This window comes from Mycobacterium sp. KBS0706 (genome assembly GCF_005938675.2).
Classification (GTDB): Bacteria; Pseudomonadota; Alphaproteobacteria; order DSM-16000; family Inquilinaceae; genus Inquilinus.
Map to the genome: position 1 here is coordinate 1 of NZ_VCCH02000056.1, position 53653 is coordinate 53653.

Sequence of the window (53653 nt, forward strand, 5' to 3'; positions counted from 1 at the left end):
CCGAGCTCGCGCCGGAACTCGCGCCATGTCGCCTCGTAGAGCCGCCGGGCGGGGGCGTCCAGCGCGGTCGGCGCCAGCTCGCGCTGCACCTCGGGCCAGCCGGCGATATCCTCCGGCCGTCGGCGCAGTCCGATCGCCCTGGAGCCCTTGTACAGGAGATCGGCCATCACCTTGCGGTCCTCCGGGTTCGGCTCCCAGCTCCAGTTCTTCCAGCGGCCCTTGGCACGGCCGATGCGCAGCCGCTTCATCAGGATGCGGAATCCGTCGAGGTCGCCGGTGACGCCGCCCGCGGCGTCGGCCAGCAGCCGGCCGAGATAGGACAGCTCGTGCGGCGCTTGGCCGGCGGTCGCGCTCATATAGATCGTGAAGGCGGCCGCCGCTGCCATCTGCCGGCAGACCAGCCCCTGCTGCGAGTTCGGGTTGCGGATGCGATGGGCCTCGTCGATCACCACGATCGGCCAGGTCCGCTTGGGCGTGCCGTGCTTCGCCAGCTCGTTGTTCTTGGCCCGGGTCGAGCGCCTGGTGCTGACCGGCGGCGGCGCCAGCAGCGACTTGGTCTTCTCGAAATTGATCAGCGTCACCCGCTTCGCCGCGGTGCCGGAGCGGGCGATGGTCCGGCGCCATTGCGGCACGGCGCCCTTCGGGCAAATCACCAGCACGTCAGCCTCCGGCATCGCCGCGACCGCCAGCCAGGCCGACAGGGTCTTGCCCAGCCCGGTCAGGTCGCCCAGCAGGAAGCCGGGCCGGCCTTGAGCGCGAGCCGTCAGGATGGCGTCTCGCGCCACCGACTGGTGCGGCCGCGGCACGAAGTCCGGGCCTTCGTCGGCGGGGCGGATCGTGGTGGGGTCGAGGGGCTTCATCGCCGCTTTCCTGGCCCGATCCGAGGCAAAGCGCAATGGCACCGGTCGCGATCCTTGATCGGCACCGCGGCAGGACGCGCTCCCGATGTCCAGAACAATGGTATGACATTTCTGTTACGTCATTGTTTTTGCTTTGTTTTACGGATTTCCAGGAGCATGGTGCGCCGCGTCATCCCCGAAACGATCGCTTGCGATCAGAGGTTTCCATGAGGAAGAGCTTATTCTGTGGGGCCGCGCTGACGGTCCTCGCGGTCGCATGCGCGGCCCAGGCCGAGGATGCGAACGTGACCTCGGGCCTGCAGCTCAAGCTTTCGGGCCGCGTCGGCTTCCTGGCCGGCGTGCTGTTCAACGACAACCGCAGCCCCGACATCGATCGCGACTATGATTTCGAGTCCGGCGCGCGACTGCAGTTCGACATCAAGAACGTCACCGATTCCGGCCTGGAATACGGTGCCCGCATCCGCTTCAACAATGTCGACCGCCGCAACAACGTCACCGTCGACCGCACCTATGTCTACCTGAAGGGCGGCTTCGGCACGGTGACCCTCGGCGATGCGCCCTACATCGCGGAGGACTTCCACGTCTACGCGCAGCAGACGCTGGGCTCGAAATTCGGCCTCGACACCGACTGGGGCAACGGCTTCCGCAGCCCCGGTACCTGGATCGGCGGCAGCGACGCGTTCTTCGCCGTGGCGCCGTACCAGCAGTTCGGCGGGATCAACACCAAGGACACGAAGGTCAAATACACCTCGCCGAGCTTCGCGGGCCTGTCCTTCGGCGTCGACTTCACGCCTGTCGTCGGCGGCAACGGCCATGCCGGCAATGGCGGCCGCAACGATCTGATCAACGATAGCAGCACCGTCTACGAGAATGTCATCGGCGGCGGCATCGACTACCAGCAGACCTTCGACAGCACCGCGGTGCGCGTCGCCGGCATGGCCTATAACGGCAACGGCGTCAGCGGCAACCACGACCTCGAGGCCTACTACCTGGCCGGCCAGGTCGGTTTCGCCAACGGCATCTGGGCCAGCGCCAGCTGGACCCATTTCTCCAGCACCTTCCGCGCTGATGCGGCGATCGACTCGATCGTCGGCGACCTGTCCTACACCACCGGCCCGTGGCTGGCCTCGATCGGCTATGCCTATACGACGGCGGAGAAGAACAACGGCCTCAACTCCAGCTTCACCGACGGCGATGACCTGAAGACCAGCCACAACGTGATCGGCACGCTGGTCTACAACGCGGCGCCGGGCCTTGACCTGTTCAGCGAACTGCGCTGGGAACGGGACGAGTTCCGCCAGGGCACGGACTTCGAGACCTCGTCCCTGAGCGTCGGCACCATACTCAACTTCTGATCCGGACCGGGGCGTGGGAGAACCGCGCCCCGGCCGCCTTCAGGCCGGCATTGGCCCTCTCTATTGCCAGACATTTCGCTGGCCGCAAGAGTTTGATCGAAATCTGAAAATAGGATGAAATGATCATTCAATGTGAATTGAATTTAGAAAAGATCATATGTCAATTGGTCTTCTGGAATTTTTGCACAAGGTCAGATAAGGACATATTGTAATAATCTAATGAATTTGGACAGGCTGAATTCACGGTGAGATAACGGTACTTTAGTAGGATCTGGATATTGCTGATGATGGCGGTGGCGGGCCGAGGTAGTTCATCACTCTCCGCCACCGTATGGAGGAGCACCATTTTCGGGCTGTGGAGGCCCAACCGTCATGTTCAAGATGTTATTGCTCGTCTGCGCGACCGGTGTGTCGCCGGCGGATTGCCAGATCGATACCGCGATCGACGTCATCCAGGGACCAGCGACGGCAAGCGCGGCGGCCTGCGCCTTTCAGGGGCAGGCCCAGCTGGCGGATACGGCCCTGCCGATCCGGCCGGGAGAGACCTATCTGAAGGTGCGATGCACGCGCGAGATCGCCGCCGCGCGGGAAAGGACCCGACCCGGAAAGCCTCCGGTCGAGGAGGCCGCCGCCTCGGCGTTGTATCGCTGATCCGGCGAACGGGCGGTCACCCCGCCCGCAGGTATTTCGCGCTGCTGTCGTGCTCGAACAGATACAGCAGCGTGCGCAGCGCCTGGCCGCGTGGTCCTTCCAGCTCCGGGTCCTTGTTCAGGATCAGGGCGACGTCGTCCTTCGCCACGGCCAGCAGGTCGCCCTGCGAGTCGATGTCGGCGACGCGGAACTCCGGCAGGCCGCTCTGCCGCGTGCCCAGCACCTCGCCGGCGCCGCGCAGCCGTAGATCCTCCTCGGCGATGCGGAACCCGTCCTCGGTCTCGCGGATCGTCCCCAGCCGCTGCCGTGACGTCTCCGACAGCGGCGGCGAATAGAGCAGGATGCAGCGCGAGGCGGCATCGCCGCGCCCGACCCGGCCGCGCAGCTGGTGCAGCTGGGCCAGGCCGAAGCGCTCGGCATGCTCGATCACCATCACCGTCGCCGCCGGCACGTTGACGCCGACCTCGATCACCGTGGTGGCGATCAAGAGGTCGATGCTGCCCTCGGCGAAGCCGGCCATCACCGTATCCTTGTCCGCCGCCTTCATCTTGCCGTGCACCAGCCCGACCTTCTCGCCGAACATGCGGCGCAGGTCATCGAACCGGTCGGTCGCGGCGGCCAGGTCGCTGGTCTCGGATTCCTCGACCAGCGGGCACACCCAATAGGCCTTGCCGCCGCCCGCGAGATGCCGGCCGATTCCGGCCACCACCTCGTCGATCCGCTCGGCCGAGACGGCCCGGGTGTCGACCGGGGTGCGCCCCGGCGGCTTCTCGGTCAGCTTCGACACATCCATGTCGCCATAGGCGGTCAGCTGCAGCGTGCGCGGGATCGGCGTCGCCGTCATCACCAGCACGTCGACGCCCTCGCCCTTGGCCGAAAGCTGCAGCCGCTGATGCACGCCGAAGCGATGCTGCTCGTCGATCACGGCCACGGCCAGGTCGGCGAACTCGACGCTCTCCTGGAACAGCGCATGGGTGCCGACGGCGATCCGGATCGACCCGTCGGCCAGTCCCGCCAGCGTCTCCTTGCGTGCCTTGCCCTTGTCGCGGCCGGTCAGCAGGCCGGGCTCCAGCCCGACCGGCTGCAGCAGCGCCGCCAGCGTCTCGCGGTGCTGCCGCGCCAGGATCTCGGTCGGGGCCAGCAGCGCCGCCTGGCGGCCATCCTCGACCGCCGTCAGCATGGCCAGCAGGGCGACCACGGTCTTGCCGCTGCCGACATCGCCCTGCAGCAGCCGCAGCATCCGGTTCGGCGCCGCCATGTCGGCATAGATCTCGGCCAGGGCCAGGCGTTGGGCGTTGGTCAGGGCGAAGGGCAGGGCGGCCTCGACTTGGTGCCGCAGCGTTCCGTCGCCGGTGGTTGGCCGGCCGGGGCGCTGGCGGGTGGAGCGGCGGAACAGCGCCAGCGCCAGCTGGTTGGCCAGGAGTTCGTCATAGGCCAGTCGCTGCCGGGCCGGGGCGACGGGCAGCAGGTCGGCCGCATCCTCCGGCGCATGCGCGCGGCGCAGCGACTCCTGCCATCCGGCCCAGCCGCGGCGCTGCAGCCAGGCGGCGTCCTGCCATTCCGGCAGCTCCGGCGCCCGGGCGACGGCGTCGGCGACCACCTTGGCCAGGGTGCGCGGCTGCAGGCCGGCGGTCAGCGGATAGATCGGCTCGACCACCGCGATCGCGTCGCGCTCCTCCAGCGTGCCGACCCGGTCGGGATGCGGCATCTGCAGGTTGCCCTGGAACTGCTCGATCCGGCCGGAGACGATGCGGGTCTGGCCGATCGGGAAGGTCGTCTCCAGCCATTTCGCCTGAGCGTGGAAGAAGACCAGGTCGATCCTCCCGGTCGGATCCGAGGCGCGGACCCGGTGCGGCGCGCGGGCGGACGATCCCCAGATATGGCCGTCGATCCTGAGGGTCAGGGTGACGATGCTGCCGGTCTGGGCCTCGCGCAGGCTGACCACCCGGCGCCGGTCGATCACGCCCGAGGGCAGGTGCCACAACAAGTCCAGTGCCTTCGGCCCAGCCAGTCTTTCGACCAGCCGGGCGATCTTCGGACCGATGCCGTGCAGGGATTCGATGGCAGCAAAGAGCGGGAAGAGGATTTGCGGACGCAAGGCTCGGGTCTATATGGGGCTCACGTGGACACGCACCTTAAGCCAATGACCGAGCCAATCGATAGCGCCGCTGTCGCGCCGCTGCGCCGTCGCCTGCGCTTCCGCAGCTGGCATCGCGGCACCCGTGAAGCCGACCTGCTGCTCGGCGGCTTCGCCGACGCCGTGCTGGACCGACTCGACGCGAATCAGCTCGCCCGCTACGGCGAGTTGCTGGAGAACAACGACCCCGATCTGTGGGACTGGGTGACCGAGCGGCTGCCCGTGCCGCCCGAGTCCGACAGCGACGTGCTGCGGCTGCTGATCGACTATGCCCGGTCGCGGGGGCGCATATGAGCGCCCTGGCCGAGCCCGTCGCCCGCGGCACCGTCCGGCACCGTGCCATCGGCGGCGTGCCGCAGGGCCAGGATGCGCGGCTGATCGCCGAGCTCGCGCGCAAGGCCGGCGACAAGGGCCTGCTGCATGTCGCCAGCGACGACGCCCGGCTGCCGGCGCTGGAGGCGGCGCTGGCCTTCTTCGCGCCCGACCTGCCGGTCGTGGTGCTGCCGCCCTGGGACTGCCTGCCCTATGACCGCGTCTCGCCGAATCCGGAGACGGTGGCGGAGCGCGTCGACGGGCTGACCCGCCTGCTGCTGCCGCGCGAGCCCGGCCGGCCCTTCGTCGTGCTGACCACGATCGGCGCCGCGATGCAGCGGGTGCCGCCGCGCGAAGCCTTCGCCGAGGCCAGCCTGTCGGTGGCCCCGGGCCAGCGCATCGATCTCGAGGCCCTGCAGGGATTCCTGGCCCGCAACGGCTATGTCCGGGCCCAGACGGTGCGCGAGCCGGGCGAATTCGCCATCCGCGGCGGTATTGTCGACCTGTTCCCGCCGGGGACGGAGGAGCCGCTGCGGCTCGACCTGTTCGGCGACGAGCTGGAGAAGATCCGCCGCTTCGACCCGATGTCGCAGCGGACCACCGGCGAGGTCGACCGGATCACGCTGAAGCCGATGGGCGAGGTGTTCCTCGACCCGGCCTCGATCGCCCGGTTCCGCAGCGGCTATCGCGAGCTGTTCGGCGCCATCAATGACGACGACCCCCTCTACGAGGCGGTGTCGGCCGGCCGCAAGCAGGCCGGCATGGAGCACTGGCTGCCGCTGTTCCACGACCATCTCGACACGGTCTTCGACTACCTGCCCGAGGCGTCGGTCACGCTGGACTATCAGCTGGAGCAGGCGCGCGACCAGCGCTTGGCCCAGATCGCCGATTTCTACGAGGCACGGCTGACCCATCAGGCGGCGCAGAAGAAGGCCAAGGGCGTGCCCTACCGGCCGATTCCGCCCGATCGCCTCTATCTCGACGTGGCGGAATGGGATGCCGGCCTCGCCGGCCGGCCGGTGGCCGCGTTCTCGCCCTTCGCCCCGCCCGAGGGCGGCACCGACGCCGGCGGCCGCCGCGGCCATGATTTCGCCGAGGCCCGGGCCAATCCCGAGGTCAATCTCTACGCCGCGGTGCGAAATCACATCGGCGAGCTGAAGACGGCGGGCAAGCGCGTGCTGATCGCCGGTTACACCACCGGCGCCCGCGACCGGCTGCGCACGATGCTGTCGGAGCAGGGCCGCGCCGACTTCGCCGTGGCCGAGAGCTGGGCGGGCGTGGAGAAGACCAATCCGGCCAGCGCCGTCATGGTGGTGCTGCCGTTGGAGCACGGATTCTCGGCGCCGGACCTCGCCGTCGTCACCGAGCAGGACATCCTCGGAGACCGGCTGACCCGGCCGCAGAAGAAGCGCCGCAAATCCGAGCAGTTCATCGCCGAGGTCTCGGCCCTGGCCGCGGGGGACATTGTCGTCCACCAGGACCACGGCATCGGGCGCTACGAGGGGCTGGAGACGCTGACCGTCGGCGGCGCGGCGCATGACTGCCTGCGCATCGTCTACGAAGGCGGCGACAAGCTGTTCGTCCCGGTCGAGAACATCGAGGTGCTGTCGCGCTACGGCTCCGGCGACATGGCCGTGCAGCTGGACAAGCTGGGCGGCGCCGGCTGGCAGGCGCGGAAGGCGCGCGTCAAGAAGCGGCTGAAGGACATGGCGGAGGAGCTGATGCGGATCGCCGCCGCCCGCGCCCTGCGCACCACCGCCGCGTTGCCGCCGCCCGAGGGGCTGTACGAGGAATTCGCGGCCCGCTTCCCCTATGCCGAGACTGAGGACCAGCAGCGCGCCATCGACGAGGTCCTGGACGACCTGCAGGCGGGCCGGCCGATGGACCGGCTGGTCTGCGGCGATGTCGGCTTCGGCAAGACCGAGGTGGCGCTGCGCGCCGCCTTCGCCGCTGCCGCCAATGGCGTGCAGGTGGCGGTGGTGGTGCCGACCACGTTGCTGGCCCGGCAGCATTTCCGCACCTTCTCCGAACGCTTCAAGGGCCTGCCGCTGCGCGTCGCCCAGCTGTCGCGCATGGTCACGCCGAAGGAGGCCAAGCTGGTGCGGGACGAACTGGCGGCCGGCACCATGGACATCGTCGTCGGCACCCACGCCATCCTGTCGAAGCAGGTGTCGTTCAAGAATCTCGGCCTCGTCATCGTCGACGAGGAGCAGCATTTCGGTGTGAAGCAGAAGGAGAAGCTGAAGGCGCTGCGCGAGGACGTGCATGTGCTGACGCTGACGGCCACGCCGATCCCGCGCACGCTGCAGATGTCGCTGTCCGGCGTGCGCGAGCTATCGCTGATCACCACCCCGCCGATCGACCGGCTGGCGGTGCGCACCTTCGTCCTGCCTTTCGACCCGGTGATCATTCGCGAGGCGGTGATGCGCGAGCATTTCCGCGGCGGCCAGACCTACTATGTCTGCCCGCGGATCGAGGATCTGGCCGAGCTGCACCAGACCCTGCTGGAGCTGGTGCCGGAGGTGAAGATCGCCGTCGCCCACGGCCAGATGCCGGCGACCCTGCTCGAGGAGGTGATGAGCGCCTTCTACGACGGCCAGTTCGACGTGCTGCTGGCCACGGCAATCGTCGAGTCCGGCCTCGACGTGCCGTCGGCCAACACCATGGTGATCCACCGCGCCGATTTGTTTGGACTGGCCCAGTTGTATCAGCTGCGCGGCCGTATCGGCCGGTCGAAGCTGCGCGGCTATGCCTATCTGACCTATGCGCCGCGCAGGGCGCTGAGCAAGACGGCGCAGCAGCGGCTGCATGTGATCGAGACGCTGGACACGCTGGGCGCCGGCTTCACTCTGGCCAGCCACGACATGGATATCCGCGGCGCCGGCAACCTCTTGGGCGAGGAGCAATCGGGCCATATCCGCGAGGTCGGGGCCGAGCTGTACCAACAGATGCTGGACGAGGCGGTGCGTGCCGCCCGTGCCGGCGTCAGCGCCGTGGAGGATCTGGCCGACAGCTGGACGCCGCAGATCAATCTCGGCGTGCCGGTGCTGATCCCGGAGACCTATGTCGCTGATCTGCAGGTGCGGCTCGACCTCTACCGCCGGATCTCGGCGCTGGAGGGGCAGGCCGAGCTGGACGGCTTCGCCGCCGAGCTGATCGACCGCTTCGGCGCCCTGCCGGAGGAGGTCGAGAACCTGCTCGAGCTGGTGGCGATCAAGCGCCTGTGCCGCGCCGCCGGGGTGGAGCGGCTGGATGCCGGGCCGAAGGGCGCGGTGATCGGCTTCCGCGACAACCAGTTCGCCAAGCCGGACAAGCTGATCGGCTTCATCCAGCGCATGGCGGGGGCGATCAAGGTCCGCCCGGACCAGAAGCTGGTCTACGCCCGTGGCTGGGAGACGCCGCAGGACCGCGTGATCGGCGCCCGCAAGCTGGTGCAGCGTCTGGCGGATCTGGCGGGGTAGGATCGTCGTAGGTTGGATTCGCGTCGCGAACCCAATATGTTCGCCGAGATGGTGGGCTCGACCGACAAGGGAGAGTTGCATGCCGAGACGTAATATCGTGCCCACGGATCAGCTCGCCGACGCGGCTTTCCAGCGATTGCGGGAGGCCGCACGGAGCGGCTTCGCCGATATCGAGGAAGGCCGATATCGAGACGTCTCGTCGGACGATTTGAAGGATTTCATCGCTGAGATCGGCCGCCGCGCCAGCGCCACGCTGCGAAACATCGGATAGCTGCCGGCGGGCCACGGGTTAGGGGCCGCTACTAAGCCCGCTCCGACAGTGGTGCCGAGACGGCGTGCTCACGGGCCAAGTCGAGCAGCGGCAGGAAGGCGCTCGGCTCCTGCGCGCCGGAGACGGCGTAGCGGCCGTCGAAGACGAAGCAGGGCACCGCCTGGATGCCGAGCTGCCGGGCGCGGAGGTCGGCCGCCTGGATCTCGGCGACGCCGATCTCGCTGGCCAGGACCCCGGCCACGCGGCGGCGGTCGAAACCGAGCTCTTCCGCGATGTCGATCAGGATCTCGCGGTTGCCGATGTCGAGGCCGTGAACGAAATAGGCGGCGAACAGCGCGTCGACCATGCGGTCGGACTCGCCCAGTTCGCCCGCGTGGCGGATCAGCCGGTGCGCCTCGACCGTGTTCGGGGTGCGGCGGATGACGCCCTGGTTCAGGGGCAGGCCTTCCTTGCCGGCGGCCTCGGCGACCACGGCGTTGATCTGCCGCATGCGTTCGCGCCCGCCGAATTTGGCGATCATGTAGCTCTGCCGGTCGACACCCTGCTTCGGCATCTCCGGATTGAGCTGGAAGGGCTGCCAGCGGATCTCCAGCCCCGGCAGGGGCCGCATCGCCAAGGCGCGCTGAAGCCGGTGCTTGCCGATGTAGCACCAGGGGCAGACCACGTCGAAGAAGATGTCGATCCGCATTCACCCAGTATCCCGCGGGGGACGGCGTTTGGGAATGGGATCGGCTTCCTGTGCGGCCACGCCCGCGTCGCGATCGGCGATCTCGCCGGCCAGAAGGCCGACCGCCAGCGTGTTGTGCTCGGCTTCCTGCGCCTCAAGCGCGGACTTGGCCCGGCGGTCGCGCCGCAGCAAGTCCGCCTTCACGGCCCGTTCGACCCGCTCCGGGTCGCGCCGCCCGCCGCCTCGATTGCGCCAGTTCGGCATATCAGGGCCGCCTCGGCTTCGTCTTGCCGGCCCCGACCCTGGTCTTCAGGATCTGCCGCGCGGCGCGGTATTCGGTGCGGAAGCGCAGCAGTTGGCCGCAGAGGAAAGCGATGCGCCGCTTCAACTGCTGCTCCGGCGCGGTCTCGCCGCCCAGGATCCGGCCGTCGGCGGCGGTGACGAAATCGCGGATCGCCGCCTCGACCCCGGATGGCTCCAGGTTGTGCGCCAGCCGGTTGCGCAGGCGGTTCAGCTTCTCCGCCGCGTCCAATATGTCGTCCAGCGCTTCGTTCTTGATCAGGGCGCGGGCGAACTGGGTCTTGGTGAAGAAGTTGATCTGCAGCCCGTCCAGCACCTCCGGGTTCGGCAGCATCTCGTGCAGCAGGTTGTTGATCTCCTCCTCCAGCAGGAGATGGCCCTTGAGGATGATCAGGGTGGCGTCGTCGGTCCGCGGGAAGTGGCGGAGGAACGTAAGCAGGGAGTCCTGGATATCCATGGCAACCGCGTGGCCGGAGGAGGGGCATCATCCGGGGGGCGGCCGCGGCTGGCAAGCGCGGCGATGCCGCGCCCGGCCGACCGCATGACGTGTCGCCGCCTTCGCAGTCCGGGTCGGTTCCAGGCTAGCGGCAAGGTCCGGCATCCCGGTTAATGCGAGCCGTGGCTAGTCAGCAGCCGGCGATCGAGGGCTCCCATGGCGGATGACGATATCGACCTGAACGCGCTGAACGACGAGGAACTCGTCGAGCAGATGTGGGACGACCTTTACGACGGCCTCGCCGATGAGATCGTCGAGGGCGTCAGCATCCTGCTGGCGCGCAAGTGGACTCCTTACGACGTGCTGACCAAGGCGCTGGTCGAGGGCATGCGCATCGTCGGCATCGATTTCCGCGACGGCATCCTGTTCGTGCCCGAGGTGTTGCTGGCAGCCAACGCCATGAAGCGCGGCATGGGCATCCTGCGGCCGCTGCTGGCCGAGACTGGCGCGCCCAAGGTCGGCAAGATGGTGATCGGCACAGTCAAGGGCGACATCCACGACATCGGCAAGAATCTGGTGTCGATGATGATGGAGGGCGCCGGCTTCGAGGTGATCGACCTCGGCATCAACAACCCGGTCGAGAACTACCTGAAGGCGATCGAGGAGCATCAGCCCGACATCGTCGGCATGTCGGCGCTGCTGACGACGACGATGCCCTATATGAAGGTGGTGATCGACACGCTGAAGGAGCAGGGGATCCGCGACGACTACGTTGTGCTCGTCGGCGGTGCGCCCCTGAATGAGGAATTCGCACGGGAAATCGGCGCCGACGCCTATTGCCGCGACGCGGCGGTGGCAGTGGAGACGGCCAAGGACTTCATGCGGCGCAAGCACAACCAGGCGGGGCGCGCGACGGCCTGAGGCCCGAGCGGTTCGGGGTGGCCGGGGTCGCCCCCGGCCCGGACCGGACGCTGCTGATCGCTTGCGGTGCCCTGGCGCGCGAGACGCTGGCCGTGATCCGTGCCAACGGCATCGCGGACCGCGTCGCCGTCACCTGCTTGCCCGCCATCCTGCACAACCGGCCGGAGCGCATCGCCGACCGGCTGCGCCGGCGCATCCGCACCGCGCGGGCGATGGGCTGGACGCGCATCCGCATCGCCTATGCCGATTGCGGCAGCGGCGGCGCAATCGATCGGGTGGCGGCGGAGGAGGGGGCCGAGCGCATCGGCGGCCCGCATTGCTACGCCTTCTTCGCTGGAGCGGCCGATTTCGACCGGTTGATGGAGGAGGAGCCAGGCAGCTTCTTCCTCACCGACTATCTGGTCCGCCACTTCCACGCCCTGATCGTCGAGGGCATGGGGCTGGACCGCCACCCGGAGCTGCTGCCGATGATCTTCGGCAACTACCGTCGCCTGGTGTACCTGGCCCAGACCGAGGACCCGGCGCTGCAGGCTCAGGCGAAGGCCGCGGCGGAGCGGCTGGGCTTGGGCTATGAGTATCGCCATACCGGCTATGGCGAGTTCGCGCAGTTCGTGGCGGCCTCCGCCTGACCCTTCATCGATCGAGAGACTTCATGCCGCAGCTCATCATCGTCTCCTGGCGCGACATCCCAAGCCAGGTCACCGCCAAGGCCGGCCGGCGCGACCAGGCCAAGGTGCTGCTGTCGCAGCGCTTCCAGGACGCGATCGACCGCGCCGCCATGCGCGGCAAGGCGCGCGACGCCGACAGCTATCTCGAGGAATGGAAGAAGTCCGAGCCGGTTGAGTGCAGCGATGACCTGCAGGCTGAGGCGGAGGCGGCGGCGGCGCGGATCGAGGCGGAATACGACGACGCCCGGCTGCGCGCCCTGGTCGAATCCGGAGGCATCGCGGGTTGAGACAGTTCGGATGGACCGCGAGTCGAGATCCGCGAACCGACGATCCGGGTCCGTTCAGCCAGGCGGCATTTGGATGCCCCGGGCGACCAATAGAGAGTGGAAGCGGTCGGAATCTCGCTCGACCGCTCGCTTCACGTTGCGCGAGGCTTTCCCCATTTGGAGGGGGGAATCGTGCACAAAGTCCTATTGTCGGCGGCCGCAGTGGCGCTGGCCGCCTGCTCATACAAGATGCAACAGCCCTTTGATCCGGCCGCCTACGATGCCTTCAAGGGCACGGGAACCGGGAGCGTCGCTGGACAGGCATTTCTCCGCCAGCAGGGCGGCGGTGTCGTGACCTGTGCGGGCGCGAAGGTTATGGCACTTCCGACGACGGCATATACGACCGAGCTGATCGAGGCGGGCAAGTATCGATCGAGATTCGATCTTGGCGATCCTCAGGCGCAGCCGGTCTTGACCGCGGTCAAAAAAGAAGGGATTTGCGACGCCCAGGGAAACTTCAAGTTAACTGGTCTGAAGCCGGGCAATTGGATTGTGTTTACGGAAGTTTCCTGGAGTGTCGGTTACAATGCCCAGGGTGGGCTCGTCTCCGCCCCTGTCGCCATCGTGGACGGCCAGACGGCGAATGTCATTATCAGCCGATGAATGTATGTCGGCGGCATCGCGGGCTGAGGGCCGCTTAGGCAGATCCCGGGGTGGGATCTGCCAACTGCCGGTGCAGATCCATGCGGTCATGCAGGATACGGACGACCTCGATCAGTTCGTCCGTCTCACAATAGAAGATGACGTGTCGTCCGCTGGAGATGCTGCGATAGCCGGGCCGGATCTCGTCGCGCATCCGGCCGAGGCCCGGCACCTTCCGAAGCTGGATGAACCGCGCCCGGATCTGGTTGAGATACCCAACTTTCTGATCGGGACCCCAGGTTTCGGCGGTGTAGCGGCCGATGGCCCGCAGATCCTCCTGCGTGGCCACCGTGACGACGAGCCGTTTCACAGGCGAGCGAAGAAGTCTTCGAGCGCGTCGTCGCTGTCCAGGACCGTAACGCGGCCTGCGGCGAGGTCGGCTTCGCCCTTTGCCAGTTCGTCGCGCAGGCGCTCCAGCTTCAGGCGACGGATCTCGTCATGCTCCTGCATCAGGCGCAGGGCTTCCCGCACGACCTCGCTGGCGTTGTTGTAAAGGCCGGACTCCACCTTCTCCCGGACCAGTTCCTCCAGCTTGGGTGTCAGTGAGATGTGCATGCCCAGAATCTCCTCGCCGGCATGATAGGCGAATTCCAAACATTGACAAAGTGCGGCGGCAACAGTGCTGACGCGCCTGCGGCAGGCGATGCCGCTGCAAGACGATCCCGGCAGGGGCGTTCCTCCTAGCCTCGATCCCACAGAACTCCAGCATCCGAAGGCAGGGCATGACGGACACAGTGGTGAGCTCGGCGACCAAGGAGATCGCCATCGGGTTCGAGCGGCCCTTCGTCATCATCGGCGAACGGATCAACCCGACCGGCCGGAAGATCCTGGCCGAGGAGATGAAGAACGGCGACTACAGCCGGGTCCAGTCCGACGCACTGGCCCAGGTCGCGGCTGGGGCCCGGATGCTGGACGTCAATGCCGGCATCCCGCTGGCGGACGAGCCGCGCATCCTGGCCGAATGCGTCCAGCTGGTGCAGTCGATCACCGACGTGCCACTGTCGATCGACAGCTCGATCGTCGCGGCGCTGGAGGCCGGGCTGGCCGTCTACAAGGGCAAGGCCCTGGTCAATTCGGTGACCGGCGAGGACGAGCGGCTGGAGACGGTGCTGCCGCTGGTGAAGAAGTACGGCGCCGCGGTCGTCGCCATTTCCAACGACGAGACCGGCATTTCCGAGGATCCGGACGTCCGCTTCGCCGTTGCCAAGAAGATCGTCGAGCGGGCGCGCGACCACGGCATCTCCTACGCCGACATCGTGGTCGACCCGCTGGTGATGCCGATCGGCGCCATCAACACCGCCGGCCGACAGGTCTTCACCCTGGTCCGCCGCCTGCGCGAGGAGTTGAAGGTCAACACCACCTGTGGCGCGTCGAATGTCAGCTTCGGCATGCCGAACCGGCACGGGCTGAACGCCGCCTTCCTGAGCATGGCGATCGGCGCTGGCATGACCTCGGCGATCACCAATCCGCTGCATGCGGAGAGCCTCCAGGCAGTGCTGGGTGCCGACACGATGATGGGTCACGATCCGCACTGCGCCCGCTGGATCCGCCAGTACCGCGAGCCGGCTGCCGAAGGCGCCGAGGCCGCGGGCGCGCGGGGTGGCCGCGAAGGGCGCCGGCGGCGGGCGGCGCAGTGAATACGGCGATGCGGAGCCTCGGCCGGGGCGCCGCGAGGATGACGGGTTGGCGATGAACATGATCGATCCCGGGCAGCCGCCCGGCCCAGGGGCGTCAGGCTCGGCGGCGCAGACGGCGCTGGTCGTCTTCACCCCGTCCGGCCGGCGCGGCCGCTTCGCGCTCGGGACGCCACTCTTGCAGGCGGCGCGCTCGCTCGGTGTCGATGTCGACAGCGTCTGCGGCGGCCGGTCGATCTGCGGCCGCTGCCAGGTCGAGATCGGCGACGGCCAGTTCGCCAAGCACGGCATCGAATCCCGCGCCGGGCATGCCTCGGAGACCGGCGCGGCCGAGCTGCGTTACGCCGAGAAGCGCGGGCTGAAGCCGGGCCGCCGCCTGTCCTGCCAGACCCTGATCCAGGGCGACCTCGTCGTCGACGTGCCGCCCGAGAGTCAGGTGCACAAGCAAGTTGTCCGCAAGGATGCCGAGCACCGGGTCATCGAGGTCGATCCGCCGGTCAAGCTCTACTACGTCGAGGTGCGCGAGCCCGACATGCACGACCCCTCCGGCGATCTGCGCCGGCTGGAGGAGGCACTGGCCGAGCAATGGGGCATCACCGGCCTCGATTGTGATCTGCGAGTGGTGCAGCGGCTGCAGAAGGCTCTCCGAGAGGGCAACTGGACCTGCACCGTGGCGGTGCGCGAGCAGCGGGTGAAGCGCCTGCTGGCGGTCTGGCCGGGCTTCCGCGACAAGATCTATGGCCTGGCCTACGACATCGGCTCCACCACCATCGCCTGTCATCTCTGCGACATCGAGACCGGCGAGGTCGTCGCCTCCGGCGGCGCCATGAACCCGCAGATCCGCTTCGGCGAGGATCTGATGAGCCGGGTCAGCTACATCATGATGAACCCCGGCGGCGACAAGGCGCTGACCGAAGCTGTGCGGGAGGCGTTGAACGATCTCGCCAGCCGGGTCACCGCCCAGGCCGGGCTGGAGGTCGAGGACGTGCTGGAGGTGACGCTGGTCGGCAACCCGATCATGCATCACCTGGTGCTGGGCATCGACCCGATCGAGCTGGGTGGCGCCCCCTTCGCGCTGGCCACCGACCAGGCGATCAACATCTGGGCGACCGAGATCGACCTCAAGATCCACCCCAACGCCCGGGTCTATGTCCTGCCCTGCATCGCCGGCCATGTTGGCGCCGACACCGCGGCGGTGATCCTGTCGGAGGAGCCGCACAAGTCAGAGGACCTGCGGCTGATCGTCGATGTCGGCACCAATGCCGAGATCGTGCTCGGCAACAAGGACCGCCTGCTGGCCTGCTCCAGCCCCACCGGTCCCGCCTTCGAAGGGGCGCAGATCTCGTCGGGCCAGCGTGCTGCGCCGGGGGCGATCGAGCGGGTGCGGATCGACCGCGACACGCTGGAGCCGCGCTTCCGGGTGATCGGCAGCGAGCTGTGGTCGGACGAGGAGGGCTTTGCCCACAAGGTCCGCCGCACCGGTGTCACCGGCATCTGCGGCTCCGGCATCATCGAGGTGCTGGCCGAGATGTTCCTGGCCGGCATCATCACCCAGGACGGGGTGATCGACGGCGGGATGGCGGCGCGCAGCGACCGCATCGTCGCCGACGGCCGCACCTTCAGCTATGTCCTGCACCGCGACGGCGAGCGCGAGCTGCGCGTCACCCAGAACGACGTCCGCGCCATCCAGCTGGCCAAGGCCGCGCTCTATGCCGGCGTCCGCCTGCTGATGGACAAGCTCGGCGTCGACCATGTCGACCGCATCACCCTGGCGGGCGCCTTCGGCAGCCATATCGACGTCAAATACGCCATGGTGCTGGGGCTGATCCCGGATTGCGACCTGGCCAAGGTGGTGGCCGGTGGCAATGCCGCGGGCACCGGCGCCCGCATCGCCCTGGTCAGCCGCGCGGCCCGCGCCGAGATCGAGCAGGTGGTGCGCCGGGTCGAGAAGATCGAGACCGCCGTCGAGCCGATGTTCCAGCAGCATTTCGTGGAGGCGATGGCGCTGCCGCACAAGACGGCGGCATTCCCGAACCTGGCCGCCGTGGTCCAGCTGCCGGTCCCGAAGACGGCCGAGGGTGGTGACGGCGAAGGGGGCCGGCGCCGGCGTCGCCGCGGCTGAGGCCGGGGCCTCCGCTTACGCGCTGCGCCGGCCGATCCGGGCCAGCAGCACGACCGGCAGGATCCCGACCAGGACGATGGCGAGGGCGGCGATCGCCGCCTCCTCATAGGTGCCGCGCGCCGCTTCGCCATAAAGATGCGTCGCCAGCGTCTCGACATTGAGCGGCCGCAGCAGCAGGGTCGCCGGCAGTTCCTTCATGCAGTCGACGAACACCAGCAACCCGGCCGCCGCCAGCGCGGCCTTGGACAGCGGCAGGTGCACATGCCGGAAGGTTCCGGTGACGGTCTGGCCCAGGCTGCGTGATGCCTGGTCGAAGGATTGCGGAATCCGGCTAAACCCGGCCTCGATCGCGCCGGTCGAGATCGCCAGGAAGCGGGCGACATAGGCGTAGACCAGGGCCGCCCCGGACCCGATCAGCAGCAGCCCGGTGGAGAGGCCGAGCCAGGCGCTCGCGGCCCGGTCGATCACCTGGTCGAGGGCGGCGACCGGGACCAGGATGCCGATCGCGATCACCGTACCCGGCATGGCGTAGCCGAGGGTCGAAAGCCGCTGCAGCGCTGCCGCGGCCCGGCCGGGACGTGAGCGCGCGGTGTAGGCGACGATCACTCCGAACAGCAGCACGGCGATGGTCGCGATCGCCGACAGCGCCACCGTGTTGACCGCCTCGGACAGCAGGCGGTCGGAAACCCCGTTGAAGCGAAACCGCTGCCACGCCTCGACCGCGAGATACAGCGCCGGAGCGGCGAAGCCGATCAGCACCGGAACCAGGCCGATTGCCAGCGCCGCCAAGCCGGGCAGGGGGGCGAGCCGGTGCGGTGTGAAGCTGCGCGAGCGCTGCGGCGCAGTCGAGTATCGCTGCCGGCGGCGGGCCCAGCGCTCGATCATCACCAGGGCGACCACCAGGACCAGCATGGCCAGCGCGATCTGCGCCGCGCCGGGAAGGTCCGAGCGCGTCACCCAGGTGGTGTAGACCGAGATGGTCAGCGACCGGACCCCAAGGAACTCGGACGCGCCAATGTCATTCAGCGTCTCCATCAGCGCCAGGCTGACGCCGACCGCGATGGCCGGCCGCGCCAGCGGCAGGGCCACCCGCAGGAACACTTGGCGGCGCCGGGTGCCGAGCGTGCGCGAGACCTCGACCAGATTGGCCGCCTGGGTCAGGAACATCGCCCGGGTGGTGATGTAGACATAGGGGTACAGCACGAAGCCCAGCAGCACGATGCAGCCGGCCATCGACCGCATGTCGGGCAGCCGGAACTCGCGCGGGCTGGAATAGCCCAGCAGTGCCCTGATCGCGCCCTGCACCACGCCGAGCGGATGCAGGATGTCGAGATAGGCGTAGGCGATGATGTAGGTCGGCACCGCCAGCGGCAGCAGCAGCGCCCATTCGAGCTGCCGACGGCCCGGGAAGTCGTAGGCCGTGACCAGCCAGGCCGTCGAGGTGCCGATCACGGTCACCAGCAAGCCGACCCCGAGCAGCAGCGTGATCGTCTGGCCCAGCGCCGGCGGCAGCACATAGGCGAGGAGATGCGGCCACAGCCCGGTCGATCCCTGCAGCGCCTCCCAGGTCAAGGCGAGGACCGGCAGGGCCACCAGGGCGCCGATGATCGCCGCCGCCGACAGCCAGTGCCGCCCAGGCTGGCGCCTGGCGATGGTCAGGACAGGGGCCTGATGCGGAACGGCTTGAGTCATCGTCGGGAGACGCCGGGCGCTGGTGCGTCCGCGCCCGGATCCTTCATCAGCCGTCGAAACCGACCTTCTCGGCCAGCTCGCTCGCCTGCTTGCGGTGCTTGACGATCTCCGTCAGCGGCACGGAATCGACCTTCAGCTCGCCGAAGGAGGCGATGATCGGGTCGGCCTGGGCGCCAGCCTTCACCGGATACTCGAAATTGGCCTCGGCATAGATTTTCTGAGCCTCGTCGGACACCAGGTACTCAAGCAGCTTCACCGCCTCGGCCTTGTTCGGCGAGTGCTTGGCCAGGGCCGCGCCGCTGACATTCACCTGGGTGCCGCCATCCTTGAAGGTCGGCAGGATCACCTTGATCGCATTGCCCCAGGCGACCTGCTCCTCGCCGCCCTTGCCGGAGCGCATCAGCCCGACATAGTAGGAGTTGGCGATGCCGATGTCGCAGATGCCGCCGAGGATGTCCTTGGCCACGTCGCGGTCGCCGCCGCCGGCCTTGCGGGCCAGATTCGCCTTGACCCCGGTGAGCCAGGCCTCGGTCTTCTCGGCGCCGTAATGCGCGATGTAATCGGCGAACAGCGCCGTGTTGTAGGGGTGCTGGCCCGACCGGATGCAGATCTTGCCCTTCCATTTCGGGTCGGCCAGGTCCTCATAGGTGAAGGCCGTGAGGTCGAGGTCCTTGTGCGCGTACAGCACGCGGGCCCGCATCGACAGCGAGACCCAGTGGTTGTTCGGGTCGCGCAGCTGCGCCGGCACCGCGGCGGTCAGGACGTCCGACTGGATCGCCTGGGTCACGCCCTTGTCCACGAGATCGGCCAGGTTACCGGCGTCGACGGCCATCAGGAGGTCGGCGGGCGAACTCTGCCCCTCGGCGGCGACGCGCTCGGCGAGCCCGTCCTTCAGGAACACGGTGTTCACCTTGACACCGCTCTTGGCGGTGTAGGCGTCGAGCAGCGGCTGGATCAGCCCAGGCTCGCGCGTCGTGTAGATGTTGATGTCGGCCGCGGCGGTGCCGGCGAAGCCGACCATGGCGATGCCCGCGATGAGCGCGAGCCGGCGTGCGGAAACGTCCTTCATGATGCGCAAACCCCCTTCTGTTGTCCGATGCGGCTCGTTAGCTGCGATCGAGACGCATTTGCTTCATCATAGATGAATTCGCGCCGTCAAGCCGCCTGGTTACGTCGCGGCATTCGGCCTCACTCGGCAGCGAACACCAGCACGCCCGCGGGATCGACAGCCACGGCGACCGGTGCGCCCGGCTTCGCTTCGATCCGCTCGGTGGTGCGCAAACGCAGCAGGTCGGGAATCCCCTCCACCATGATCGAGATCTGCTCGATCTCACCCAGGAATGAGCAACTGATGATGCGCCCCGGCAAGCCCTCGCCCAGCTTCGCCAAGACCACGGCCTGCGGCCGGATGCAGGCCACCGCGGCGTTGCCCTCCGGCAGGCCGGGCGGGGCCGGGAAGGCGCCGACCGGTGTCTCCACCCGGCCTTCGCGCACGGTGCCGGCGATCCGGTTGAGCGAGCACAGGAACTCGGCGGCGTAGAGCGAATTGGGATGGTCGTAGATCTCGTAGCCGGTGCCGACTTGGACGATCCGCCCCTTCTGCATCAGCACCACCCGGTCGCCGGCCGACAGGGCTTCCTCGGGGTCATGCGTGACCATGATCGCCGTCGTGCCGAGGGTTCGCAGCGTCGCGATGGTCTCCTCCCGCACCTGTTCCCGCAGGCCGCGGTCTAGGTTCGAGAAGGGCTCGTCCATCAGCAGGATGACCGGCTTCGGCGCCAGCGCCCGCGCCAGGGCCACGCGCTGCTGCTCGCCGCCCGACAGGGTGTGCGGATAGCGGCCCGCCAGCGCCGCGATGCCGATGCGGCCGATCACCTCCGCCGCCCGGGCACGCGCGGCTTCCCGCGGCAGCCGCTTCAGGCCGAAGGCCACGTTCTCCTCGACTGTCAGATGCGGGAACAGCGCATAGTCCTGGAACATGAAGCCGATGTTGCGGTCTTCCGGCTCGACGAAGCCGTTCGGCCCCGCGATCTCGGCGCCGTCCAGCAGGATCCGGCCGCTGTCGGGGGCGTCGACTCCGGCGACGATGCGCAGCAGCGAGGACTTGCCGCAGCCCGAACGGCCGACCAGGCAGACGATCTCGCCAGGCGCGATCGACAGCGACACGTCGTCCAGCGCCCGGACGGTGCCGAAGCTCCGGCAGATGCGCTTCAGCGTCAGCATTCGGTCCGCACTCTGATCTCACCCGTTGGTCTCCGCCCTGCTTAGAGCAGACCCGGCGGCGATCCAACCGCGATCCGCCGGCGCGGTCCGTATTGGCGCGGGCGGCGCCGTTTGCTATTGCCACGCTTCTGCCGCATCCGTTTGGCGGCGAGGTGGATGTGAGGGCGGCCATGTTTCCCGAACGGCTTACCGAGGGCTATCGCGCCTTTCTCAGCGGCCGGTTCGCCGCGGAGCGCAACCGCTATGAGATGCTGGCGGAGGCCGGCCAGCGGCCGGAGATCATGGTCATCGGTTGCGTCGATTCACGGGTGTCGCCCGAGGTCATCTTCGACGCGGCGCCGGGCGAGCTGCTGGTGGTGCGCAACGTCGCCAACCTGGTGCCGCCCTACGAGCCCGATCGCGAGACCCAGCACGGCACCAGCGCCGCACTCGAGTTCGGGGTCCAGGCGCTGCGGGTGAAACACATCGTGGTGCTGGGCCACGCCCATTGCGGCGGCATCCGCGCCTTCGCCGACGAGCAGGAGCCGCTGTCGCCCGGCGACTTCATCGGCCGCTGGATGTCGCAGATCGCCCCGGCGGCTGCTAGCCTCGGGCCCCGCAAGCCGGCGGATGGCGACGACTACCTGCGCCGGCTGGAGTTTGCCTCGGTCGAGCTGAGCCTGCAGAACCTGATGACCTTCCCCTGCGTCTCGATCCTGGTCGGGCGTGGCAAGTTGCAGCTCCACGGCGCCTATTTCGGCGTCGCCTCCGGCCGCCTGCTGGTGCGCGATCCGGACACCGGCCGCTTCGAACCGGTGGCGGATGAGGAGCGCGGCGGGCTGTCGGCGATCCGCTGTCCCTGATGTCTACCGGGCCTGGGCGGCCCGCTGGCTCAGCCAGAGGCTGATGATCGCCACGAAGAAGCCGCCCAGTTGCAGCGGCGTCAGGTCCTGGTTCAGCAGGAGCCAGCCGACCGCGGTCGCGACCAGGGGGCTCAGCAATCCGAGAGACGCGATGGCGCTCGGCTCGATTCGCGCCAATCCTCGGAACCAGAAGATGTAGGTGAGGGCGCCACCGATCACGCTGAGCCAGGCGAAGCCGATCAGGTTGACCGTGGTCGGGATCGGCAGGGCCGGCTCCAGCAACAGCGCGGCCGGAATCAGGAGCAGGCCGCCGGCCGTGAGCTGCCACGCGGCGAAGGTCAGAGACGACACGGGCGGCTGCCAATGCCGCGACAGGACAGTGCCGCAGGCCAGCGAGAGGATACCGGCGAGGCCGGCGGCGATCCCCACGGGATCGAGCGCCGCTTTCGGTGTCAGCACGATCAGCGCGATGCCCGCCACGCCGCCGATGCCGGCAAGGACGGCAAGCGGCCGCACCGGCCGGCCCAGCACCAGACGCGCCAGCGCGATCACGATCAGCGGCTGGACCGCACCGAGCGTCGCGGCGACCCCTCCCGGCAGGCGATAGGCCGAGATGAACAGCATCGCCCAGAAGACTGAGAAGTTGAGAGCACCGAGGATGAAGGTGCGGCCCCACCAGATGCCGTTCGGCAGCGTCCGGACGAAAGCCAGGAGCAGGAGCCCGGCCGGCAGGGCGCGCAGCATCGCCACCGTCAGCGGATAGCCCTGCGGCAGGAGCGCGGTGGTGACGTAATAGGTGGTGCCCCAGATGGCCGGCGCGATGGCGGTGGTCAGGATCGCCGCCACCTGGCCGGTATTTGCCTTCGCATCCTGGGCTGCAGGGATGGTCGTCACGGGCGCCTCGCGCGAAGTCCGAGGCCCACCGCCTCTTCTCGCCGATCAGGTAGCGTCTTCACCATCAGAAGATAATAAGGCGTATGGTGGCGACACTCGCTACCAGAAGTGAATGATATGGACCATATGGTCGCGCTGCGGGTGTTCCGGACCGTGGTCGAGGCGGGCAACTTCGCCCATGCTGCCAAGGCGTTGCGGCTTTCCCCCGCCGCCATCAGCAAGAACATCGGCGAGCTGGAACTGCACGTGCAGGCCCGGCTCCTGAACCGCACCACGCGCCGGATGAGCCTGACCGAGGCCGGCACGATCTACTACCAGCAGGTCCGCCGCATCCTCGACGACATCGAGGATGCCGACCGGTCGCTCGGCGCCCTGCAGAACACGCCGAGCGGCCTGCTGCGCGTGACCGCGCCGGTCTCGCTGACGCTGCTGACGCTGACGCCGATGATTCCGGCCTTCCTGGCCCGGCATCCGGAGCTGTCGCTGGACCTCAACCTGGACGACCGCCGGGTCGATATCGTGAAGGAGGGCTACGACGTCGCCATCCGCGGCAGCGACCGGCTGGAGGAATCGAGCCTGGTGGCGCGGAAGCTGCTGGCACTCGACCATGTCGTGTGCGCCTCGCCGGACTACTTCCATCGGCAAGGACGGCCGCAGCGGCCGGAGGATCTCCGCGATCACGACTGCGTCCAGTTCACCCTGTCAGGCCATGCCGACGAATGGGAGTTCCGGCGGGGCGGCGAGGCCGTCCGGGTTCCGGTCGACGGCCGCTACAAGGTGGGGTCCGGCCTTGCGGTGCGGGACGCGCTGCGCGCCGGCTTCGGCCTCAGCCTCGCGCCCCGCCGCTACGTGGCGGACGACCTCGCTCGCGGCACCCTCGCGACCGCACTGGACGACTGGTCCAAGGTCGAGACCTCGATCTATGCCGTCTACCCGTCCCGGCGATACCTGGTGCCGAAGGTCCGGGCCTTCGTCGATTTCGTCGTCGACGCATTTGCCAAGGCCTGAGCCCGAACCTCAACTGTGGCTAGGACCCTGAACCCACGGACGACACGCAGCGTTCCGTCGCCGTCAGTGGCCGCCGCCGGCCTCGCGTTCGGCCAGGATCGATTCGCTGGTCGCCACCAGCACCGACAGCGCCACGCCCTCGGCCGCCAGCCCGACCTCCGGCAGCGCCGGGAAGGTCGGGGCGATGCGGATGTTGCGGTCGTCCGGATCGCGGCCATAGGGGAAGGTGGCGCCCGCCGCGACCATCGCCACCCCGGCCTCCTGCGCCAGGGCCACGGTCCGGCGGGCGCTGCCGCGCCGCACGTCCAGGCTGATGAAGTAGCCTCCCTCGGGCTCGGTCCAGCGGGCAACGCCGGTGCCGCCGAGATGCTCGGTGAACACCGCCTGCACACGCTCGAACTTCGGCACGATGATCTGCCGGTGCCGCTCCATCAGCGCGGCGATACCGGCTTCGTCGCGCAGCAGCCGGACATGGCGCAGCTGGTTCAGCTTGTCCGGCCCGATCGACTGGCGGCCCAGATGCTTCCGCGCCCAGTCCAGGTTGGCGGCCGAGCTCGCGAACAGGGCCAGTCCGGCGCCGGCGAAGGTGATCTTCGAGGTCGAGCCGAAAACGAAGGGCCGGTTGCCGTGCCCATGCCGAGCGCAGGCCTCCAGGATGTTGGCCAGCTCATGCGGCCGGTCGGTCAGGTGATGTACCGCATAGGCGTTGTCCCAGAACAGCCGGAAATCGGGGGCCGCGGTGCGCATCGCCGCCAGCCGCTCCACTGTCTCGGGCGAACAGGTCTCGGCCGTCGGGTTGCTGTATTTCGGCACGCTCCACAGGCCCTTGACCGATGGGTCCGCGGTCACCAGCCGCTCGACCACATCCATGTCAGGGCCCTGTCCGGTCAGCGGCACCGGCACCATGCGGATGCCGAAGCCCTCGCTGATGGCGAAATGACGGTCGTAGCCGGGGACCGGGCACAGGAAGGTGATCGGGCCCTGGGCCGCCCAGGGCTTATCGCCGTCCGGCACGCCGTGCAGCAGCGCGAAGGCGATGATGTCGTGCATCAAAGTCAGGCTGGAGTTGCCGCCGACCAGCACCTGATCGGCCGTCGCGCCCAGCATCGGTGCGAACAGCGCCCGTGCTTCCGGCAGGCCGCGGACATCGCCGAGATAGTTGCGGCAGTCGCCGCCGTCGGCCGACCGGAACCCGTCCGCCCCGGGCAGGGACAAGAGCGCGTTCGACAGGTCCAATTGCTCCGGCGACGGCTTGCCGCGCGAGCTGTCCAGCTTCAGCCCGCGGGCGCGGAAGGCGGCATGCCGGTCCCCCGCCTGCCGCCGGAAGGCGCGGAGGTCGTCTGTCATCAGGGTGTCGAGGCGCTGCATGGCCGTCTCCGGGGCGCGGTCGTGGCGGAACGAGGAGAGGCTAACGGCGCCAAGGCCGCTGGGGCCAGAGCGGAGCCATGCGGCAGCGGCGGCTCTGGATTGTCGGGGCCGCGATCACCGGCCTCCGCAGCATCCATCCCGTTTGGGACGGGACGCCTGCCGGAAGGCGTCCCTAGAATCGGTGCTCATGGCAGGGCCTGCCTCCCGAGGCGATGTCATGGCCCGCCGCAATCCGAGATGTAGGAGGGATCATGGCAAACGTGACGGGAACGTCCGTGGGTGATTTCATCCATCGGGCCGGCGACGGCAGGACGGGTGGGGGAAATCCGGTGACCGGCGTGACCACCGGTGCCGATACCATCTCCGGCGCCGAAGGAAACGACCTGATCTACGGCGACGACGGCAACGATACGATTTCGGGCGGCAGTGGCGACGACATCCTCTATGGCGGCCAGGGAGCCGACGCCCTGATCGGCGGCGTCGGCTACGACATCTTCCGGTTCGAAGCGGCGTCCGAGGTCACCGGCCTGGCCGAGTCCTTCGATGGCGGGGCCGACCACGACCGGCTGGATTTCGGCAGCGCCTTCGGCGTCATCGATCTCAGCCTCGCGACCATCGTCAACATCGAGGAGCTGAACGTCTCCGGCGCCGGCAACAACACCATCACCCTGACCGCGGCCCAGCTCGGCGCCTTTTCGACGATCAGTGCCGGATTCGGCCAGGACATCCTGATCCTGTCGGCGGCGGGCACCGCCGATCTGACCGGCGCCTCGATCTCCGGCATCGACGAGATCCGTGGCTCGGCCGGCAACGACGTGATCGCCTTGGCCGGCGTCAGCAACGGCCAGACCGTGAACGGCGCGGCCGGCAACGACACGATCACTGGCGGCACCGGCGCCGACGTGCTCGATGGCGGCGCGGGCAAGGACCTGCTGACCGGTGGCGGCGGCGCCGATCGCTTCGTGTTGTCCGTCATCGGCGACAGCCCGGCCTCCGCCAACCGCGACGTGATCACGGGCTTCTCGCAGGTGGAGGGGGATCGGATCGACCTCTCGCGGATCGATGCCAGCACGGCCGTCGTCGGCGATCAGGCCTTCAGCTTCATCGGCACCGGCCTCTATACGGGCGTCGCCGGACAGCTGCGCTACAGCCAGACCGGGAGCGCCACAGTGGTCGCCGGGGACGTGAACGGCGATGGCGTATCGGACTTCCATGTCGAGATCAGCGGCACCTTCGTCCTTGGCGCGATCGACTTCGTGCTCTGACGGGAGCTGCCCCGGCAGGCCTTCACTGGAGCCGCGAGAGCAGCGCCACCAGCTCGGCCTGCCGGGTCGTCTCGGTCTTGTGCAGCACCGCCTTCAGATGGTTGCGGACGGTGCCGCGTCCGATGCCGAGATGGTCGGCGATGGCGCCGGGCGACAGGCCTACGGCCAGCAGGGCGGCAACGCCGCTCTCGGTCGGGGTCAGCCCGAAGGCGTCGCGGACCGGCCGCGGCAGCGGCGGCGCCATCACCGGATGCCGCCGGGCATCGACCAGGACGGCGAGGGCGGCGGTCGCCGCGAAGACATCGCGGCCGGCGCCGATATTCGGCAGCGCCAGCAGCAGCGGGCGGGATGCCGGATCCGTGCTGGTCAGACGGACGAGGCCGGGTTGGCCGAGCGTCGTCGCCGCGGTGACGATCCGGTTCACGCCCGGCTGCTCGTCGGCGAAGCAGGCGGTCAGGCGCCCGGCGGCCAGCCGGACGGCGTGGCCCAGCATGCCCTCGGCGACCGCGTTCATGCGCAGGACCCGGCCCTGCCGGTCGAGATGGAAGACGCCTTCGCCGCGGCGCTGGAAGATCTGCGCCTGGTCCTCGGCCCGGGTCTCGGCCATCGCCGGCGCGATCAACGCCGCCGCGCGCAGCCGCGGCAGGACATGGTCCAGCGCCGCGATCTCCTCGCCCTGATACGGGTCCCGCATCGGCGAGCGCTTCAGGCTCAGGAACACGCCGTCGCCCGGGGTGCCGGCGATCAGGGTGCAGGCGTGCCAGCGCAGGCCACGCGGGCGCAGGAACTCCGCATAGAACGGGTCCCGCTCGATCTCCTCCGTCGCGAAATGGTCGAAGTCGGTCTTGAAACCCTCATCCAGCGTCATGACCACGCGCCGGGTGCGGGGATCCGGCGGATGCAGACCGGCATTGTATTCGGCGACCGGGGCCGCGATCGACCGGGTCGGCAGCACGATGTCCCTGGACCCCGGCTGCGTCCGCACCAAGGTGGCGCCGGCGGCCTCGGCGGCGAGGGCGAGATCGAGCAGCGGCTCGTCCCAGGGGGCGCCGATCAGCGCCCCCTCCATCACTCCTTCGACCGCACGATGCACCGCGTCGAACCGAAGCATCCCTGAGGCCCCAGCCGTGCCGACCGTTCAGGGAGAATTTACACCAAACCGGGCCGAGCGTGGCCCGCGCCGATCATCGATGAAGGGCGCGCCGCAACCGGCAGCAGCCAGCGGGTGCTCCCTTCGGTCAGCCGGCGGCCTTCGCCTCCTTGCTCAGCAGGTTGCGCTCGAGCTGGCTGCGCAGGTCGTCATCGGCGAAATAGGACAGGTTCTGCTCGCGGATCTTGGCGCCCTCCTCGTCATAGAGGAAGGGCAGGGTGCAGTACCGCGTGCCCTTGGTCACCGGCAGCGCCTCGTGCAGCAGCGAGCACGAGAACACCACCGCCCCGCCGGTCGGCGCCTTGTAGCTGTGGCGGTCGTATTCCGGGAAGCGCAACTCGCCGCCCTCGAACTCATCGGCGTTCAGGTTGATGGTGACGGCGAAGCGGCGATGCGCCGTGCCCTTGGTGGTGTTGTCGCGATGGGCGCGGAAATAGCCGCCCTCGCCGGAATCATAGCAGGCGACGATGTAGCGCTCGATCCGGGTGGCATTGAACTGGAAGACCTTCTTGATCTCCGGCACCAGGCGCCGCTCGATCCGGGCCTTCATGCCCAGGCGCAGCGGCTCGTCCTCGATCGTCGCATCCTTGCGTTTCTTGTGCGCATGGTCGACCGCGGCGGCGGTGCGGCCGTCCGGCAGCGACTGCATGAAGCCGCTCTCCTCGCCTCCGACCTTCTTGTAGTAGTCGATCAGGGCGCGGCAGAACTCCGGCTCGAACAGATAAGGCACCGTCAGCACCGGCGCGCCAGGCGTGGCCGTGCCCAGCCGGGTCAGCGGCGGCAGCCGGCTGACGAAGTCCGTCAGCTGCTTGGCATGCTCCACGCCGTCCTCGATCGGGAAGCGGGCGAGCACGCGCAGGCCGGGCGACAGCACGTAGCTGAATTTCCGCTGGTCGACGCCGTAGGAGGCAGCGATCTTGCGATCGAAATCATAGAAGTGGCGCAGACCGGGGACGCGGGTCGGCAGCCGTCCCGGCTGGGCATCGTCCTTGTCCTGGCTGACGCCGAAGAAGGCGGCATGGCCGTCGTTGAACGGCCCGACCTCGGCCGCGATCGCCGACAACAGCCGTGCCGACTGCGCGTCGCCGGCCGAGCCGAAGAAGCTGAGGACGACGTAGCGCCCGGCCACCGTATCGAAACGGAAATCCGGCCGCTGCGGCGTCGGGACCACGAAGAGCGGAACGGGATCGCCGGGCTCCAGCAGACGGGGCATTCAATCCTCCACGAAAATACAGTCCAGTTGAGAGCTGCTCGCATAATACAGCAGGATTATGGCCGCCGTCGTGTCCGATGTCACATGTCGCGCTGACGTTGCTGCATGGCGAATCCGGGCGGCGTGCCTCCACGCCCGCCGTGCCACGGTTGAGCGTCGGGAGTCGCCCGAAATCGAGACGAGGTCAGGATGAGCCGCAGCCGCACCACGCCCCGCCGACGCCGTGATGGTGCGGGCGGCCTCCACCAGCGTCCCTGGCAGCTGGTCGAGAACCCGATGCCGCCGGTCGAGGTGCTGCGCCCGGACCAGATCGAGCGCATTCACGACGCCTCGCTGACCATCCTGGAAGAGATCGGGATGGATTTCCTGCACGACGAAGCGATCGAGATCCTGCGCCGCGCCGGCGCCGAGACCACGCCGGGCAGCCGCCGCGTGCGATTCGACCGGGGCCTGGTGCTGGAGGCGGTGGCGAAGGCGCCCTCCGCCTACACCTTCCACGCCCGCAATCCGGAGCGGGACGTCCGGATCGGTGGCCGCTCGATCGTCTTCGCCTCGGTCGGCTCCGCCCCGAACGTCTCCGACATCGAGGGCGGGCGCCGGATCGGCAACTATCGCGACTACTGCAATCTGCTGCGCCTCGGCCAGTCGCTCAACGCGATGCATATCTTCGGCGGCTATCCGGTCGAGCCGGTCGACCTGCATCCGTCCACCCGGCACCTCGACGCGCTGCGCGCCTTCGTCACCTTGTCGGACAAGCCGTTCCACGCCTATGCGCTGGGTCGGGTGCGGATGCGCGACGGCATCGAGATCGCCCGCATCGCCCGCGGGGTCGGCCGTGAGCAGTTGCAGCGCGAGCCCAGTCTGTTCACGGTGGTCAACACCTCGTCGCCTCTGCGGCTGGACGGGCCGATGATCGAGGGCTTGATCGAGATGGCGAAGGCGGGGCAGATCGTCACCGTCACGCCCTTCACCCTGGCCGGCGCAATGGCCCCGGCGACTCTGGCAGGGGCGCTGGCGCAGCAGAACGCCGAGGCGCTGGCGACCATCGCCCTGATCCAGCTGGTCAAGCCGGGCGCGCCGGTGATGTATGGCGGCTTCACCTCGAATGTCGACATGAAGTCGGGGGCGCCGGCCTTCGGCACGCCGGAATATGCCAAGGCTGCGCTGGCCGGCGGCCAGCTGGCGCGGCGCTACGGCCTGCCCTACCGCTCCTCCAACGCCAACGCCTCGAACGCGGTCGACGTACAGGCGACCTATGAAAGCATGGTGTCGCTGTGGGCGGCGGTGCAGGGCCACGCCAACATGATCATGCACAGCCTCGGCTGGCTCGAAGGCGGCCTGCGCGCCAGCTTCGAGAAGATGATCATCGATGCCGAGCTGGTGCAGACGATGACCGAGTTCCTGCAGCCGATCGTGGTCGACGACGACACGCTCGGCCTCGACGCCATCCGCGAGGTCGGGCCGGGCGGCCATTTCTTCGGCTGCCAGCACACCCTGGCGCGGTACGAGACAGCCTTCTACGCGCCGCTGCTGTCCGACTGGCGCAATTTCGAGAGCTGGCAGGAGGCCGGGGCACCGGATGCCACCCAGCGGGCGCATCAGCTGTACAAGCGCATCCTCGCCGAGTTCGAGCCGCCGCCGCTCGACCCCGCCATCGCCGAGGAGCTCGACGCCTTCGTGGCGAAGCGCAAGGAGGAGGGCGGGGTGCCGAGCGATTAGGCGCTGCCGATCAATATCCCCGTCAGGAACACCAGCACGCCGCCGACCACGACCTGGAAGGCGGAAGACAGGAGCGGTGTGTCCATGAAGCGGTGGCGGATCCAGGAGATTACCGCCAGCTCGACCGCCACCACGGCGACGGCGATGCCGGTGGCGACGCGGAAATCCGGGATCAGGTAGGGCAAGGTGTGGCCCAGGCCGCCCAGCGCGGTCATGCCGCCGCAGACCAGGCCGCGCAGCCAGGGGCGGCCACGGCCGGTCAGGCTGCCGTCATCCGACAGCGCCTCGGCGAAGCCCATGCTGATGCCGGCGCCGATCGAGGCGGCGAGGCCGACCAGAAAGGTGTCGAGGCTGTCATGGGTGGCGAAGGCCGCGGCGAACAGCGGGGCGAGGGTGGAGACCGACCCGTCCATCAGCCCGGCCAGTCCCGGCTGCACGATCTGCAGCACGAACAGCCGGCGCTCGTCCTCGCCCTCGCGCGCCTGCACCTTGGCCGGGACGTGCTTCTCCCCCAGCTGCCCGGCGACATGCTCGTGCCGCCGCTCCTCCGCCGCCAGGTCGCCCAGCAGCTGGCGGATCGAGGCGTCGGTGGCACGGCTGGCGGCGCGCTCGTAGAAGCGCCGGGTCTCCGCCTCCATTGCCTCGGCCTGCTTGCGCACCGTGTCCAGCGATAGCGGCCGGGCCAGCCAGACCGGTCGGCGGCGGATGAAGCCGCGGACGACATGGCGGTTGATCAGCGGGATGTGGTCGCCGAAGCGCCCCTTGTAGAGCTCGAGCAGCCGGTGGCGATGCCCGTCCTCCTCCCGCGACATGCCGCGGAACACGGCAGCCGAGGACGGGAAGTCGGCGGCCAGGCCCTCGGCGAAATCGCCATAGATCCGCGCATCCTCCTCCTCCAGCGCGATCGCCAGCGCCAGCAGCTCCCGCTCGGTCAGCTCCGAGAAATCCTTCATCGCCGTCTCCGCTTCGCCCACCTTCCGCTTCTCCGCTGGGCAGCGGGCAAAGGCAATGACGAACGACTCGCAGCGCGGCGAGGCCGGGCGAGCCGGTGTCGCAGGGGAGATATAAATTCATAACGATGTCCTTATATTTAGATGGAGTTCGCATCAGCCCGGCGGTACCGTCGCTCTGCGCCCGCCGCGGTTTCCAGGAAGGTCCGGCCATGTCCAGCACCCGTTTCCACGATCTCCTCGCCGCCAAGCCGATCCTGTTCGCCGATGGCGGCATGGGCACCGGCCTGTTCGCCCAAGGGCTGGAGACGGGCGACAGCCCGGAGCTGTGGAACATCGAGCGGCCGGAGCGGGTGCAGGTGGTGCATCGCGGCTTCGTCGAGGCCGGCTCCGACATCATCCTGACCAACACCTTCGGCGGCAATGCGCGGCGGCTGGCGCTGCACAGCGCCCAGGGCCGGGTGCGCGAGTTGAACGTCGCCGGCGCCCGCATCGCCCGGGCGGTGGCCGAGGAGTTCGACCGGCCGGTGATCATCGCCGGCTCGATGGGGCCGACCGGCGACATCTTCCAGCCGGTCGGCGCGCTCAGCTACGAGGAGGGCGTCGCCGCCTTCGCCGAGCAGGCCGAGGCCTTGGCCGAGGGCGGTGTCGACGTGCTGTGGATCGAGACCATCTCGGCGGCGGAGGAGATCCAGGCGGCGATCGAGGGCGCGTCGCGCACCGGCCTGCCGATCGTCTCGACCATGACCTTCGACACCAACGGCCGCACCATGATGGGGCTGACGCCGGAGGCGGCGATCACCCATGGCCGCAACTGCGCCTGCCGGCCCAGCGCCTTCGGCGCCAATTGCGGCATCGGCCCGGCTCAGCTGCTGGACAGCATCCTCGGCCTGGTGCGCGCGTCGGAGACCGGTGACATCATCGTCGCCAAGGGCAATTGCGGTATCCCGCAGTATCGCGAGGGCGCCATCGTCTATGACGGCACGCCGCAGATCATGGCCGATTACGCCGTGCTGGCGCGCGACGCCGGCGCACGGATCATCGGCGGCTGCTGCGGCACGACGCCGGAGCATATCCGGGCCATGGTCGCCGCGGTGAGCGGCACCGAACGCGGCCCGGTGCCGGATGTCGAGACGGTCGAGCGGCTGCTCGGTCCGATCAAGACCCAGTCCGGCCGTCCGATCGAAGGCGGCGGTGAGCGCGAGGGCCGCCGGCGCCGCCGGGCCTGATCCTCAGCGTCCCGGAGGATCCGCGGAAGCGCCACCGACCCGCTCCAGGGTCTGGATATGCCTGCCCAGCAGCGCGGCGGCCTGGTCGACGGCGCCGCGCCGCAGCGCATCCAGGATCTGCCGGTGGTCCTGGTTCGAGCGCGGCTGCCAGCCGGCCGACCGGGTCGCAGCGAAGGTGAAGCGGGAATTGGCCAGCTGCAGCTCGGCCAGCATCGCCATCAGTCGCGGCATCCGGCAGGCTGCCACCAGCTCGCGATGGAAGCTGCGGTTCGCTGCCTCCCATTCGGCGAAGGACTGCGCCCGGTCGCCCGCCGCGACGGCCTCGTCGATCCGTTCGATCTGCAGCGGCGTCAGCCGGCGGGCGGCATGGCGCAGCGCCAGCACCTCCAGCGCCGCCCGGATCTCCACGACCTCGCGCATCGACCGCTCGTCCAGCGGCGCCACGCGCATGCCGCGCCGCGGCTCGCTGACCGCCAGCCCCTGGGCCTGCAGGCGCTGGAAGGCCTCGCGGACGGGCACATGGCTCGATCCGAACTCATGGGCGATGTGGTCCTGGCGCAGCGGCGCATCCGGCGCCAACTCGCCGGTCACGATCCGCTCCGCCAGGCTCCGGGCGATCCGGTCGGCGACGGTCTGCTGGGAAGTATCAGTGCTTGGCATTTCGGATCATAGATTATCTACTGACTAAACCAGTGCGTGCTGCGGATCTGAGCTCTAAACTCCGCCGAGTCGCAACAATCATAGATCAATCCAAGAAATTATCTATGATCTTGAGGGGTCAGTCATGAGTTCTCCCGTCGAAGCATCCTCGTCCGCACCCGCCCTGGCCGGCTGGCGCGTTCCCGGCGCCATCATCGGCGGCAGCCTGCTGATGGCGCTCAGCGGCCAGATCCAGATCCCGTTCTGGCCGGTGCCGATGACCATGCAGGTTTGCGCCACCCTCCTCCTGGCCGGGCTGGTCGGCGGTCGGCTGGCGGCGGCGATGGTCGCAGCGTTTCTGGCGGAAGCCGCGGTCGGCCTGCCGGTCCTGGCCGGCGGCAGCGGCGGGTTGGCGTCGCTGGTCGGTCCGACCGGCGGCTATCTGCTCGGCTTCGTCGTCGCCGCCTTCCTGGCCGGCGAGTGGATCTGGCGCCGCCCGGGCGGGATGGTCGCCACCGCTGTCCCGATGCTGGTCGGGCTCGGTGTGATTTATCTCCTCGGCTGCCTCTGGCTGGCGCAGTTCACCGGCTGGTCGGCCGTGATCCCAACCGGCGTCGCACCATTCCTGATCGGCGACGCGCTGAAGGTGCTGCTGGCCGCCGCGGTGACCGTCGCCCTGCGCCGCGTCCGGCGGGCCGCGTGACGGCGACTGACGCCAGCTCCGGTTCCAGGCCCGCGATCCGGTTCGACTGGACGCGGGCCGAGGCCGAGGCGCTGTACGGCCTGCCGTTTCCGGAGCTGCTGCACCGGGCCCAGATCGTCCATCGCACGAGCTTCGATCCGGCGGCGATCGAGACCGCCAGCCTCCTCAGCATCAAGACCGGCGGCTGCCCGGAGGATTGCGGCTACTGCTCGCAGAGCGTCCGCTACGACACCGGGGTCAGGGCGACGCGGCTGATGGAGGCCAGGGCGGTGGTGGAGCGGGCGGCCCAGGCCAAGGCCGCCGGGGCCGGGCGCTTCTGCATGGGCGCGGCCTGGCGCAGCCCGAAGGACCGCGACCTCGACCGGGTCTGCGAGATGGTGGCGGGGGTCAAGGCGCTCGGGATGTCGACCTGCGTCACCCTCGGCATGCTGACCCGGTCACAGGCCGACCGGCTGAAGGCGGCGGGGCTCGACTACTACAGCCACAACGTCGACACCTCGCCGGAATTCTACGGCCGGATCATCACCACAAGAACGCTGCAGGACCGGCTGGAGACGCTGGAGCATGTGCGCGCCGCCGGCATCAAGGTGTGCTGCGGCGGCATCGTCGGCATGGGCGAGACGGTCGACGACCGGCTGGGCCTGCTGCTGCTGCTGGCCAGGATGGATCCGCATCCGGAGAGCGTGCCGATGAACCTGTGGAACGAGGTGGCGGGGACGCCGGTGATGGAGACGGCGGAGAAGCCCGACCCGATCGGCTTCGTCCGGCTGGTCGCGGTGGCGCGGATCCTGATGCCGCGCAGCGTGGTCCGGCTCTCCGCCGGTCGGCAATATATGAGCGACGAGCTGCAGGCGCTGTGCGTCCTGGCCGGCGCCAATTCGATCTTCCTCGGCGACGTGCTGCTGACCACGGCCAATCCGGGGCTCGATCGCGATGCCCGGCTGCTGGACAAGCTCGGGCTCAGGGCGGTGACCGGAGGGCTGGCGCCGGCCTGACTCTTATCGCGGCCACGCCGCCATCGGTTGGACGGATTCGACGATATGGACGCCGAGCTCCGCCCAGCGGGCGAAGGCCTCCTCGGCCTGCGGGGTGAAGTCGAGCGCCGGGATCGGCCGGCCATCGGCGTCCAGCTCGACCACTGCCGACATGCAATCGCGCAGGACGTAGATCCGGCCCGGCAGCCCCGGATCGAGAATCCGCATTCGGGCCAGCAGGTCGTCGACCGACCAGTGTACGCAATGGCTGGAGGCCTGGCCGGCGATCACGATCCGGTCGGCGCGCAACAGTTCCAGCAGCGCCGTATCATTCAGCGGCTTCACCAGCCGCCCGCCGTCCCAGCGGTCCGGCACCTCCGGCGCGAAGGCGGAATAGCTCTCGCTCCAGGGATCGTCGCCCTTGATGATGACTGGCGTGGGCGCGTTGCGCAGCATGGCGTGGAACAGCCAGGCCTCCTGGACCAGCCCCGGCATGGCGTGGCCCTCCGACCCGATCAGGCAGTGGTCGGGCCAGATGATCAGGGCGTTGCGGCCCTGCCGTGCCAGGCTGCGGACATAGTGCAGCAGCTGCCGCTCGACCCAGGCCGCGCCTTCTGCCGCGGCATTGGCGGGCAGCAGCGCCAGCACGCCCGGGCTCGGCCGCAGCATGTCGCCGGCCAGCATCTCCTCGGTGATCACCGTGAAGGGCTCGGGGGCGCGACCGTCGGTGTCGATCCAGAACGAACGGTGAAAGATCTGCAGCGGCGTGTGGGTGTCGAAGGTCGGGACGATCCGGTCGAGGGCGCCGAGGTTGCGGTGGATGAAGGCGGCGATCCTCGCCGTGTCCTCGACCGCGCCGCGCCCGGTCCGGCCGCCGACATAGAGCGCGCCCTCCGGCAGGCAGAAATCGCGCTGCAGGTCGATCAGAAGCAGGTCGGTCCGTCCCCCTCCGGCCGTCTTGACCTCGCCGCGCCAGCGCTCGGCCGCGGTGCGCAAGGCTTTGAGATCGGGCCGATACGACCAGTCTCCGGCCTGGGCCGGATCGAAGAAGGGAGGGAGTGTCGCGCTCATGCCGGCCCCAGTGCTGCCGCGACAGATTAGTCAGCGGGGCAGGGCCATGGAAAGGCCGTCCGTCCATCCCCCAATCGTCGGGGATTGCTGTCCTAGCGCCCGTTTCGCCACCTTGAACGGCAAATGCGGACGTCGATCGGCCCGGGATGCGGCATGCCGACAGGGGTCAGCGTTGGCAGCGGCGGCGAGGCCCAGGGCGACACCCTGTTCGGCGTCGAGAACGTCTCCGGCAGCCAGGGCAGCGACAGCCTCTACGGCAACGCTGGCGCCAATGTGCTGCAGGGATGGAACGGCAACGACCTGCTCGTCGGCCGGGCCGGCAAGGACACGCTCACCGGCGGCGCTGGGACGGACCGCTTCCAGTACACTGCCCTCGGCGACAGCGTGATCGGGGCCAATGCCGACCGGATCACCGATTTCAGCCACGCCCAGGGCGACCGCATCGACCTGTCGGGCATCGACGCCGGCATCGGCGCGGCCGGCAACCAGGCCTTCCGTTTCCTCGGCACCGGCGCCTACACCCACCATGCCGGTGAGCTGCACTATTTCCACAGCGGCTCGGACACCGTCCTTTCCGGCGACGTCAATGGCGACGGCGTCTCCGATTTCAACATCGTCCTCTCCGGCCGCCTGACCCTGGTCGCCGGGGACTTCACGCTGTAGCGGAAACGCGACGGGCCGGCCTCCAGGAGGCCGGCCCGCATCCATGACAGCAGGTTCTTCTTACTGGAACAGGCTGGAGACCGACTTCTCCTCGGCGATGCGCAGGATCGCCTCGGCCATCAGGGGGGCGATGGTGAGCTGGCGGACATTATGGCTCAGCCGCACCGCCTCGGTGGCCAGGATGCTGTCGGTCGTCACCATCTCCTTGATCGGCGAGGCGCCGACGCGGGCGACGGCGCCGCCCGACAGCACGCCGTGGCTGATATAGGCGTAGACCTCGGAGGCGCCGCGCTCCATCAGGGCGACGGCGGCGTTGCACAGGGTGCCGGCGCTGTCGGCGATGTCGTCGATCAGGATGCAGCGGCGGCCGTCGATGTCGCCGATCACGTTCATCACCTCGGACACGCCGGCCTTTTCGCGCCGCTTGTCGATGATGGCGAGGTCGGCGTCCAGGCGCTGCGCCACCTGCCGGGCGCGGACCACGCCGCCGACATCGGGCGAGACGATGACCAGGTTGTCGCTGGAGAAGCGGCTGCGGATATCCTTCACAAACACCGGCGCGGCCACCAGGTTGTCCAGCGGGATGTCGAAGAAGCCCTGGATCTGGCCGGCATGCAGATCGAGGGTCAGCACCCGGTCGGCGCCGGCGCGGGTGATCAGGTTTGCCACCAGCTTGGCCGAGATCGGCGTGCGCGGGCCGGTCTTGCGGTCCTGCCGGGCATAGCCGTAATAGGGCATCACCGCGGTGATCCGGCGGGCCGAGCCGCGGCGCAGCGCGTCGATGGTGACCAGCATCTCCATCAGATTGTCATTCGCCGGGAAGCTGGTCGGCTGGATCACGAACACGTCCTCGCCGCGGACGTTCTCGAGGATCTCGACGAAGACCTCCATGTCGGCGAAGCGCCGCATCGGTGCCTTGGTCAGCGGGATTTGCAAATAGGCAGCGATCGCCTCGCAGAGCGGGCGATTGCTGTTGCAGGCGATGATTTTCATAGGGAGCGGCTCGGTGGTCTCGGGCGGTGGCCGGGGCCGGATGCGGCTGCGTATATCCCGCGCGCACCGGGGTGTAAACGGACTTCGCGCAACCCTGACCCCGAATTGTCACATCATCATCAGCACGCAGCCGCCGAGCAGCGCCACGACGATGAATAGGAACAGCGTGATCAGATGCGGCATGGTTCTCAGCCCGTCAGCAGAATCGCCGAGATCTGCCGGCCATAGTCCGGCTCCTTGCGCAGAGTGGTGCGGCGATAACTGAAGAACTGGTCCTCGCGCGCCAGCGTGTCGAGCCCGGTGACGGTGACGTCGCGCAGCCCGGCGCGGCGCAGGCGATGCGCGACATAGCCCGGCAGGTCGAAATGGGGCCGAGGCCCGGCGCCGCTGCCGGGGATGCGGAAGAAGCCGGCGCTGTCCGGGTCCTCCGCCAGGAACCGGTCGCGGAATTCCGGGCCGACTTCGTAGCTGTCCGGGCCGATGCAGGGGCCGACGGCCGCCGCGATCCGCTCCGGCACCGCGCCGAGCGCCCGCATCGCCGCGACGGTGGCGTCGGTGACGCCGCCGAGCGCGCCCTTCCAGCCGGCATGGGCGGCGCCGATCACCCCGGCCTCGGCATCGGCGAACAGGATCGGCGCGCAGTCGGCGGTGAGGATGCCCAGCGCCAGGCCGGGCCGGTCGGTGACCATGGCGTCGGCCTGGGGCGACGACTCCGGCGTCCAGGGCCCGGTCACGGTCGCGACGTTCGGTCTGTGCACCTGGTAGACGGTCAGCAGCGTCTCGGCCGGCCCCAGCTCGCGCCGGCAGCGGTCGCGATTCTCGGCCACCGCCTCGCGCCGGTCGCCGGAGCCGAAGCCGCAGTTGCGCGAGGCGAAGATGCCCTCGCTGACGCCGCCGGTGCGCGGGAAGAAGCCATGGCCGATGCCGGGCAGGGCGAGGGCGTCGACGGTGATCACGAGGCGGGCTCCGGCCGATGCGGACGAGGACGGAATAGCATCGCCGGCGCGGTCACGGAAACCCCGCCGGCGCGCCGAGGCCGGGCGCGGTCAGGGCCAGGGCCTTGAACAGCGTGCCCATCTGCTGCGGCCCGGCCAGGCGCTCGACCGCAGCGTCGATCTCGGCGGCGCGGGCCGGGGAGGCGTTCTTCAACTGCGCCGCGCGGGCGTGCAGCCCCAGCGACTCCAGGAATGCGCCCTGGGTCACCGGGCCATGGGCGGCGGCGCCGGCCTGGGTCGCGGCGGCGGCCAGGGCCTGGAAATCGACATGGGCGGTCAGGTCGGCCTCGCCCGGCGCCTCCAGCGGATCGGCGAAGGCGTGGCGCCGGATCGCCTGAAAGCTGTCGCCCGGCGCACTGCTGGCAGGGCCGTAATCGACGATCAGCGCAGCCCCGCCCTGCTGCGTCAGGCGCCGGCCGAGCAGGGCGGCGTGCGACAGCCCGGCCGGGCAGGCCTCGGCGATCGACCCCTCCGATGCGCCCCGCACCGACTCCGGGATCAGCGCCAGCCCGGGGTCGGCGCGGGCCGACAGCTCCCAGCGCAGCCGGCCGGCGGTCTCGTCCCAGCCGACCAGCCGCTCGTGCCAGCCCTTGGCCCCGCGCTGCCATTGCCGGATCGGCAGGGCGTCGAAGAACTCGTTGGCGACCACCAGCGCCGGCCCGTCCGGCAGGTCGGCCAGCCGGTCCAGCCAGACCGGATCCGCATCGGGCAGCCGCGCCGCCTGGGCCGCCCGCAGGGCCGGGCTGGTCTCGACCAGATGCAGCCGCAGCGCGGCGCGGAAGCCGGGCGCGGCGCGGCCAATGGCGCGCAGCGCGTCCTGCATCAGCGTGCCACGGCCGGGGCCGAGCTCGACCAGCAGCACCGGGTCGGGCGCGCCCATCCGCTGCCACAGGTCGGCGCACCACAGCCCGATCAGCTCGCCGAAGACCTGGCTGATCTCCGGCGCGGTGGTGAAGTCGCCGGCGGCGCCCAGCGGGTCCTGCCGGATGTAGTAGCCATGCCGCGGATGGCCCAGCGCCTCGGCCATGTACTGCGCCACCGTCAGCGGGCCGTCGACGGCGATGCGGCGGCGCAGCAGGTCGAGCAGCGGGGTCACGTGCTCGGCGAGGGGGCCGGGGCAGGGGCCTCGACCGCCGGTCGGCGGGCCGCCCACAGCACGACGGCGAGACCGATCAGAATCATCGGGATCGACAGCTGCTGGCCCCGGGTGAACCAGTCGGTGCCCATCAGATAGCCCAGCTGGGCATCCGGCTCGCGCACGAACTCGACCAGGAAGCGCGACAGCCCGTACCAGGCGATGAAGGTGCCCAGCACGATGCCCGGCTTGGCCCGGATGCGCGGGCTGGCGGCGAGCGGCAGCAGGATCAGGAACAGCAGCAGCCCTTCCAGCCCCGCCTCGTACAGCTGGCTGGGGTGCCGTGGCGCCGGCCCGGCATTCGGGAACACCATGCCCCAGGTCACCCATGGCTCGGTCACCGCGCGGCCCCACAACTCGCCATTCACGAAATTGGCGATGCGGCCGAAGAACAGGCCGATCGGCGCCGCGGCGCCGACCACGTCGCCCAGTAGCAGGGGCGAGAAGCCGCGGCTGCGGGCGAACAGGATGATCGCGGCGGTGACGCCGAGGAAGCCGCCATGGAAGGACATGCCGCCATGCCAGATCTCCAGGATCGACAGCGGTTCCGCCAGATACTCGTCGAGATTGTAGAACAGGACATAGCCGAGCCGGCCGCCCAGGATGGTGCCGACCACCGCCCAGGTCAGGAAGTCGTCCAGCGCCATCCGGTCGGGCGGCAGCGTGGTGCGGCGGGTCAGCCACAGGGCATAGCGCCAGCCCAGGATGAAGCCGGCGATGTAGGCGAGCGCGTACCAGCGGATCGCGATGGGACCGATCTGCAGGGCGACCGGATCGAACCAACCCATGTCTGTTCCCGTTCCGGGTGGCGGAGCGTGCCTTATAGGCGCGCGGTCCAGCGTGTTGCAACGCGGGGAACCGGCCGCCATATTGCCTGATGATGATGATTTGTTCCGGATACCGCCCGACATGCCCTTCGACACCAAGCTGATCGACGATCTGGTCCGCGTCGCGACCGGAGCCTTCGGTGCCGTCGCCGGCGTGCGCGAGGAGGCGAGGACCCGCCTGCGCGAGCAGTTCGAGCACGTCCTGTCGCGGCTCGACGTGGTTACCCGCGAGGAGTTCGAGATCGTCCGCGCCCTGGCCCAGCGGGCGCGCGAGGAGCAGGAGCTGCTGGCCGCCCGGGTGGCGGCGCTGGAAGCCGCGGCCAAGCCTGCGGCTCCGAAGCGGGCGGCCCCGGCAGCTGCAACCGCGGCCGCCAAGCCTGCCCGCAAGGCCAAGGCCGCCCCGGCGGAGGCCCCTGCGCCGAAGGGCCGCAGGCCTCGGGCCAAGGTTGCAGACTGAATTTCGTCACAAATCATCCACAACTTTTATCGCGACGGCGGAGCATATCGATTGCGCCCATCAAGCCCTTGTGCGACCGTCGTCTTGGAAAGGCTGTAATGGTTAACACCACTACACATTGGGTATTGGCCGAGCGCGAGCGCCACCGGTGCGCATCGCCGCGGTACGGGAGCGGAGGATCATGACCACAGCGTCCCAGACCTTCGAGGAAGCCGCCTTCACCCAAAACCCCCTCGACACGCTCGAGGAAATCATCGGCGCCAATGATTGGAGTTTCGAGCGCGCCAGCAACGAGGAGATGCTGGCCGAGGTCGCCGGCCGGTGGTGCAGCTATCGCCTGTTCTTCTTCTGGCAGGAGGAGATCAGCGCCATGCAGTTCTCCTGCCAGTTCGACCTGAAGGTGCCGGAGAAGAAGCGCCGCGACGTGGCGGAGCTGCTCGGCATCATCAACGAGCGGATGTGGCTCGGCCATTTCGACGTCGACTCTGAGGAGCTGACGCCGATGTTCCGGCATACTACGCTGCTGCGCGGCGCCCAGGCGGCAAGCCAGGAGCAGCTCGAGGACCTGGTCGACATCGCGCTGACCGAGTGCGAGCGCTTCTACCCCGCCTTCCAGTTCATCCTGTGGGGCGGCAAGAGCGCCAGCGAGGCGGTCTCCGCCGCGATCCTGGACACGGTCGGCGAAGCCTGACGCGGTTCGGCCGATGCGGCCCTGACGATGAGCCCGGCTTCTCGCGAAGCCGGGCTTTTTCGTGGTGCGGAGGCTGAGAGATAGCGCGATGGCGCGGCGGACGCCCAGGGCGGTGCGGTTGAAGCCGGCTTCGGCCCGGCCGGCGCGGTCGGGATCGCCGGTCTGCACGGCGGTGACGGCCTGGGCCTGGAAGGCGCGGGCCAGCTCCAGGCCGAGCTCCCTCAACTCGGACAGCACCTCGGCGTCCCGCTCGTCCGGGGGCGGCGGGGCGACAGAGGGAGTTCCGGCTTTGATGTCATTGACCATTCCAAAAATAGAACATAACAGGAACAAAAAGTCCAGCGAAATCAGTTCTCGCCATGTCCTGTCCCCGGCAGGTGCACGGCCGGGGTTCCGGCCGGCGGACGACGACCGTGCCCTCTCGCGCGGAATCGTGCTAGGTCGGCACTGCGCTGATCGTGGGGAGTGCGCATGCCCAAGATCGATATCGCCGCCGTGCCGGAGCGCAAGGGCTCCGGTTATCCGTCCCCCTTTGACGCCCCCTGCGCCGACCGCATCCGGCAGCGCCTGGGCGATGCCGCGGGGCTTGCCGATTTCGGGGTCAACCTGATGCGCCTGCCGCCGGGCGGCTGGTCCAGCCAGCGCCACTGGCATTCGGCCGAGGACGAGTTCGTCTATGTGCTGCAGGGCGAAGTTGTGCTGGTCGAGGATGGCGGCGAGACAGTGCTTCGCGCCGGCGACTGCGCGGCCTTTCCGAAGAACTCCGGCAACGGCCACCACATGATCAACCGGTCGGGCGCCATGGCGGTCTATCTCGAGGTCGGCTCGCGCTCGCCCGAGGACGTGATCACCTGCTCAGACGTCGACATGATGAGCCCCAGCACCGACGGCCGGTTCCTGCATAAGGACGGCACGCCCTACTGACCCGGAGGTGACGATGACCGAGGTCCTGATGTTCCACCACGCCCAGGGGCTGACCCCGGGACTGCGCGCCTTCGCCGACGTGCTGCGGACCGCCGGCCACACCGTGCACGCGCCCGACCTGTTCGACGGGCGGACCTTCGGCAGCATCGAGGAGGGGATGGCCTTCATCCACCAGGCCGGATTCGACGAGTTGCGGGAGCGTGGCGTCCGCATCGCCGACGCCCTGCCGCCCGGGCTGGTCTATGTCGGCTTCTCCTTCGGCGTGCTGCCGGCGCAGAAGCTGGCCCAGACCCGGCCGGGAGCGCGCGGAGCCCTGCTGTTCTATTCCTGCATCCCGATCAGCGGCGACTGGGCCTTCGGGCCCTGGCCGGACGGTGTGCCGGTCCAGATCCACGGCATGGACGCCGACCCGGTCTTCGTCGGCGAGGGCGACGTCGACGCCGCCCGCGAGATCGTCGCCAAGGTCGAGGATGCGGAGCTGTTCCTGTATCCGGGCGACCAGCATTATTTCGCCGACAGCTCGCTGCCGTCCTATGACGCGGCGGCGACCGCGCTGCTGACCAGACGGGTGCTCGGGCTCCTGGATCGCGTCTGACCCGCCATCGATTGTGCTGGGAATCCGATCAATCGGATCTGCACAATCTATTTGTCCCATCTAGAGCGGCATTCCATTCTGTCTGCGATCCCGACGCGGCAGGCGGCCGGCCGGGTCCACATTCGTTTTGCCTCTCCAGCAGACGCCGGCACCGGGCCGCGGCCCGGGCGCTCGGCCCGGTTCCGACATCCCGACGGGAGCAAGACCATGGAATATCGCAAGCTCGGCAACAGCGGCGCGGTGGTGACGGCGTACTGCCTCGGCACCATGACCTTCGGCAAGGAGTCCGACGAGGCCACGTCCTTCGCGCTGATGAATGACTATGTCGAGGCCGGCGGCAATTTCCTCGACACCGCCGACGTCTACAGCGCCGGCGTGTCGGAGGAGATCATCGGCCGCTGGCTGAAGAGCCGGCCGGGCATCGCCCAGGACCTGGTGATCGCCACCAAGGGCCGGTTCCCGATGGGCGCGGGGCCAAACGATCTGGGCCTGTCGCGCAAGCATCTGGGGGCGGCGCTCGACGCCTCGCTGCGGCGCCTGGGCGTCGAGCAGGTCGATCTCTACCAGATGCACGCCTGGGACGCGCTGACGCCGCTGGAGGAGACGCTGCGCTTCCTCGACGATTCGGTCCGCAACGGCAAGATTGCCTATTACGGCTTCTCGAACTTCCTCGGCTGGCAACTGACCAAGGCGGTGTGGCTGGCCAAGGCCAACGGCTATGCGCCGCCGGTGACGCTGCAGCCGCAATACAACCTGCTGGTCCGCGACATCGAGCACGAGATCGTGCCGGCGGCGCTCGATGCCGGGATCGGGCTGCTGCCGTGGTCGCCGCTGGGCGGCGGCTGGCTGTCCGGCAAATACAAGCGCGACCAGATGCCGACCGGCGCCACCCGCCTGGGCGAGAACCCGCAGCGCGGCATGGAAGCCTATGACGCCCGCAACGCCAGATCGACGACCTGGGCGGTGATCGGCGCGGTCGAGGACATCGCCAGGGCGCGCGGCGTCGGCATGGCGCAGGTGGCGCTGGCCTGGGTCGCGGCGCAGCCGGCGGTGACCTCGGTCATCCTGGGCGTCCGCACGCAGGCGCAACTGGCCGACAACCTGGGCGCGGCAAAGTTGGCGCTGACCGGCGACGAGATCGCCACGCTTGACGCGGTCAGCCGGCCCGAGATGGCGGAATACCCCTACGGCACCGGCGGCATCAACCAGCGCCGCCGCAAGATCGAAGGAGGGCGCTGACCCGCGGCCAGCGCCGCCCCGTTCAGACCGCCCGGCGCTCGGGCGGGGCGGTGCCGTCGCGGGCCGGCCCGGAGGCCATCGCCTCGAACACGCCGTCGCGTCGCACCAGGGCGTGGAACAGCGCCGCTGCGACATGCAGCAGGATCAGCGCGAAGAAGGCGAAGGCCAGGTAGACATGCGCGCTCCACAGCAGCGCATGCAGGCCGGCATCCTGCGGCAGGATCGGCGGCAGGGTCACGCCCTGGAACAGCACCACCGGATAGGCCGCGGCGGACAGCATGCCCCAGCCGATCAGCGGCATGCCGATCATCAGCAGATAAAACGCATAGTGCGACAGATGCGCGGCCAGCTTCATCGGCTCGGGCAGGTCGGCCGGCAGCGCCGGCGCGCCGTAGCGCAGGCGCAGCCCCAGGCGGATCAGCACCAGCACCAGGATGGCGATGCCGAGCGGCTTGTGGATCGCCACCAGCGTCAGATGGTTCGGCATGACGGTGGACACCATGCCGACGCCGATGAACAGCATGGCCAGGATGCAGATGGCCATGAGCCAGTGCAGCAGGCGCTGGAACGCGGTGAAGTGCCGGCGACCCGAGGTCATGGCTTGGCTCCCGGATAGGCGTCGTGTTCCGCGGTGCGGAGATCGTAGGACCGGGCATAGGCGGCCGACCGCGCGGCCGGGAACGGGTCATCCGAGGTCCTGATGCCGGCGGGCAGCACGGTGGGGTCGAAATTGATGTCGCGGCACGGGCCGTCCAGCTCTGGTTCGATCTTCTGCACCACCAGCGTGCCGACCTCGACGGTGCGGCGATCCGCCGGCCAGGCCTTGGTCGGGTCCGCGGTCGGGTCGCCCGGATTGGCGACCGTGACCGCCAGGGTCCAGCGCTGCGGCCCGGCGGCGACGCGCTTGACGATGTCCTGGTCGAGGAAATCGGGGCCGAGCTTCGCCAACTCCTCCGGGGCCACCGGCACGGTCTGCGCCGCGGGCAGCAGCGACCAGCGCACCGTGTGGTCGGCGTCGGACCCATCGGTGAAGACGAAGCTGTTGAGGCTGTTGAACCGGTCCTCGGCGTAGCTGCCGGTCCAGGGCGCGCTCTGCGCCCAGGCGACGAAGGCGCCGAATGACGGATGCGCCGCGGCGAAGGTCTTCATCGCCTCCGGGTCCTTGCTGCCGGAGGCGGTCAGCAGCTCGTAGAAGTCCTGCGGCGTCGCCACCGGGAAGACCGGCGGATCGATCATGGCGCTGCGCCATTCCTGCCCGTCCGGCGTCGCGATGCGCAGCCCGATGCCGCGCACGCGGACCGTGGCATCCGCGGCATTCGGATTGGGAGTGGCGAGGTTGAGGCGCCCGAGGGCCGGGTACTGGCCCTTGGCGAAGACCTGGGCCTTTGAAAGCTCCGCCCCGGCGCCGTTGGACTCGAACACGCCGGTGAAGCAGATGCCCTTGGCGTGGTTGCGGCGATGGCCGGGCGCCGCGCCGCCGGGCGGCGCCAGTGCCGCCACCAGCTTGTTGGGAGTGAGGCGCTGGGGCGAGAGCCAACCCGCCGTATAGGCGAAGGCTGCGCCGCCGACGCCGACGACGGCGGCGATCAAGACCAGCGACCCGAGAGCCGAGCGCCCGGGCGATCGTTGCTGCATTCCATCCTCTCTGTGCAGGGACTCGAGCCCTCGCTCCGAGGGCATTGCCTTTTCGTCGGACGAGGTGGAAAGGTTGCCCAGCCTGAAATTCACTTTGCCGTCCGGAAGGGGCGCCCGCCACTGTCGGGGGGGCAGGGACAGTGGCGGGCGGTGGACATCAGCGGTGTCGGGGGGAGAGCCGCTGTGCATTGAGACGATAGCGGACCGAGCCCGCCCGGATTATCGGACATGCGATCAGGGCGGCCCATACCTAGGGATAGGTCAGTCCTGCTCGCGGGCATCCCCGCTGGCTTCCAGCTTGCGGCGCAGCGCCGTCATGACGCCGTGCGTCGTCGCGATGTCCTCGACCCGGAGCCCTTCGGCCAGCCCGTCGACCCAGGGCGCCTGCAGGCGCATGGCGGCGTCGAAGATCTCTCGCCCCTTGTTGGTCAGCACCACCAGCTGTGCCCGCCGGTGATGCGGGTTGGGCTGGAACGCCACCAGCCCCTCCGCCGCCAGGTCGTTGACGATGCGCTGGACGTTCTGGCGGTTGGCGCCCATGTCGCGCGCCAGCCACGCTACCGGCTGCGGCCGGTCCGCCGCGACGATGGTGCCGAGGACCTGCCAGCGGGCGCTGGTCAGGCCCAGCCCGGCGATCAGTCGATCTCCCGCGGCGAGCACCCGGTTGTTGAGCCTGAACAGGTCGAGGAAGAGATCGGTCAAGGCGGTCCCCGCCGGCGTTCGCGTCGGCTCGATCATATGTCACCATACGGTGATATTGACATCATAATGTCAATGTGGTGTGTTGCGGTCACTCCAGATTGACATCATGCAACCATATTGGACGGAGAATGTCATGTCACAGATGCGTCCGCTCGATCCTACCTTCCCGATCGACCGGCAGATCGCTATCGAGGCCTCGCCGGTCGTGCTGGTCAACGTCTTCACCATGGACCCGGCCGACGAGCAGGCCTTCCTCCAGGCTTGGCGGGGCGATGCCGAGATCATGAAGCGCCAGCCGGGCTTCATCTCGACCCAGCTGCACCGCGCGGTCGGAGACAGCCCGACCTATCTGAACTATGCCGTCTGGGACTCGACCGCCGACTTCCGGGCCGCCTTCATGAATCCGGAGTTCCGGGCGAAGCTCTCGGCCTATCCGGCCTCGGCCGTCGCGTCGCCGCATCTGTTCCAGAAGATCGCGGTGCCGGGCATCTGCGTCGCCTAGCCGCTATTTGCCGGCGGCGACGCTCTGGGCCAGCAGCTGGTTGCGGATCTCGACATGCGGGTACCCGACCACGGTGACCCGGCGACCGCTGGCGACCCGGCCGGGCTGGTCGGGCGGCACCACCACGGTCCAGGCCTCGGTCGGGGTCTGCAAGCGGAACGAGGTCACGCCGTCGCGGCGGGAGACGCCGTCGATCCGGCCGGTGACGGTGATCGGCGTGCTGGTCGCGTATTCGCGCGGATCGGTCGGGGCCGCGCCGCCCGCGACCGCCGAGACCGCGGGATGGCGCAGGTCGGGCGCCACCGGCGACCGGCGCGGCTCTTCGACCCGGGTGTCGGGCGGTACCGGATAGGGCATCGCCTTCTCCGGCACGGTCGCCGGGGGCACGGTCGCCGAGGGCGGCATGGTGGGCTGGATCACGGTGGTCTGGGCCCAGGTGGGCGACGCGGCCACCAGGCTGGCGAGAAGCGCGGCAGCCGCGCGGGGGAGGGTGACCATGGCTTCGCTCTCCAACTTCGGCGCCGGGCGATGACCCGGCGACGGGAACCGTGAGCCTCAATCTCCGGCAAAGCCGGGATCTCCGCAGCTTAAGAAATGCAGAACATCCGTCCATGTTCCGGCATCCGGTGCGCGCCGGGCCGCGAAGAACCTTGCGCCCATCCACGGCGGCGCCATGATGGCGCGTCTCGATGGAACGGGGAGCGACAGGGTGTCCGATCTCTTGCTGGTCGGCTGCGGCCGGATGGGAAGCGCGCTGGTCAAGGGCTGGCTGGCGGGCAACGCCGCCGACCGGATCTGGGCGGTGGAGCCGGCGGATCTCGGCCTCGCCGATCCACGGCTGCACCATGTCCGCGACGCCGCCGGCCTGCCGGCCGACCTCGCGCCGGAGGTGGTGGTGCTGGCGGTGAAGCCGCAGATGATGCCCGAGGCGCTGCCGGCCTATCGCCGCTTCTCTGGTCCCGGCACGCTGTTCCTGTCGATCGCCGCCGGCCGCACCCTGGCCTATCTCGAGCAGGGGCTGGGGGCGGCGGCCGCGGTGGTCCGCGCCATGCCGAACACCCCCGCGGCCATCGGCCAGGGCATCTCCGTCCTGGTGGCGAATGCCGCGGTGACGCCGGACCAGCGTCGCCGCGCCGAGAGCCTGATGCAGGCCGCCGGACAGACCGCCTGGATCGAGGACGACGCGCTGATGGACGCGGTCACCGGCGTCTCCGGCAGCGGCCCGGCCTATGTCTTCTACCTGATCGAGACCCTGGCCGAAGCCGGCCGCGCCGCCGGCCTGCCCGCCGATCTCGCCATGCAGCTGGCGCGGCAGACCGTGGTCGGCGCCGGCGCTCTGGCCGGCGCCGCGACCGAGAGCGCCGCCGACCTCCGCATCGCCGTGACCAGCCCGAAGGGCACCACCCAGGCGGCGCTCGACGTGCTGATGGCGCCAGACGGGCTGCAGCCGCTGATGACCAAGGCTGTCGCCGCAGCGACGCGCCGCGGCCGCGAGCTGGCTTGATGGCGAGCAGCGGAGAGCGGGTCGCCGCGGCGCTGGCGGCTGCGGGGCACGCGCTCGAGATCCGGGTGTTCGACTCTTCGACCCGCACCTCGGCCGATGCCGCGGCGGCGATCGGCTGTGATGTGGCGCAGATCGCCAAGTCGCTGGTGTTCCGCGCCCGCGGCAGCGCCCGGCCGGTGCTGGTGATCGCCAGCGGCGTCAATCGGGTCGACGAGGCGGCGGTGGCCGCGGCGCTGAGGGACCGGATCGACGGTGCCCGGATCGAGCGCGCCGATGCCGGCTTCGTGCGTGACGCCACCGGCTTCGCCATCGGCGGCGTCGCCCCGGTCGGCCACGCCGTGCCGCCGCATGTGGTGATCGACCGCGACTTGCTGGCGCTGCCGCGGATCTGGGCCGCGGCCGGGACGCCGAACTCGGTCTTCGCCCTAACCCCGGAGCAGCTGGTGGCCCTGACCGGCGGCGTGGTCTCGGACATCGCGAAGCGCTGAATCGGTGCCGGCTCGCCTTCCTGCCGAATTGCGCTAGATTGGAACCGATTGCGTCGGTTCCGTGCGGGGCCGGCGCGGGGGGCCGCAAGGCCAAGCGCGAGGGCCGGGACCATGCCGAAGAAGGCCGATATTGCGAACCATGTCGTCACCACCGCGGTCGACCTGGCGGCGGAGAAGGGGTGGCGTGCCCTGACCCTGGCGGATGTCGCCCAGGCGGCGCGGGTGCCGATGTCGGCGCTGTACCGCCACTGCCCGACCAAGCCGGAGCTGCTGGCGGGGTTCAGCCGGATGATCGACCAGGCGGTGCTGTCCGAAGGCCTGCCGGGCGCCGATGAAAGCCCGCGCGACCGGCTGTTCGATCTGGTGATGCGCCGCTTCGACGTGCTGTCGGCCCATCGCGCCGGGGTCAAGGCGATCCTGCGCGACCTGCGGCTCGACCCGCTGGCCACCCTGCTGCAGGCGCGGCAGCTCGAGCTGTCGATGCGCTGGACGCTGCAATCCGCCGGCATCTCCACCGCCGGGCTGCTCGGCCGGGCGCGGGTGCAGGCGCTGTGCCTGATCTACGGCCTCGTGCTGCGGGCCTGGGAGCAGGATGATTCGCCGGATCTCGACCGCACCATGAAGGCGCTGGACCAGCGGCTGCGCCAGGCCGAGCAGTGGCAGAACACCTTCGGCCGCCGCCGCGGCGAGCGCCAGGCGGAATCGCCGGTCCAGCCGCCGGCCTCGGCCGGGCAGGAGCCGACGCTGCACTGATTGAGAGTCGCGCTGCGCTGAATGACAGCTTTGCTGCGGCGCACAAATTTATTTTGCACTGCGGTCGACCCCGTGTAAGGTGCTGCTTAATTGTGCAACCAGGAGTTGGGCCATGAGCAAGGTGCCGCCAGTCTGGGACGTCGATTTCACCAAGCTGCTGAGCGAGTTCAAGGTGCCGGGCGTCGATCTCGACGCGGTGCTGCAGGCCCAGCGCAAGAACATCGAGGCGCTGACCGCCGCCAACCGCACCGCGGCCGAGGGCGTGCAGGCCTTCGCCCGCCGTCAGGGCGAGATTCTGCGCCAGAACCTGGCCGAGCTGCAGGGCCAGTTCTCTTCGCTCGCCTCGCCCGGCGCGCCGGACGAGAAGCTGGCGAAGCAGACCGAGCTGGCGAAGACCGCCTTCGAGAAGGCGATCGCCGACATGAAGGAGCTGGCCGAGCTCCTGGCCAAGTCGAACACCGAGGCCGCCGAGATCGTCAGCAAGCGCGTCAGCGCCAGCTTCGACGAGCTGAAGGGCGTGCTGAAGGCCCCGACCAAGCGCTGATCCCAGTGTCGTCGTGAGACGATGAAGGCCGCCTCCGGGCGGCCTTCTTGCGTTCCGGGTGCCGGCGCGGCAGGGTGCGCCCCGGTCTCGCAGAGGGCAGCATGACGATCAGCTACGACGATTTCGCCAAGGTCGACATCCGGGTCGGCACCATCGTGGCGGTGGAGCCGTATCCCGAGGCGCGCAAGCCGGCCTACAAGCTGACCGTCGACCTGGGGCCCGAGATCGGGCAGAAGCGCAGCTCGGCCCAGCTGGTGGCGCTGTACACGCCGGAGACGCTGCTCGGCCGGCAGGTCGCGGCGGTGGTGAATTTTCCGCCGAAGCAGATCGGCCGCTTCATCTCCGAGATCCTGGTGCTGGGCTTTCCCGATTCCGAGGGCAACGTCGTGCTGGCCGCGATCGAGCGCCCTGTGCCGAATGGCGGTCGGCTGTTCTAGCTCTGCGCGGTTGACGCGGCGGCGCGTCCCGCCGATCATCGTCGCGATCGCAGGATCAGCCATACCCTTCACGTGACTGGCGAGACGGGGAGCACCCCGAGGGAGCGTGTAGGACCGTTTCGATGCCGCTCGCCTGGGCAGCCTTCCTTGGAAGCTGGTCGGGCGATTCGTGTCCAGGCATCGAAACGGAGCAGTCCCCATGGAATATCGGCACCAGCCAGACCCGGCCGATCCCGACCTGCGCACCCGCTTGGCCGCCGCCGATCCGGAGGCCGCCGCCATCCTCGAGCGCGAGGAGCGCCGGCAGAGCCAGGGCGTGACCCTGATCGCGTCGGAGAACCACGCCTTCCCCGAGTTGCGGCCGCTGCTCGGCTCGGTCTTCGCCGACAAATACGCCGAGGGCCAGCCGCGCCGCCGCTACTACGGCGGCAACCTCCATGCCGACGAGATCGAGGAGCTGGCCCAGGGCCGGGCCCGGGCGCTGTTCGGGGCCGAGCATGCCAATGTCCAGCCGCTGTCCGGCTCGCCGATGAACCAGGCGGTGTATTTCGGCCTGCTGGCCCCGGGCGACACCATCCTGGCGATGGATCTGTCGCATGGCGGCCACCTGACCCATGGCGCCCCGGTCTCGGCCATGGGCCGGATCTTCCGCTTCGTCCGCTACGGCACCGTGGCCGACGGTGGCTTCGACTTCGACGCGATCCGCGAGACCGCGCGGCGCGAGCGGCCGAAGCTCCTGATCACCGGCTTCTCCTCCTACCCGCGCGACATCGACTATGCCGCTTTCAAGGCCATCGCCGACGAGGTCGGGGCCATCACCATGGCCGATGTGTCGCATATCGGCGGGCTGATCGCCGGGAAGGCGCTGCCGAACCCGCTGGCGGCCGGCTTCGACGTCGTCACCACCACCACGCACAAGACCCTGCGCGGGCCGCGCGGCGGGCTGATCCTGTGCCGCGAGCCGTTCCGCAAGGCGATCGACCAGGCGGTGTTCCCAGGGCTGCAGGGCGGCCCGCATATGGACCAGGTCGCGGCGCTGGCCACGGCGCTGCACCTGGCGGCGCAGGAGGAGTTCCGGGCCTATGCAAGCCGCGTGCTCGACAACGCCCGGGCGCTGGCCGCGGCGCTGCAGGCGCGCGGCGCGCGGCTGGTGACGGGCGGCACCGACAACCACCTGATGGTGGTCGATGTCGCCGCCAGCTTCGGCATCGACGGCGACGAGGCGCAGCAACGGCTGGACCGCGTCGGGCTGGTCTCGAACAAGCAGGTGGTGCCGGACGAAACGCGGCCGCCGCTGCGCCCGTCGGGGCTGCGGCTGGGCACGCCCGCCGTCACCACGCGGGGCATGCGCGAGGGGCAGATGACGGCGTTGGCCGACCTGATCGTCGACGCGATCACCGGCGCCCGGCCGGAGCCGGCGCTGGCGAATGCGGTGCGGGATCTTGCCCGGCGGTTCCCGATCCCGGGGTAAAGCCGAGTGTATCGGGTTCGCGACCGCGAACCCGATATCGGTCCTGACATCGGCTTGTTGGGCTCGCGTGGCGAACCAACCGACGCCGTGCGCGTGAGACGGCGATCCGCTCAGGACGGGTGCGGTGTCGGCGCGTAGAGTCGAAGCGGCTCCTCTCGCAGCGGCGATATCCGTGCCGATCCGCCCTTCGAGCGGCCGAGCGATCCATCTGGTACCATCGATTACCCCCATCTGGATCTAACGGCCGCGACCGAAACCCCGCATGCTGCAGGCGACCCGGCATCGGCCGGGCCGTCGCGATGCCCCGGCATGGCCGGGGAGAGGGGGCGCGATGTGCGCGACCTGCCCTGCGCCGCCCGGCTCAGGGAGTCAGAAGGGTGGTTTCGATCCGGGCCGCCGGCGCGATCGCGCGGATGCCGTCGGCCAGCTCGCGGCCGACCGCCTCCAGCGCCGCGACCGGCATCGGCGCCAGCCGCTCGATCACGAACCACATCTCCCTGGTCGGCAGGTCCAGGCGGGTGCGCGGGCCCTGGCGCCAGTTCCAGCGCCGGCAGGTGACGCCGCGATCGTCGCGCCAGACCACCTCGCCCGGCTCCGGATGCTCGATCGCGGCCTCGCCATTCGCCAGCATCTCGAAGGTCTCGTCACCCACGGCCCGCACCAGCCGCGGCGGGCCCTGATAGGCGGCCAGGTCCTCGCCGCCGATCGGCACGGCCCAGCGCACGCTCAGCGCGTTGTACAGATCGACCATGCGGTTGATCGGCGGCAGCCCGCCGTCGCGCTGGGCCCGCTTGCGCAGCGCCTCGGCCGAGCAGGGCGTGCGCTGCGGCTTGGCGCCGAAGCCGCGATAGGCCTCGCGCCAGGCCTCCAGATGCGCCGCCGCCCAGTCCGGCCCCGCCGCCGCGGCCTCGCAGGCCTCGGCCAGCAGGGCGGCGCCGTCGGCATCGCTCGGGCCGTTGCGGGCGCCGCGCGCCACCAGGCTCAGCGCCACGAAATCGGGGCGCAGTGCCCAGATGGCGGGATCGACGACAGGCGGGGCGGACATCATCGGCTCGGTTCGCTAAAATGACCGGAAGGTTCACTGTGTTGAATAGGCCAAAATGACCGAGAAGGTCAATATAATGACCGACATCGCACCCGACGGCGCCGCGGCGGAGACGGTGGCAGTGGCGCGCCACGTCGCCGAGCTGCGGCGGGCGCGGCGCCTGTCGCTGGACGCGCTCGCCCGGCTGTCCGGCGTCAGCAAGGGCATGCTGGTGCAGATCGAGAACGCCCGCTCGAACCCCTCGATCGCCACGCTGTGCCGGGTGGCCGCGGCGCTCGGCGTCTCGGTGGCGCAGCTGGTGGATCTGGGCGGCGAGGATGTGGTGCGGCTGGTCGGGCCGGAGGAGGCGG

At 69.3% G+C, this 53653-nt stretch carries 58 protein-coding genes and 1 riboswitch (1 of these 59 cut by a window edge); of the genes, 32 read left to right on the forward strand and 26 right to left on the reverse strand.

What is annotated here, in order from left to right:
- Positions 1 to 860 (reverse strand): DEAD/DEAH box helicase family protein (locus FFK22_RS26170; protein ID WP_143956874.1); only part of this gene is annotated, 860 nt, incomplete at its 3' end.
- 206 nt (positions 861 to 1066) lie between these two features.
- On the opposite strand from FFK22_RS26170, the gene FFK22_RS26175 reads away from it, so the two are divergent.
- Together FFK22_RS26175 and FFK22_RS26180 are read left to right on the forward strand one after the other, a co-directional pair.
- Positions 1067 to 2215, forward strand: coding sequence for a porin (locus FFK22_RS26175; RefSeq protein ID WP_186002654.1), 1149 nt, complete (start codon positions 1067 to 1069; stop codon positions 2213 to 2215).
- A gap of 372 nt (positions 2216 to 2587) precedes the next feature.
- On the forward strand, positions 2588 to 2866 hold the full coding sequence (locus FFK22_RS26180; protein WP_186002655.1) for a hypothetical protein: 279 nt from the start codon (positions 2588 to 2590) through the stop codon (positions 2864 to 2866).
- 16 nt (positions 2867 to 2882) lie between these two features.
- Here FFK22_RS26180 and recG read toward each other — a convergent pair whose 3' ends face one another.
- Positions 2883 to 4964 (reverse strand): ATP-dependent DNA helicase RecG, encoded by a 2082-nt coding sequence (gene recG, locus FFK22_RS26185; protein ID WP_138887776.1) that lies wholly within the window; start codon positions 4962 to 4964, stop codon positions 2883 to 2885.
- A gap of 45 nt (positions 4965 to 5009) precedes the next feature.
- Between recG and FFK22_RS26190 the strand changes: the two genes are divergently transcribed.
- From FFK22_RS26190 to FFK22_RS26200, 3 genes are all read left to right on the forward strand, one after another.
- On the forward strand, positions 5010 to 5297 hold the full coding sequence (locus tag FFK22_RS26190) for a succinate dehydrogenase assembly factor 2 (protein WP_138887775.1): 288 nt from the start codon (positions 5010 to 5012) through the stop codon (positions 5295 to 5297).
- Positions 5294 to 8776 (forward strand): transcription-repair coupling factor, encoded by a 3483-nt coding sequence (gene mfd / locus FFK22_RS26195; RefSeq protein WP_138887774.1) that lies wholly within the window; start codon positions 5294 to 5296, stop codon positions 8774 to 8776. The genes FFK22_RS26190 and mfd overlap by 4 nt, the downstream gene beginning before the upstream one ends.
- 79 nt (positions 8777 to 8855) lie before the next feature.
- Positions 8856 to 9047: a hypothetical protein gene (locus FFK22_RS26200; RefSeq protein ID WP_138887773.1), complete on the forward strand. Its 192-nt coding sequence runs from the start codon at positions 8856 to 8858 to the stop codon at positions 9045 to 9047.
- Between the two features lie 31 nt (positions 9048 to 9078).
- On the opposite strand, the gene FFK22_RS26205 is transcribed toward FFK22_RS26200, so the two are convergent.
- Genes FFK22_RS26205 through FFK22_RS26215 form a run of 3 tightly spaced genes read right to left on the reverse strand, consistent with a single transcriptional unit; the run spans position 9079 to position 10471 of the window.
- On the reverse strand, positions 9079 to 9735 hold the full coding sequence (locus FFK22_RS26205; protein WP_138887772.1) for a DsbA family protein: 657 nt from the start codon (positions 9733 to 9735) through the stop codon (positions 9079 to 9081).
- On the reverse strand, positions 9736 to 9978 hold the full coding sequence (locus FFK22_RS26210; RefSeq protein ID WP_138887771.1) for a hypothetical protein: 243 nt from the start codon (positions 9976 to 9978) through the stop codon (positions 9736 to 9738).
- 1 nt (position 9979) lies between these two features.
- Positions 9980 to 10471: a hypothetical protein gene (locus FFK22_RS26215; protein WP_138887770.1), complete on the reverse strand. Its 492-nt coding sequence runs from the start codon at positions 10469 to 10471 to the stop codon at positions 9980 to 9982.
- Between the two features lie 195 nt (positions 10472 to 10666).
- Here FFK22_RS26215 and FFK22_RS26220 point away from each other — a divergent pair, with 195 nt between their 5' ends.
- The 4 genes from FFK22_RS26220 (at position 10667) to FFK22_RS26235 (ending at position 12968) form a co-directional block, all read left to right on the forward strand.
- Positions 10667 to 11371: a B12-binding domain-containing protein gene (locus tag FFK22_RS26220; protein WP_138887769.1), complete on the forward strand. Its 705-nt coding sequence runs from the start codon at positions 10667 to 10669 to the stop codon at positions 11369 to 11371.
- 17 nt (positions 11372 to 11388) lie between these two features.
- Entirely contained in the window at positions 11389 to 12000 is a 612-nt protein-coding gene (locus FFK22_RS26225; protein WP_138887768.1) for a DUF1638 domain-containing protein, read from the forward strand.
- Positions 12001 to 12023: 23 nt separating this feature from the next.
- Positions 12024 to 12326: a virulence factor gene (locus FFK22_RS26230; protein ID WP_138887767.1), complete on the forward strand. Its 303-nt coding sequence runs from the start codon at positions 12024 to 12026 to the stop codon at positions 12324 to 12326.
- Between the two features lie 171 nt (positions 12327 to 12497).
- The gene (locus FFK22_RS26235) at positions 12498 to 12968 is read left to right on the forward strand and encodes a hypothetical protein (protein ID WP_138887766.1); all 471 of its coding nucleotides are present in this window, start codon (positions 12498 to 12500) and stop codon (positions 12966 to 12968) included.
- 34 nt (positions 12969 to 13002) lie between these two features.
- Here the strand turns inward: FFK22_RS26235 and FFK22_RS26240 are convergent, their stop codons facing one another.
- Positions 13003 to 13296: a type II toxin-antitoxin system RelE/ParE family toxin gene (locus FFK22_RS26240; RefSeq protein WP_221938863.1), complete on the reverse strand. Its 294-nt coding sequence runs from the start codon at positions 13294 to 13296 to the stop codon at positions 13003 to 13005.
- 17 nt (positions 13297 to 13313) lie between these two features.
- On the reverse strand, positions 13314 to 13562 hold the full coding sequence (locus FFK22_RS26245) for a type II toxin-antitoxin system ParD family antitoxin (RefSeq protein ID WP_138887764.1): 249 nt from the start codon (positions 13560 to 13562) through the stop codon (positions 13314 to 13316).
- A 167-nt stretch (positions 13563 to 13729) separates the two neighbouring features.
- Between FFK22_RS26245 and FFK22_RS26250 the strand changes: the two genes are divergently transcribed.
- Positions 13730 to 14644, forward strand: a complete 915-nt coding sequence (locus tag FFK22_RS26250) for a methyltetrahydrofolate cobalamin methyltransferase (protein WP_138887763.1) — start codon at positions 13730 to 13732, stop codon at positions 14642 to 14644.
- Positions 14607 to 16763: an ASKHA domain-containing protein gene (locus FFK22_RS26255; RefSeq protein ID WP_221938864.1), complete on the forward strand. Its 2157-nt coding sequence runs from the start codon at positions 14607 to 14609 to the stop codon at positions 16761 to 16763. The genes FFK22_RS26250 and FFK22_RS26255 overlap by 38 nt, the downstream gene beginning before the upstream one ends.
- Positions 16764 to 16778: 15 nt before the next feature.
- On the opposite strand, the gene FFK22_RS26260 is transcribed toward FFK22_RS26255, so the two are convergent.
- The 3 genes from FFK22_RS26260 to FFK22_RS26270 form a co-directional block, all read right to left on the reverse strand.
- On the reverse strand, positions 16779 to 18455 hold the full coding sequence (locus tag FFK22_RS26260; protein ID WP_138887762.1) for an iron ABC transporter permease: 1677 nt from the start codon (positions 18453 to 18455) through the stop codon (positions 16779 to 16781).
- Between the two features lie 46 nt (positions 18456 to 18501).
- Positions 18502 to 19524, reverse strand: a complete 1023-nt coding sequence (locus FFK22_RS26265) for a Fe(3+) ABC transporter substrate-binding protein (protein WP_186002656.1) — start codon at positions 19522 to 19524, stop codon at positions 18502 to 18504.
- Positions 19525 to 19643: 119 nt separating this feature from the next.
- On the reverse strand, positions 19644 to 20678 hold the full coding sequence (locus tag FFK22_RS26270; protein WP_138887761.1) for an ABC transporter ATP-binding protein: 1035 nt from the start codon (positions 20676 to 20678) through the stop codon (positions 19644 to 19646).
- A 170-nt stretch (positions 20679 to 20848) separates the two neighbouring features.
- On the opposite strand from FFK22_RS26270, the gene FFK22_RS26275 reads away from it, so the two are divergent.
- Positions 20849 to 21520: a carbonic anhydrase gene (locus FFK22_RS26275; protein WP_138887760.1), complete on the forward strand. Its 672-nt coding sequence runs from the start codon at positions 20849 to 20851 to the stop codon at positions 21518 to 21520.
- 3 nt (positions 21521 to 21523) lie between these two features.
- Here FFK22_RS26275 and FFK22_RS26280 read toward each other — a convergent pair whose 3' ends face one another.
- Positions 21524 to 22414 (reverse strand): EamA family transporter, encoded by an 891-nt coding sequence (locus FFK22_RS26280; protein WP_306770171.1) that lies wholly within the window; start codon positions 22412 to 22414, stop codon positions 21524 to 21526.
- Positions 22415 to 22531: 117 nt separating this feature from the next.
- Between FFK22_RS26280 and FFK22_RS26285 the strand changes: the two genes are divergently transcribed.
- Positions 22532 to 23422, forward strand: a complete 891-nt coding sequence (locus FFK22_RS26285) for a LysR family transcriptional regulator (RefSeq protein ID WP_138887759.1) — start codon at positions 22532 to 22534, stop codon at positions 23420 to 23422.
- A gap of 63 nt (positions 23423 to 23485) precedes the next feature.
- Here FFK22_RS26285 and FFK22_RS26290 read toward each other — a convergent pair whose 3' ends face one another.
- Positions 23486 to 24790 carry an aminotransferase class I/II-fold pyridoxal phosphate-dependent enzyme gene (locus tag FFK22_RS26290; RefSeq protein WP_138887758.1) on the reverse strand — a complete coding sequence of 435 codons (1305 nt, stop codon included), beginning with the start codon at positions 24788 to 24790 and terminating at the stop codon, positions 23486 to 23488.
- A gap of 275 nt (positions 24791 to 25065) precedes the next feature.
- Here FFK22_RS26290 and FFK22_RS26295 point away from each other — a divergent pair, with 275 nt between their 5' ends.
- Entirely contained in the window at positions 25066 to 26055 is a 990-nt protein-coding gene (locus tag FFK22_RS26295) for a calcium-binding protein (RefSeq protein WP_306770172.1), read from the forward strand.
- Between the two features lie 22 nt (positions 26056 to 26077).
- On the opposite strand, the gene FFK22_RS26300 is transcribed toward FFK22_RS26295, so the two are convergent.
- Together FFK22_RS26300 and FFK22_RS26305 are read right to left on the reverse strand one after the other, a co-directional pair.
- Positions 26078 to 27166, reverse strand: coding sequence for a helix-turn-helix transcriptional regulator (locus tag FFK22_RS26300; protein WP_138887756.1), 1089 nt, complete (start codon positions 27164 to 27166; stop codon positions 26078 to 26080).
- Between the two features lie 127 nt (positions 27167 to 27293).
- Entirely contained in the window at positions 27294 to 28418 is a 1125-nt protein-coding gene (locus tag FFK22_RS26305) for a 2OG-Fe(II) oxygenase (RefSeq protein ID WP_138887755.1), read from the reverse strand.
- A gap of 189 nt (positions 28419 to 28607) precedes the next feature.
- On the opposite strand from FFK22_RS26305, the gene FFK22_RS26310 reads away from it, so the two are divergent.
- Positions 28608 to 30137 (forward strand): trimethylamine methyltransferase family protein, encoded by a 1530-nt coding sequence (locus FFK22_RS26310; RefSeq protein ID WP_138887754.1) that lies wholly within the window; start codon positions 28608 to 28610, stop codon positions 30135 to 30137.
- Here FFK22_RS26310 and mbfA read toward each other — a convergent pair.
- Positions 30134 to 31090 (reverse strand): iron exporter MbfA, encoded by a 957-nt coding sequence (gene mbfA, locus FFK22_RS26315; RefSeq protein WP_138887753.1) that lies wholly within the window; start codon positions 31088 to 31090, stop codon positions 30134 to 30136. The two genes, FFK22_RS26310 and mbfA, sit on opposite strands and share 4 nt — an antisense overlap.
- Positions 31091 to 31299: 209 nt before the next feature.
- Here mbfA and bmt point away from each other — a divergent pair, with 209 nt between their 5' ends.
- The gene (bmt, locus tag FFK22_RS26320; RefSeq protein ID WP_138887752.1) at positions 31300 to 32316 is read left to right on the forward strand and encodes a betaine--homocysteine S-methyltransferase; all 1017 of its coding nucleotides are present in this window, start codon (positions 31300 to 31302) and stop codon (positions 32314 to 32316) included.
- A 3-nt stretch (positions 32317 to 32319) separates the two neighbouring features.
- On the opposite strand, the gene FFK22_RS26325 is transcribed toward bmt, so the two are convergent.
- The gene (locus FFK22_RS26325; RefSeq protein WP_138887751.1) at positions 32320 to 32976 is read right to left on the reverse strand and encodes a GntR family transcriptional regulator; all 657 of its coding nucleotides are present in this window, start codon (positions 32974 to 32976) and stop codon (positions 32320 to 32322) included.
- 124 nt (positions 32977 to 33100) lie between these two features.
- Here FFK22_RS26325 and FFK22_RS26330 point away from each other — a divergent pair, with 124 nt between their 5' ends.
- Both FFK22_RS26330 and bioB read left to right on the forward strand, forming a co-directional pair.
- Positions 33101 to 33658 (forward strand): biotin transporter BioY, encoded by a 558-nt coding sequence (locus FFK22_RS26330; RefSeq protein WP_138887750.1) that lies wholly within the window; start codon positions 33101 to 33103, stop codon positions 33656 to 33658.
- Positions 33655 to 34653, forward strand: a complete 999-nt coding sequence (gene bioB / locus FFK22_RS26335; protein WP_138887749.1) for a biotin synthase BioB — start codon at positions 33655 to 33657, stop codon at positions 34651 to 34653. Before FFK22_RS26330 ends, bioB begins: the two co-directional genes overlap by 4 nt.
- Positions 34654 to 34656: 3 nt before the next feature.
- On the opposite strand, the gene FFK22_RS26340 is transcribed toward bioB, so the two are convergent.
- Positions 34657 to 35703 carry a nicotinamidase gene (locus FFK22_RS26340; RefSeq protein WP_138887748.1) on the reverse strand — a complete coding sequence of 349 codons (1047 nt, stop codon included), beginning with the start codon at positions 35701 to 35703 and terminating at the stop codon, positions 34657 to 34659.
- Between the two features lie 153 nt (positions 35704 to 35856).
- Between FFK22_RS26340 and FFK22_RS26345 the strand changes: the two genes are divergently transcribed.
- On the forward strand, positions 35857 to 36366 hold the full coding sequence (locus FFK22_RS26345; RefSeq protein WP_186002657.1) for a type I secretion C-terminal target domain-containing protein: 510 nt from the start codon (positions 35857 to 35859) through the stop codon (positions 36364 to 36366).
- 60 nt (positions 36367 to 36426) lie between these two features.
- Here FFK22_RS26345 and FFK22_RS26350 read toward each other — a convergent pair whose 3' ends face one another.
- From FFK22_RS26350 to lgt, 4 genes are all read right to left on the reverse strand, one after another.
- The gene (locus tag FFK22_RS26350; RefSeq protein ID WP_138887746.1) at positions 36427 to 37359 is read right to left on the reverse strand and encodes a ribose-phosphate pyrophosphokinase; all 933 of its coding nucleotides are present in this window, start codon (positions 37357 to 37359) and stop codon (positions 36427 to 36429) included.
- Positions 37360 to 37547: 188 nt separating this feature from the next.
- Positions 37548 to 38315 carry a peptidoglycan editing factor PgeF gene (gene pgeF, locus FFK22_RS26355; RefSeq protein WP_138887745.1) on the reverse strand — a complete coding sequence of 256 codons (768 nt, stop codon included), beginning with the start codon at positions 38313 to 38315 and terminating at the stop codon, positions 37548 to 37550.
- 52 nt (positions 38316 to 38367) lie between these two features.
- Positions 38368 to 39450, reverse strand: coding sequence for a class I SAM-dependent methyltransferase (locus tag FFK22_RS26360; RefSeq protein ID WP_221938865.1), 1083 nt, complete (start codon positions 39448 to 39450; stop codon positions 38368 to 38370).
- On the reverse strand, positions 39447 to 40277 hold the full coding sequence (gene lgt, locus FFK22_RS26365; RefSeq protein WP_138887744.1) for a prolipoprotein diacylglyceryl transferase: 831 nt from the start codon (positions 40275 to 40277) through the stop codon (positions 39447 to 39449). The genes FFK22_RS26360 and lgt overlap by 4 nt, the downstream gene beginning before the upstream one ends.
- A gap of 121 nt (positions 40278 to 40398) precedes the next feature.
- Between lgt and FFK22_RS26370 the strand changes: the two genes are divergently transcribed.
- The 5 genes from FFK22_RS26370 (at position 40399) to FFK22_RS26390 (ending at position 44222) form a co-directional block, all read left to right on the forward strand.
- On the forward strand, positions 40399 to 40773 hold the full coding sequence (locus tag FFK22_RS26370; protein ID WP_138887743.1) for an accessory factor UbiK family protein: 375 nt from the start codon (positions 40399 to 40401) through the stop codon (positions 40771 to 40773).
- Positions 40774 to 40954: 181 nt separating this feature from the next.
- Positions 40955 to 41464: a YbjN domain-containing protein gene (locus tag FFK22_RS26375; protein WP_138887742.1), complete on the forward strand. Its 510-nt coding sequence runs from the start codon at positions 40955 to 40957 to the stop codon at positions 41462 to 41464.
- A 471-nt stretch (positions 41465 to 41935) separates the two neighbouring features.
- A complete protein-coding gene (locus FFK22_RS26380; RefSeq protein ID WP_138887741.1) occupies positions 41936 to 42388 on the forward strand; it encodes a cupin domain-containing protein in 453 nt (150 codons plus the stop codon).
- Positions 42389 to 42401: 13 nt separating this feature from the next.
- Complete coding sequence (locus tag FFK22_RS26385) at positions 42402 to 42983, forward strand: dienelactone hydrolase family protein (RefSeq protein WP_138887740.1); 582 nt, start codon at positions 42402 to 42404, stop codon at positions 42981 to 42983.
- A 207-nt stretch (positions 42984 to 43190) separates the two neighbouring features.
- A complete protein-coding gene (locus FFK22_RS26390) occupies positions 43191 to 44222 on the forward strand; it encodes an aldo/keto reductase (protein ID WP_138887739.1) in 1032 nt (343 codons plus the stop codon).
- Positions 44223 to 44244: 22 nt separating this feature from the next.
- Here the strand turns inward: FFK22_RS26390 and FFK22_RS26395 are convergent, their stop codons facing one another.
- The 3 genes from FFK22_RS26395 to FFK22_RS26405 form a co-directional block, all read right to left on the reverse strand.
- Positions 44245 to 44820, reverse strand: coding sequence for a cytochrome b (locus FFK22_RS26395; protein WP_138887738.1), 576 nt, complete (start codon positions 44818 to 44820; stop codon positions 44245 to 44247).
- Positions 44817 to 45857, reverse strand: coding sequence for a catalase family peroxidase (locus FFK22_RS26400; RefSeq protein ID WP_138887737.1), 1041 nt, complete (start codon positions 45855 to 45857; stop codon positions 44817 to 44819). The genes FFK22_RS26395 and FFK22_RS26400 overlap by 4 nt, the downstream gene beginning before the upstream one ends.
- Before the next feature lie 261 nt (positions 45858 to 46118).
- Entirely contained in the window at positions 46119 to 46559 is a 441-nt protein-coding gene (locus tag FFK22_RS26405) for a MarR family winged helix-turn-helix transcriptional regulator (RefSeq protein WP_221938866.1), read from the reverse strand.
- A gap of 133 nt (positions 46560 to 46692) precedes the next feature.
- On the opposite strand from FFK22_RS26405, the gene FFK22_RS26410 reads away from it, so the two are divergent.
- Complete coding sequence (locus FFK22_RS26410; RefSeq protein ID WP_138887735.1) at positions 46693 to 47061, forward strand: antibiotic biosynthesis monooxygenase; 369 nt, start codon at positions 46693 to 46695, stop codon at positions 47059 to 47061.
- A 3-nt stretch (positions 47062 to 47064) separates the two neighbouring features.
- On the opposite strand, the gene FFK22_RS26415 is transcribed toward FFK22_RS26410, so the two are convergent.
- A complete protein-coding gene (locus tag FFK22_RS26415; protein WP_138887734.1) occupies positions 47065 to 47559 on the reverse strand; it encodes a hypothetical protein in 495 nt (164 codons plus the stop codon).
- A 211-nt stretch (positions 47560 to 47770) separates the two neighbouring features.
- Between FFK22_RS26415 and proC the strand changes: the two genes are divergently transcribed.
- The 6 genes from proC to glyA all read left to right on the forward strand — a co-directional run bounded on the left by proC (position 47771) and on the right by glyA (position 52258).
- Positions 47771 to 48565 (forward strand): pyrroline-5-carboxylate reductase, encoded by a 795-nt coding sequence (gene proC / locus FFK22_RS26420; RefSeq protein ID WP_221938867.1) that lies wholly within the window; start codon positions 47771 to 47773, stop codon positions 48563 to 48565.
- Entirely contained in the window at positions 48565 to 49053 is a 489-nt protein-coding gene (locus FFK22_RS26425; protein ID WP_138887733.1) for a YbaK/EbsC family protein, read from the forward strand. Before proC ends, FFK22_RS26425 begins: the two co-directional genes overlap by 1 nt.
- A gap of 111 nt (positions 49054 to 49164) precedes the next feature.
- On the forward strand, positions 49165 to 49806 hold the full coding sequence (locus tag FFK22_RS26430) for a TetR/AcrR family transcriptional regulator (protein WP_138887732.1): 642 nt from the start codon (positions 49165 to 49167) through the stop codon (positions 49804 to 49806).
- 112 nt (positions 49807 to 49918) lie between these two features.
- Positions 49919 to 50350, forward strand: a complete 432-nt coding sequence (locus FFK22_RS26435; protein WP_138887731.1) for a phasin family protein — start codon at positions 49919 to 49921, stop codon at positions 50348 to 50350.
- A gap of 101 nt (positions 50351 to 50451) precedes the next feature.
- Positions 50452 to 50787: a tRNA-binding protein gene (locus tag FFK22_RS26440; protein WP_138887730.1), complete on the forward strand. Its 336-nt coding sequence runs from the start codon at positions 50452 to 50454 to the stop codon at positions 50785 to 50787.
- Positions 50788 to 50849: 62 nt separating this feature from the next.
- Positions 50850 to 50933, forward strand: a riboswitch (ZMP/ZTP riboswitch).
- 53 nt (positions 50934 to 50986) lie between these two features.
- Positions 50987 to 52258, forward strand: coding sequence for a serine hydroxymethyltransferase (glyA, locus tag FFK22_RS26445; protein WP_138887729.1), 1272 nt, complete (start codon positions 50987 to 50989; stop codon positions 52256 to 52258).
- Between the two features lie 361 nt (positions 52259 to 52619).
- On the opposite strand, the gene FFK22_RS26450 is transcribed toward glyA, so the two are convergent.
- Positions 52620 to 53303: a B3/4 domain-containing protein gene (locus FFK22_RS26450; RefSeq protein WP_221938868.1), complete on the reverse strand. Its 684-nt coding sequence runs from the start codon at positions 53301 to 53303 to the stop codon at positions 52620 to 52622.
- A gap of 55 nt (positions 53304 to 53358) precedes the next feature.
- Here FFK22_RS26450 and FFK22_RS26455 point away from each other — a divergent pair, with 55 nt between their 5' ends.
- Positions 53359 to 53653, forward strand: partial view of a helix-turn-helix domain-containing protein gene (locus FFK22_RS26455; RefSeq protein WP_138887727.1) — the start only. The gene runs 323 nt beyond the window's last position; 295 of the gene's 618 nt are visible here — the first part of the coding sequence; the start codon lies at positions 53359 to 53361; its stop codon lies off the right edge, out of view.

What these genes read in the sequence shown, in the direction of transcription:
- FFK22_RS26175 (WP_186002654.1), top strand. Translation starts at nt 1,067, where the DNA reads ATGAGGAAGAGCTTATTCTGTGGGGCCGCGCTGACGGTCCTCGCGGTC.
- FFK22_RS26180 (WP_186002655.1), top strand. Translation starts at nt 2,588, where the DNA reads ATGTTCAAGATGTTATTGCTCGTCTGCGCGACCGGTGTGTCGCCGGCG.
- FFK22_RS26190 (WP_138887775.1), top strand. Translation starts at nt 5,010, where the DNA reads ATGACCGAGCCAATCGATAGCGCCGCTGTCGCGCCGCTGCGCCGTCGC.
- mfd (WP_138887774.1), top strand. Translation starts at nt 5,294, where the DNA reads ATGAGCGCCCTGGCCGAGCCCGTCGCCCGCGGCACCGTCCGGCACCGT.
- FFK22_RS26200 (WP_138887773.1), top strand. Translation starts at nt 8,856, where the DNA reads ATGCCGAGACGTAATATCGTGCCCACGGATCAGCTCGCCGACGCGGCT.
- FFK22_RS26205 (WP_138887772.1), bottom strand. Translation starts at nt 9,735, where the DNA reads ATGCGGATCGACATCTTCTTCGACGTGGTCTGCCCCTGGTGCTACATC.
- FFK22_RS26210 (WP_138887771.1), bottom strand. Translation starts at nt 9,978, where the DNA reads ATGCCGAACTGGCGCAATCGAGGCGGCGGGCGGCGCGACCCGGAGCGG.
- FFK22_RS26215 (WP_138887770.1), bottom strand. Translation starts at nt 10,471, where the DNA reads ATGGATATCCAGGACTCCCTGCTTACGTTCCTCCGCCACTTCCCGCGG.
- FFK22_RS26220 (WP_138887769.1), top strand. Translation starts at nt 10,667, where the DNA reads ATGGCGGATGACGATATCGACCTGAACGCGCTGAACGACGAGGAACTC.
- FFK22_RS26230 (WP_138887767.1), top strand. Translation starts at nt 12,024, where the DNA reads ATGCCGCAGCTCATCATCGTCTCCTGGCGCGACATCCCAAGCCAGGTC.
- FFK22_RS26245 (WP_138887764.1), bottom strand. Translation starts at nt 13,562, where the DNA reads ATGCACATCTCACTGACACCCAAGCTGGAGGAACTGGTCCGGGAGAAG.
- FFK22_RS26250 (WP_138887763.1), top strand. Translation starts at nt 13,730, where the DNA reads ATGACGGACACAGTGGTGAGCTCGGCGACCAAGGAGATCGCCATCGGG.
- FFK22_RS26260 (WP_138887762.1), bottom strand. Translation starts at nt 18,455, where the DNA reads ATGACTCAAGCCGTTCCGCATCAGGCCCCTGTCCTGACCATCGCCAGG.
- FFK22_RS26265 (WP_186002656.1), bottom strand. Translation starts at nt 19,524, where the DNA reads ATGAAGGACGTTTCCGCACGCCGGCTCGCGCTCATCGCGGGCATCGCC.
- FFK22_RS26270 (WP_138887761.1), bottom strand. Translation starts at nt 20,678, where the DNA reads ATGCTGACGCTGAAGCGCATCTGCCGGAGCTTCGGCACCGTCCGGGCG.
- FFK22_RS26275 (WP_138887760.1), top strand. Translation starts at nt 20,849, where the DNA reads ATGTTTCCCGAACGGCTTACCGAGGGCTATCGCGCCTTTCTCAGCGGC.
- FFK22_RS26285 (WP_138887759.1), top strand. Translation starts at nt 22,532, where the DNA reads ATGGACCATATGGTCGCGCTGCGGGTGTTCCGGACCGTGGTCGAGGCG.
- FFK22_RS26290 (WP_138887758.1), bottom strand. Translation starts at nt 24,790, where the DNA reads ATGCAGCGCCTCGACACCCTGATGACAGACGACCTCCGCGCCTTCCGG.
- FFK22_RS26300 (WP_138887756.1), bottom strand. Translation starts at nt 27,166, where the DNA reads ATGCTTCGGTTCGACGCGGTGCATCGTGCGGTCGAAGGAGTGATGGAG.
- FFK22_RS26305 (WP_138887755.1), bottom strand. Translation starts at nt 28,418, where the DNA reads ATGCCCCGTCTGCTGGAGCCCGGCGATCCCGTTCCGCTCTTCGTGGTC.
- FFK22_RS26310 (WP_138887754.1), top strand. Translation starts at nt 28,608, where the DNA reads ATGAGCCGCAGCCGCACCACGCCCCGCCGACGCCGTGATGGTGCGGGC.
- mbfA (WP_138887753.1), bottom strand. Translation starts at nt 31,090, where the DNA reads ATGAAGGATTTCTCGGAGCTGACCGAGCGGGAGCTGCTGGCGCTGGCG.
- bmt (WP_138887752.1), top strand. Translation starts at nt 31,300, where the DNA reads ATGTCCAGCACCCGTTTCCACGATCTCCTCGCCGCCAAGCCGATCCTG.
- FFK22_RS26325 (WP_138887751.1), bottom strand. Translation starts at nt 32,976, where the DNA reads ATGCCAAGCACTGATACTTCCCAGCAGACCGTCGCCGACCGGATCGCC.
- FFK22_RS26330 (WP_138887750.1), top strand. Translation starts at nt 33,101, where the DNA reads ATGAGTTCTCCCGTCGAAGCATCCTCGTCCGCACCCGCCCTGGCCGGC.
- FFK22_RS26340 (WP_138887748.1), bottom strand. Translation starts at nt 35,703, where the DNA reads ATGAGCGCGACACTCCCTCCCTTCTTCGATCCGGCCCAGGCCGGAGAC.
- FFK22_RS26345 (WP_186002657.1), top strand. Translation starts at nt 35,857, where the DNA reads ATGCCGACAGGGGTCAGCGTTGGCAGCGGCGGCGAGGCCCAGGGCGAC.
- FFK22_RS26350 (WP_138887746.1), bottom strand. Translation starts at nt 37,359, where the DNA reads ATGAAAATCATCGCCTGCAACAGCAATCGCCCGCTCTGCGAGGCGATC.
- lgt (WP_138887744.1), bottom strand. Translation starts at nt 40,277, where the DNA reads ATGGGTTGGTTCGATCCGGTCGCCCTGCAGATCGGTCCCATCGCGATC.
- FFK22_RS26370 (WP_138887743.1), top strand. Translation starts at nt 40,399, where the DNA reads ATGCCCTTCGACACCAAGCTGATCGACGATCTGGTCCGCGTCGCGACC.
- FFK22_RS26375 (WP_138887742.1), top strand. Translation starts at nt 40,955, where the DNA reads ATGACCACAGCGTCCCAGACCTTCGAGGAAGCCGCCTTCACCCAAAAC.
- FFK22_RS26380 (WP_138887741.1), top strand. Translation starts at nt 41,936, where the DNA reads ATGCCCAAGATCGATATCGCCGCCGTGCCGGAGCGCAAGGGCTCCGGT.
- FFK22_RS26385 (WP_138887740.1), top strand. Translation starts at nt 42,402, where the DNA reads ATGACCGAGGTCCTGATGTTCCACCACGCCCAGGGGCTGACCCCGGGA.
- FFK22_RS26390 (WP_138887739.1), top strand. Translation starts at nt 43,191, where the DNA reads ATGGAATATCGCAAGCTCGGCAACAGCGGCGCGGTGGTGACGGCGTAC.
- FFK22_RS26395 (WP_138887738.1), bottom strand. Translation starts at nt 44,820, where the DNA reads ATGACCTCGGGTCGCCGGCACTTCACCGCGTTCCAGCGCCTGCTGCAC.
- FFK22_RS26400 (WP_138887737.1), bottom strand. Translation starts at nt 45,857, where the DNA reads ATGCAGCAACGATCGCCCGGGCGCTCGGCTCTCGGGTCGCTGGTCTTG.
- FFK22_RS26410 (WP_138887735.1), top strand. Translation starts at nt 46,693, where the DNA reads ATGTCACAGATGCGTCCGCTCGATCCTACCTTCCCGATCGACCGGCAG.
- FFK22_RS26415 (WP_138887734.1), bottom strand. Translation starts at nt 47,559, where the DNA reads ATGGTCACCCTCCCCCGCGCGGCTGCCGCGCTTCTCGCCAGCCTGGTG.
- FFK22_RS26425 (WP_138887733.1), top strand. Translation starts at nt 48,565, where the DNA reads ATGGCGAGCAGCGGAGAGCGGGTCGCCGCGGCGCTGGCGGCTGCGGGG.
- FFK22_RS26430 (WP_138887732.1), top strand. Translation starts at nt 49,165, where the DNA reads ATGCCGAAGAAGGCCGATATTGCGAACCATGTCGTCACCACCGCGGTC.
- FFK22_RS26435 (WP_138887731.1), top strand. Translation starts at nt 49,919, where the DNA reads ATGAGCAAGGTGCCGCCAGTCTGGGACGTCGATTTCACCAAGCTGCTG.
- FFK22_RS26440 (WP_138887730.1), top strand. Translation starts at nt 50,452, where the DNA reads ATGACGATCAGCTACGACGATTTCGCCAAGGTCGACATCCGGGTCGGC.
- glyA (WP_138887729.1), top strand. Translation starts at nt 50,987, where the DNA reads ATGGAATATCGGCACCAGCCAGACCCGGCCGATCCCGACCTGCGCACC.
- FFK22_RS26450 (WP_221938868.1), bottom strand. Translation starts at nt 53,303, where the DNA reads ATGTCCGCCCCGCCTGTCGTCGATCCCGCCATCTGGGCACTGCGCCCC.